Annotated in this window: 57 protein-coding genes, 10 tRNA genes and 2 rRNA genes (1 of these 69 cut by a window edge); 14 read left to right on the top strand and 55 right to left on the bottom strand. The window is 45.1% G+C overall.

The genetic code is table 11. The features are described 5' to 3' along the window. A protein-coding gene (locus tag GLW00_RS17200) for an ABC transporter ATP-binding protein (RefSeq protein ID WP_160916131.1) crosses the window boundary here: on the bottom strand, positions 1-594 show its 5' portion. 306 nt of this gene lie to the left of the window's left edge; 594 of the gene's 900 nt are visible here — the first part of the coding sequence; its start codon is at positions 592-594; its stop codon lies off the left edge, out of view. Next, the gene (locus tag GLW00_RS17195) at positions 587-964 is read right to left on the bottom strand and encodes a GntR family transcriptional regulator (protein ID WP_160916129.1); all 378 of its coding nucleotides are present in this window, start codon (positions 962-964) and stop codon (positions 587-589) included. Before GLW00_RS17195 ends, GLW00_RS17200 begins: the two co-directional genes overlap by 8 nt. Before the next feature lie 212 nt (positions 965-1,176). Between GLW00_RS17195 and GLW00_RS17190 the strand changes: the two genes are divergently transcribed. Continuing rightward, complete coding sequence (locus tag GLW00_RS17190) at positions 1,177-1,977, top strand: DUF2935 domain-containing protein (protein WP_160916127.1); 801 nt, start codon at positions 1,177-1,179, stop codon at positions 1,975-1,977. A gap of 78 nt (positions 1,978-2,055) precedes the next feature. Here GLW00_RS17190 and GLW00_RS17185 read toward each other — a convergent pair whose 3' ends face one another. Next, complete coding sequence (locus GLW00_RS17185) at positions 2,056-2,652, bottom strand: flavin reductase family protein (RefSeq protein WP_202412551.1); 597 nt, start codon at positions 2,650-2,652, stop codon at positions 2,056-2,058. A 135-nt stretch (positions 2,653-2,787) separates the two neighbouring features. Between GLW00_RS17185 and GLW00_RS17180 the strand changes: the two genes are divergently transcribed. Next, positions 2,788-4,203 (top strand): alanine/glycine:cation symporter family protein, encoded by a 1,416-nt coding sequence (locus GLW00_RS17180; protein WP_160916125.1) that lies wholly within the window; start codon positions 2,788-2,790, stop codon positions 4,201-4,203. Then, positions 4,193-4,369 carry a hypothetical protein gene (locus GLW00_RS17175; RefSeq protein ID WP_160916123.1) on the top strand — a complete coding sequence of 59 codons (177 nt, stop codon included), beginning with the start codon at positions 4,193-4,195 and terminating at the stop codon, positions 4,367-4,369. The genes GLW00_RS17180 and GLW00_RS17175 overlap by 11 nt, the downstream gene beginning before the upstream one ends. A gap of 93 nt (positions 4,370-4,462) precedes the next feature. Here the strand turns inward: GLW00_RS17175 and GLW00_RS17170 are convergent, their stop codons facing one another. Further along, positions 4,463-5,044 (bottom strand): cell wall hydrolase, encoded by a 582-nt coding sequence (locus GLW00_RS17170; RefSeq protein WP_160916121.1) that lies wholly within the window; start codon positions 5,042-5,044, stop codon positions 4,463-4,465. A gap of 138 nt (positions 5,045-5,182) precedes the next feature. Then, positions 5,183-5,620 (bottom strand): OsmC family protein, encoded by a 438-nt coding sequence (locus tag GLW00_RS17165; protein WP_160916119.1) that lies wholly within the window; start codon positions 5,618-5,620, stop codon positions 5,183-5,185. A 208-nt stretch (positions 5,621-5,828) separates the two neighbouring features. Here GLW00_RS17165 and GLW00_RS17160 point away from each other — a divergent pair, with 208 nt between their 5' ends. Beyond that, positions 5,829-6,410: a CDP-alcohol phosphatidyltransferase family protein gene (locus GLW00_RS17160; protein ID WP_160916117.1), complete on the top strand. Its 582-nt coding sequence runs from the start codon at positions 5,829-5,831 to the stop codon at positions 6,408-6,410. A 13-nt stretch (positions 6,411-6,423) separates the two neighbouring features. On the opposite strand, the gene GLW00_RS17155 is transcribed toward GLW00_RS17160, so the two are convergent. The 8 genes from GLW00_RS17155 to GLW00_RS17120 form a co-directional block, all read right to left on the bottom strand. Next, entirely contained in the window at positions 6,424-7,110 is a 687-nt protein-coding gene (locus GLW00_RS17155) for a Crp/Fnr family transcriptional regulator (protein ID WP_160916115.1), read from the bottom strand. Between the two features lie 55 nt (positions 7,111-7,165). Further along, positions 7,166-8,122 (bottom strand): UV DNA damage repair endonuclease UvsE, encoded by a 957-nt coding sequence (uvsE, locus tag GLW00_RS17150; RefSeq protein WP_160916113.1) that lies wholly within the window; start codon positions 8,120-8,122, stop codon positions 7,166-7,168. A gap of 491 nt (positions 8,123-8,613) precedes the next feature. Then, positions 8,614-9,555 (bottom strand): nuclease-related domain-containing protein, encoded by a 942-nt coding sequence (locus GLW00_RS17145; RefSeq protein ID WP_160916111.1) that lies wholly within the window; start codon positions 9,553-9,555, stop codon positions 8,614-8,616. Positions 9,556-9,644: 89 nt separating this feature from the next. Next, positions 9,645-10,469 (bottom strand): aldo/keto reductase, encoded by an 825-nt coding sequence (locus tag GLW00_RS17140; RefSeq protein ID WP_160916109.1) that lies wholly within the window; start codon positions 10,467-10,469, stop codon positions 9,645-9,647. A 114-nt stretch (positions 10,470-10,583) separates the two neighbouring features. Continuing rightward, entirely contained in the window at positions 10,584-11,423 is an 840-nt protein-coding gene (locus GLW00_RS17135; RefSeq protein WP_160916107.1) for an SAM hydrolase/SAM-dependent halogenase family protein, read from the bottom strand. A gap of 75 nt (positions 11,424-11,498) precedes the next feature. Beyond that, the gene (locus GLW00_RS17130; RefSeq protein ID WP_160916105.1) at positions 11,499-11,987 is read right to left on the bottom strand and encodes a DUF1189 family protein; all 489 of its coding nucleotides are present in this window, start codon (positions 11,985-11,987) and stop codon (positions 11,499-11,501) included. 14 nt (positions 11,988-12,001) lie between these two features. Next, on the bottom strand, positions 12,002-12,250 hold the full coding sequence (locus tag GLW00_RS17125) for a YuzB family protein (protein WP_146818124.1): 249 nt from the start codon (positions 12,248-12,250) through the stop codon (positions 12,002-12,004). A 33-nt stretch (positions 12,251-12,283) separates the two neighbouring features. Next, on the bottom strand, positions 12,284-13,216 hold the full coding sequence (locus GLW00_RS17120) for a bifunctional riboflavin kinase/FAD synthetase (RefSeq protein ID WP_160916103.1): 933 nt from the start codon (positions 13,214-13,216) through the stop codon (positions 12,284-12,286). A gap of 139 nt (positions 13,217-13,355) precedes the next feature. Between GLW00_RS17120 and GLW00_RS17115 the strand changes: the two genes are divergently transcribed. Then, entirely contained in the window at positions 13,356-13,895 is a 540-nt protein-coding gene (locus tag GLW00_RS17115; protein ID WP_160916102.1) for an HD domain-containing protein, read from the top strand. A gap of 40 nt (positions 13,896-13,935) precedes the next feature. On the opposite strand, the gene GLW00_RS17110 is transcribed toward GLW00_RS17115, so the two are convergent. From GLW00_RS17110 to GLW00_RS17100, 3 genes are all read right to left on the bottom strand, one after another. Next, positions 13,936-15,429 carry a UDP-N-acetylmuramoyl-L-alanyl-D-glutamate--2,6-diaminopimelate ligase gene (locus GLW00_RS17110; RefSeq protein ID WP_160916197.1) on the bottom strand — a complete coding sequence of 498 codons (1,494 nt, stop codon included), beginning with the start codon at positions 15,427-15,429 and terminating at the stop codon, positions 13,936-13,938. Positions 15,430-15,698: 269 nt separating this feature from the next. After that, positions 15,699-17,765 carry a heavy metal translocating P-type ATPase gene (locus GLW00_RS17105; RefSeq protein ID WP_160916100.1) on the bottom strand — a complete coding sequence of 689 codons (2,067 nt, stop codon included), beginning with the start codon at positions 17,763-17,765 and terminating at the stop codon, positions 15,699-15,701. A 14-nt stretch (positions 17,766-17,779) separates the two neighbouring features. Beyond that, a complete protein-coding gene (locus tag GLW00_RS17100; protein ID WP_160916098.1) occupies positions 17,780-18,118 on the bottom strand; it encodes an ArsR/SmtB family transcription factor in 339 nt (112 codons plus the stop codon). 203 nt (positions 18,119-18,321) lie between these two features. Here GLW00_RS17100 and GLW00_RS17095 point away from each other — a divergent pair, with 203 nt between their 5' ends. Continuing rightward, positions 18,322-18,981 (top strand): type 1 glutamine amidotransferase domain-containing protein, encoded by a 660-nt coding sequence (locus GLW00_RS17095; protein ID WP_160916096.1) that lies wholly within the window; start codon positions 18,322-18,324, stop codon positions 18,979-18,981. A 37-nt stretch (positions 18,982-19,018) separates the two neighbouring features. Here the strand turns inward: GLW00_RS17095 and GLW00_RS17090 are convergent, their stop codons facing one another. After that, positions 19,019-19,249, bottom strand: coding sequence for a hypothetical protein (locus GLW00_RS17090; RefSeq protein ID WP_160916094.1), 231 nt, complete (start codon positions 19,247-19,249; stop codon positions 19,019-19,021). Positions 19,250-19,409: 160 nt separating this feature from the next. Between GLW00_RS17090 and GLW00_RS17085 the strand changes: the two genes are divergently transcribed. Next, positions 19,410-19,829, top strand: coding sequence for a VOC family protein (locus GLW00_RS17085; RefSeq protein WP_160916093.1), 420 nt, complete (start codon positions 19,410-19,412; stop codon positions 19,827-19,829). Positions 19,830-19,876: 47 nt separating this feature from the next. On the opposite strand, the gene GLW00_RS17080 is transcribed toward GLW00_RS17085, so the two are convergent. The 5 genes from GLW00_RS17080 to GLW00_RS17060 all read right to left on the bottom strand — a co-directional run bounded on the left by GLW00_RS17080 (position 19,877) and on the right by GLW00_RS17060 (position 25,179). Further along, positions 19,877-21,001 carry an NAD(P)/FAD-dependent oxidoreductase gene (locus GLW00_RS17080; protein ID WP_160916091.1) on the bottom strand — a complete coding sequence of 375 codons (1,125 nt, stop codon included), beginning with the start codon at positions 20,999-21,001 and terminating at the stop codon, positions 19,877-19,879. Positions 21,002-21,697: 696 nt separating this feature from the next. After that, complete coding sequence (locus GLW00_RS17075) at positions 21,698-21,916, bottom strand: hypothetical protein (RefSeq protein ID WP_160916089.1); 219 nt, start codon at positions 21,914-21,916, stop codon at positions 21,698-21,700. Between the two features lie 62 nt (positions 21,917-21,978). Continuing rightward, a complete protein-coding gene (locus GLW00_RS17070; RefSeq protein ID WP_160916087.1) occupies positions 21,979-22,362 on the bottom strand; it encodes a carbonic anhydrase in 384 nt (127 codons plus the stop codon). An 83-nt stretch (positions 22,363-22,445) separates the two neighbouring features. Further along, positions 22,446-24,155: a DNA-binding protein gene (locus GLW00_RS17065; RefSeq protein WP_160916085.1), complete on the bottom strand. Its 1,710-nt coding sequence runs from the start codon at positions 24,153-24,155 to the stop codon at positions 22,446-22,448. Between the two features lie 91 nt (positions 24,156-24,246). After that, positions 24,247-25,179: an MBL fold metallo-hydrolase gene (locus tag GLW00_RS17060; protein ID WP_160916083.1), complete on the bottom strand. Its 933-nt coding sequence runs from the start codon at positions 25,177-25,179 to the stop codon at positions 24,247-24,249. 358 nt (positions 25,180-25,537) lie between these two features. Here GLW00_RS17060 and GLW00_RS17055 point away from each other — a divergent pair, with 358 nt between their 5' ends. Further along, positions 25,538-25,894, top strand: a complete 357-nt coding sequence (locus GLW00_RS17055; RefSeq protein WP_160916081.1) for a hypothetical protein — start codon at positions 25,538-25,540, stop codon at positions 25,892-25,894. 105 nt (positions 25,895-25,999) lie between these two features. Here GLW00_RS17055 and cydC read toward each other — a convergent pair whose 3' ends face one another. After that, complete coding sequence (cydC, locus tag GLW00_RS17050) at positions 26,000-27,709, bottom strand: thiol reductant ABC exporter subunit CydC (RefSeq protein ID WP_160916079.1); 1,710 nt, start codon at positions 27,707-27,709, stop codon at positions 26,000-26,002. Further along, positions 27,706-29,433 carry a thiol reductant ABC exporter subunit CydD gene (gene cydD / locus GLW00_RS17045; RefSeq protein WP_160916077.1) on the bottom strand — a complete coding sequence of 576 codons (1,728 nt, stop codon included), beginning with the start codon at positions 29,431-29,433 and terminating at the stop codon, positions 27,706-27,708. The genes cydC and cydD overlap by 4 nt, the downstream gene beginning before the upstream one ends. Positions 29,434-30,623: 1,190 nt before the next feature. Between cydD and cudC the strand changes: the two genes are divergently transcribed. Both cudC and GLW00_RS17035 read left to right on the top strand, forming a co-directional pair. Then, positions 30,624-31,178: a choline uptake/conversion transcriptional regulator CudC gene (cudC, locus tag GLW00_RS17040; protein WP_160916075.1), complete on the top strand. Its 555-nt coding sequence runs from the start codon at positions 30,624-30,626 to the stop codon at positions 31,176-31,178. Positions 31,179-31,334: 156 nt separating this feature from the next. Then, the gene (locus GLW00_RS17035) at positions 31,335-32,924 is read left to right on the top strand and encodes a high affinity choline transporter 1 (RefSeq protein ID WP_160916196.1); all 1,590 of its coding nucleotides are present in this window, start codon (positions 31,335-31,337) and stop codon (positions 32,922-32,924) included. Positions 32,925-33,001: 77 nt separating this feature from the next. Here the strand turns inward: GLW00_RS17035 and GLW00_RS17030 are convergent, their stop codons facing one another. Genes GLW00_RS17030 through GLW00_RS17020 form a run of 3 tightly spaced genes read right to left on the bottom strand, consistent with a single transcriptional unit; the run spans position 33,002 to position 34,669 of the window. Beyond that, entirely contained in the window at positions 33,002-33,520 is a 519-nt protein-coding gene (locus GLW00_RS17030; protein ID WP_160916073.1) for a P-loop NTPase family protein, read from the bottom strand. A gap of 4 nt (positions 33,521-33,524) precedes the next feature. Then, positions 33,525-34,229, bottom strand: coding sequence for a nucleotidyltransferase domain-containing protein (locus tag GLW00_RS17025; RefSeq protein ID WP_160916071.1), 705 nt, complete (start codon positions 34,227-34,229; stop codon positions 33,525-33,527). Continuing rightward, complete coding sequence (locus tag GLW00_RS17020; protein WP_160916069.1) at positions 34,226-34,669, bottom strand: NUDIX hydrolase; 444 nt, start codon at positions 34,667-34,669, stop codon at positions 34,226-34,228. Before GLW00_RS17020 ends, GLW00_RS17025 begins: the two co-directional genes overlap by 4 nt. A 352-nt stretch (positions 34,670-35,021) precedes the next feature. On the opposite strand from GLW00_RS17020, the gene GLW00_RS17015 reads away from it, so the two are divergent. After that, on the top strand, positions 35,022-36,257 hold the full coding sequence (locus GLW00_RS17015) for an MFS transporter (RefSeq protein ID WP_160916067.1): 1,236 nt from the start codon (positions 35,022-35,024) through the stop codon (positions 36,255-36,257). Here the strand turns inward: GLW00_RS17015 and GLW00_RS17010 are convergent. The 8 genes from GLW00_RS17010 to GLW00_RS16975 all read right to left on the bottom strand — a co-directional run bounded on the left by GLW00_RS17010 (position 36,189) and on the right by GLW00_RS16975 (position 43,614). Next, positions 36,189-36,995, bottom strand: a complete 807-nt coding sequence (locus GLW00_RS17010) for a helix-turn-helix domain-containing protein (RefSeq protein WP_160916065.1) — start codon at positions 36,993-36,995, stop codon at positions 36,189-36,191. The genes GLW00_RS17015 and GLW00_RS17010 overlap by 69 nt on opposite strands. Further along, the gene (locus tag GLW00_RS17005) at positions 36,992-38,233 is read right to left on the bottom strand and encodes an MFS transporter (protein WP_160916063.1); all 1,242 of its coding nucleotides are present in this window, start codon (positions 38,231-38,233) and stop codon (positions 36,992-36,994) included. Before GLW00_RS17005 ends, GLW00_RS17010 begins: the two co-directional genes overlap by 4 nt. Continuing rightward, the gene (locus GLW00_RS17000) at positions 38,230-39,279 is read right to left on the bottom strand and encodes an ArsR/SmtB family transcription factor (RefSeq protein WP_160916061.1); all 1,050 of its coding nucleotides are present in this window, start codon (positions 39,277-39,279) and stop codon (positions 38,230-38,232) included. The genes GLW00_RS17005 and GLW00_RS17000 overlap by 4 nt, the downstream gene beginning before the upstream one ends. A gap of 151 nt (positions 39,280-39,430) precedes the next feature. Then, complete coding sequence (locus tag GLW00_RS16995) at positions 39,431-40,198, bottom strand: GNAT family N-acetyltransferase (protein ID WP_237417551.1); 768 nt, start codon at positions 40,196-40,198, stop codon at positions 39,431-39,433. 252 nt (positions 40,199-40,450) lie between these two features. Further along, a complete protein-coding gene (trxB, locus tag GLW00_RS16990; protein ID WP_160916057.1) occupies positions 40,451-41,404 on the bottom strand; it encodes a thioredoxin-disulfide reductase in 954 nt (317 codons plus the stop codon). A 105-nt stretch (positions 41,405-41,509) separates the two neighbouring features. Continuing rightward, the gene (gene arsC, locus GLW00_RS16985) at positions 41,510-41,932 is read right to left on the bottom strand and encodes an arsenate reductase (thioredoxin) (RefSeq protein WP_160916055.1); all 423 of its coding nucleotides are present in this window, start codon (positions 41,930-41,932) and stop codon (positions 41,510-41,512) included. 27 nt (positions 41,933-41,959) lie between these two features. Next, on the bottom strand, positions 41,960-43,255 hold the full coding sequence (locus GLW00_RS16980) for an arsenic transporter (protein WP_160916053.1): 1,296 nt from the start codon (positions 43,253-43,255) through the stop codon (positions 41,960-41,962). Between the two features lie 11 nt (positions 43,256-43,266). Then, positions 43,267-43,614 (bottom strand): ArsR/SmtB family transcription factor, encoded by a 348-nt coding sequence (locus GLW00_RS16975; RefSeq protein ID WP_160916051.1) that lies wholly within the window; start codon positions 43,612-43,614, stop codon positions 43,267-43,269. Positions 43,615-43,853: 239 nt separating this feature from the next. Between GLW00_RS16975 and GLW00_RS16970 the strand changes: the two genes are divergently transcribed. Continuing rightward, positions 43,854-44,138: a phospholipase gene (locus tag GLW00_RS16970; protein WP_160916049.1), complete on the top strand. Its 285-nt coding sequence runs from the start codon at positions 43,854-43,856 to the stop codon at positions 44,136-44,138. 796 nt (positions 44,139-44,934) lie between these two features. After that, positions 44,935-46,083 carry an FtsW/RodA/SpoVE family cell cycle protein gene (locus tag GLW00_RS16965; RefSeq protein ID WP_160916047.1) on the top strand — a complete coding sequence of 383 codons (1,149 nt, stop codon included), beginning with the start codon at positions 44,935-44,937 and terminating at the stop codon, positions 46,081-46,083. Between the two features lie 82 nt (positions 46,084-46,165). Here the strand turns inward: GLW00_RS16965 and GLW00_RS16960 are convergent, their stop codons facing one another. The 7 genes from GLW00_RS16960 to sigW all read right to left on the bottom strand — a co-directional run bounded on the left by GLW00_RS16960 (position 46,166) and on the right by sigW (position 53,748). Then, a complete protein-coding gene (locus tag GLW00_RS16960; RefSeq protein ID WP_160916045.1) occupies positions 46,166-46,702 on the bottom strand; it encodes a hypothetical protein in 537 nt (178 codons plus the stop codon). A 120-nt stretch (positions 46,703-46,822) separates the two neighbouring features. After that, complete coding sequence (gene glmS / locus GLW00_RS16955) at positions 46,823-48,625, bottom strand: glutamine--fructose-6-phosphate transaminase (isomerizing) (protein ID WP_160916043.1); 1,803 nt, start codon at positions 48,623-48,625, stop codon at positions 46,823-46,825. Between the two features lie 488 nt (positions 48,626-49,113). Beyond that, positions 49,114-50,463 carry a phosphoglucosamine mutase gene (gene glmM, locus GLW00_RS16950; RefSeq protein WP_160916041.1) on the bottom strand — a complete coding sequence of 450 codons (1,350 nt, stop codon included), beginning with the start codon at positions 50,461-50,463 and terminating at the stop codon, positions 49,114-49,116. A 58-nt stretch (positions 50,464-50,521) separates the two neighbouring features. Further along, positions 50,522-51,517: a CdaR family protein gene (locus GLW00_RS16945; protein WP_160916039.1), complete on the bottom strand. Its 996-nt coding sequence runs from the start codon at positions 51,515-51,517 to the stop codon at positions 50,522-50,524. After that, positions 51,510-52,322: a diadenylate cyclase CdaA gene (gene cdaA, locus GLW00_RS16940; RefSeq protein ID WP_089652931.1), complete on the bottom strand. Its 813-nt coding sequence runs from the start codon at positions 52,320-52,322 to the stop codon at positions 51,510-51,512. Before cdaA ends, GLW00_RS16945 begins: the two co-directional genes overlap by 8 nt. Before the next feature lie 190 nt (positions 52,323-52,512). Further along, the gene (locus GLW00_RS16935) at positions 52,513-53,169 is read right to left on the bottom strand and encodes a zf-HC2 domain-containing protein (RefSeq protein ID WP_160916038.1); all 657 of its coding nucleotides are present in this window, start codon (positions 53,167-53,169) and stop codon (positions 52,513-52,515) included. A gap of 15 nt (positions 53,170-53,184) precedes the next feature. Then, positions 53,185-53,748: an RNA polymerase sigma factor SigW gene (sigW, locus tag GLW00_RS16930; RefSeq protein WP_160916036.1), complete on the bottom strand. Its 564-nt coding sequence runs from the start codon at positions 53,746-53,748 to the stop codon at positions 53,185-53,187. Between the two features lie 161 nt (positions 53,749-53,909). Here sigW and GLW00_RS16925 point away from each other — a divergent pair, with 161 nt between their 5' ends. After that, the gene (locus tag GLW00_RS16925; protein WP_160916034.1) at positions 53,910-54,104 is read left to right on the top strand and encodes an aspartyl-phosphate phosphatase Spo0E family protein; all 195 of its coding nucleotides are present in this window, start codon (positions 53,910-53,912) and stop codon (positions 54,102-54,104) included. An 11-nt stretch (positions 54,105-54,115) separates the two neighbouring features. Here the strand turns inward: GLW00_RS16925 and rocF are convergent, their stop codons facing one another. From rocF to GLW00_RS16860, 13 genes are all read right to left on the bottom strand, one after another. After that, on the bottom strand, positions 54,116-55,018 hold the full coding sequence (gene rocF, locus GLW00_RS16920) for an arginase (RefSeq protein ID WP_160916032.1): 903 nt from the start codon (positions 55,016-55,018) through the stop codon (positions 54,116-54,118). 342 nt (positions 55,019-55,360) lie between these two features. Beyond that, positions 55,361-55,433, bottom strand: a tRNA-Ala gene (locus GLW00_RS16915). A 3-nt stretch (positions 55,434-55,436) separates the two neighbouring features. Continuing rightward, positions 55,437-55,511: transfer RNA gene (locus GLW00_RS16910), tRNA-Gly, on the bottom strand. A 16-nt stretch (positions 55,512-55,527) separates the two neighbouring features. Continuing rightward, a tRNA-Lys gene (locus GLW00_RS16905) sits at positions 55,528-55,600 on the bottom strand. Positions 55,601-55,643: 43 nt separating this feature from the next. Beyond that, positions 55,644-55,718 (bottom strand) — tRNA-Gln (locus GLW00_RS16900). Positions 55,719-55,827: 109 nt separating this feature from the next. Continuing rightward, positions 55,828-55,913, bottom strand: a tRNA-Tyr gene (locus tag GLW00_RS16895). Positions 55,914-55,929: 16 nt separating this feature from the next. Next, a tRNA-Thr gene (locus GLW00_RS16890) sits at positions 55,930-56,005 on the bottom strand. Positions 56,006-56,017: 12 nt separating this feature from the next. Then, positions 56,018-56,093, bottom strand: a tRNA-Val gene (locus GLW00_RS16885). 7 nt (positions 56,094-56,100) lie between these two features. Continuing rightward, positions 56,101-56,175 (bottom strand) — tRNA-Glu (locus tag GLW00_RS16880). 21 nt (positions 56,176-56,196) lie between these two features. Next, positions 56,197-56,268 (bottom strand) — tRNA-Thr (locus GLW00_RS16875). A 3-nt stretch (positions 56,269-56,271) separates the two neighbouring features. Beyond that, positions 56,272-56,346, bottom strand: a tRNA-Asn gene (locus GLW00_RS16870). A 43-nt stretch (positions 56,347-56,389) separates the two neighbouring features. Next, positions 56,390-56,503: ribosomal RNA gene (gene rrf / locus GLW00_RS16865) — 5S ribosomal RNA — on the bottom strand. An 89-nt stretch (positions 56,504-56,592) separates the two neighbouring features. Then, positions 56,593-56,713, bottom strand: a 23S ribosomal RNA gene (locus tag GLW00_RS16860); the annotation flags it as partial.

The following is a 56,713-nucleotide window of genomic DNA, read 5'->3' as shown; positions in this document are numbered from 1 at the left end:
TCCGACATGATCGCAAATGTCTTCGACTTCCCTCAAGTTGTGGGAGGATATTAAAACCGTCATCTCCCGTTCCGCCACATCCTGAATGATCAAGCTGCGGACTTTCTGCCTCATGACAGCATCGAGACCGTCGAATGGTTCATCGAGGATCAGTACATCAGGCATCGATGCCATCGCCAGCCAAAACGCGACTTGCCGCTGCATCCCTTTGGAAAACTGACTGATTTTCTTTGTTTCATCCAGTTGAAAGACTTTCTTTAATTTTTCATACCGTTCTTCGTTCCAACTGTCATACATGGACCGGTAATAATCTGCCATATGACGAGTGGTGTATTGGGGCAGAAAGTACAGACTATCCGGGATGAAGACCATCCTTTGTTTGACGGATTCATTCTCAAAGACGTCATTATCCAAAATATGAACCTGCCCATTATTCTGTTTGAGAATACCTGTAAGAATCCTCATTAACGTTGTTTTCCCTGCACCATTGGAACCAAGAAGACCGTAGATGGAACCTTTGTTCACTCGAAAAGAAACGTCTCTGAGAATCTTGGTTCGATCGAAAGATTTACTGACCGTATTCACTTCAATCATCCTGCTGACCTCCTTCAACTTCGCGGAGAAGAGCTGCGATCTCTTCTGAAGTCATCCCTAAATAAATCGCTTCCGCAAACAGCTTCTTCAACTCTTCTCTCACTTTTTTCAACTCCTCTTCGTTATCGACTTTTCCAGAAGGATGCACGAAGCTTCCCTTCCCTTTCAACGAGTAGATATACCCTTGCGTCTCCAACTCACGATAGGCTTTCTGAATCGTGTTCGGGTTAATCGTCAACTGTTGGGCAAGCTCCCTCACAGAAGGTAGTTTTTCGTCTTCCTTCAGAACGTCATTGATAATCAGTTGCTTCAGCTTTTCTACGAGCTGCTCGTAAATCGGCTTTCGGCTCCTGACGTCCAACTCAAACATCCAGCCACCTCCATCGGTGTGTTCTATCTGTATTAACTGTATTATTACTCCTAGTACAGTAGTATATAGGAGGATCTTCCATTTGAGAAGCCTTTTTTTTATTTTTTACCAAACTCTTAAATTCTGCTTATAGGATCCTGACTCTTTTCATGAAGAAAACAAAGTATGAATAGGATGAAAGGGATGACCTAAGAAAAAAGAGGGTGATGAACGTGAAGGACTATGCTGAACAAGCGAATTTTGAGCATCTGTTCTGGTTGCAGATTCTTGGAGATCATGCCCGTTTTATTCGGGATTCTTTGTACGCCTCAGAAGAGGAAACATTAAATCAAGCGCGGAATTATGCTACACAATGGGATGACCTTTTAAAGAACGTGCGCGAAGGTAATGTCGAGGACATGGTGAGTTTTTCAAAGCAAGCAGGAGAAAAAGCACGGAAGTTTCACAAGTTTAAACTCAACCTGATCGAGCGATCCCTTTTTGGAAAAGTAAAGATTCATTTGAGCCCAACTTTCCTTAATCATATGGTCAATGAAGTAGAAGAATATTTGCTTGTTCTCGGTTTCTTAGGAAAAGGGGATGTCCCTCCATTATTTCATGAGCTGCACCACCATATGCTGTGGTTAATGGATGCTTCAGGTCATGCAGGTGCCATCCATGATGAAATGGATGCTGTGGAAAAAAGGCTTAAAGATAAAAGTGATACGTTCCGGCAACATTTCGATCAGTTCTACATAAAGGCCGTGGAGATGAAAGGATATCTAAGAACCAACCAGCACTCCTTCCCTGCTCTGAAACGGTTTAACAATGAAGTGGAACTGGAAATGAAAATCTTCCGTACATTTTTAACAGAATTAGAGGAGATGGAGATGAATGAGGTCATACTCGGCACATTCTCCCCTCTCATGGCTGATCATATGGCAAGAGAAGAATGCTACTACCTTTACAAACTTGCAGAAACCACAAATGGCGAATATCCCGCCTGTGACCCAACCAAACCCAGGGTGGAGTGAATTACCATAATCTGTATGACCTGGTACGCCAGTAAATGTAAAAAAGCCGCAGGGCCATAAAATGGCTCTGCGGATTTTTTATTTGGGAAGGTCGTCGTTGGGGAGTGGAAAGAAGTCCCGTATGTAGCTGTAGTCTCCCGCCATTCGTCCAACAGGCTTCAGTTCGTAGGGATTCACTTTGTCTGTTTCTTCATAAACGTCGTCCTGGATATGGTAACCGACCAACCTTCCTAAAACCAGATTCCCTTCACCAATTTCTATGACTCGATCGAGCTCACATTCCATGTGAACAGGCGATTGTTTCACCCTTGGCACAGGTATAAAATCACCGTCTTCGAAATCTGTACCTGCCCTCTCAAACTCATCAATATCAGCATCAAACCTTTTACTGCTTTCATGCATCTGGTTAGCCAACGATTCAGAAACGACATTGATAATAAACTGCTTTGTTTCCTTTATATTTTTCAGTGTGTCTTTATCTCTATCCGCTCTCCCTATCGAAAAACAAAGAGTAATTGGATTCATGGATGCGACCGTAAAAAAACTGAAAGGTGCCAGATTGCGGATGCCATCTCCACTTATAGTGGAGACCCACGCGATCGGGCGCGGCACCACCGCTCCTTTGATTAACTTGCTCATGGAATGGTTTTGAAAATTTTCTTTACTAATATTCAATTGATCCCTCCTCTATTCCTCTAGTGTATGGCTTTTTCTCTCAAGGCTCATCTTCCCTGCTCATTATATGCGTTTAACATTTTATGTAAAGGGAATATATGGGTATCTTACAGTTTGTCGAAAGGGGATCTTTCATTGGGAGATTTATGGAATAGTATCAAAGAGGGGATCACCACGATTTCCGACTTTTTATGGACGTATCCATTAGCGATCATTTTAATTCTGGGCGGGATCTTCCTTACCATCCGAATTAAGTTTTTCCAATTCCGCTTTTTCGGTCACGTCCTCCACCAAACCATCGGACAAATCTTCAAGAAAACAGAAAAGAAAGGAACCATCACTCCATTCCAGGCTTTCACTTCAGCATTAGCCTCTACAGCGGGTGCAACGAATATCGTCGGTGTGCCTGTCGCGATTTCTCTAGGTGGACCAGGTGCTCTGTTTTGGATGTGGCTTGTCGCTTTAATCGGAATGGCTACAAAGTATAGTGAAATTTTATTAGGGATGAAGTACAGGGAAAAGAACGACAAAAACATTTGGGTCGGCGGACCACAATACTACATAAAAAAGGCCCTGGGTTGGAAGTGGGTCTCGACCGCCTTCGCATTCTTCCTAATGATTGAATTAATCCCAAGCACGATGGTGCAATCAAACTCTATCGCTACGCAGACAGAGGGGGCCTTTGGATGGCCGGTTGAGATTACGGGGATCGTCATGTGTGCAGCCATTGCCATCGTAGTTTTCGGAGGTATTAAACGGATCGCCAAGGTCACCGATAAGATGGTGCCGGGCATGGTGCTCATTTACCTCGCTGTCTGTTTGTACGTAATCTTTGCCAACATCGATCAAATCCCCAACGTATTTGGATTGATTTTCACCCACGCTTTCACACCCATTTCAGCTACTGGCGGTTTTGCCGGTGCGGCTGTTGCCCAAGCTTTACGCTGGGGGATTGCACGCGGTCTTTATTCTAACGAAGCCGGTCTTGGAACTGCATCGATCGCCCACGCGGCCGCAAAAACAGATCACCCGTCCCGCCAGGCATTATGGGGAATCTTCAGCGTTTTCGTTGATACAATTGTCATCTGTACGGTGTCCGGTTTGACCGTTCTCGTCACCGGCGCATGGCAGGAAGTCGGTGGAAGTGATGCATCGAATATGATCAACGTCGCCATCGGATCCGAATTCGGAGACGCGTTCGGAGGCAGTTTCATCACTGTATTTTTACTCTTTTTCGTAATTACTACCATCGGTGTCCTCGTCTTTTACGGAGAAAAACAAGCGGAATACCTGTTCAGCCTACGCGCAGCTAAAATCATGCGGATTGTCTACATTGTAGCCGTATTCGTAGGAGCGATCGGAGGACTTCAGTTCGTGTGGCAATTCCTCGACTTGATTTTAGCCTTCGTCCTACTTACAAACATTATTCCACTATTGTTCCTGCATAAGGAAATCGCTGCATTAACGGATGACTATGTGAACCGCGTGTACAAAAAGCGGACGAAGAAAAGGAAGGTCGAGCTGTTTCAGGAGGAAGAAGATGCAAGTTAACCCTATCGCACCGAAAAAGGAGATCCCTGTACAGGGATCTCCTTTTCATTTCTATGATCCACTTGTTCATGAACGCTCACATACAGAGCACCATCCGCTTTCGATCGCTCTAAATACCTTCTTCCACATTCACCACATCGTCCTGGATCGTATGTTCATCCGTTGATGAATGTATATTTCCACGCTCTTTCATTCATACGATCCATTGTAAAAATCCAAAAAAATACAAGCACCTATCAAAGGTGCTTGTTCAAGTGGTTTATCTCAAGAAAACGTGGTCGCCGATGACTGTTGTCACTTCTTTACTGCTCAAATAGTCACTTTGCGCTTTATCAGGATTATAGAAAAATAGAGACTCACGGTCATAGCCTTGATAAGCAATGGCTTCATTGACCGCACGTTTTGACTCAGCGCTTGCCGGCTGGTTAATCGTACCATTCAAAACAGGAGAGAACTGAATGCCGTCATAGATGACGCCATTCACGGAATCTGGGAAAAGATCACTTTCCACACGGTTTAAAACAACTGTGGCTACGGCAACCTTACCTGAATAACTTTCACCCTTCGCCTCTGCTTCAACTAGACGAGCGAGTAAATCTTTTTCAGATTCACTAAGAGCAACGGGAAGCTGCAACTGCTCCCCAGGATAAATTTCTGCGTTCGATTTATTGTTCATGGCCTGCAATTGTTGGGCAGAAACACCATGTTTCATAGCAATTTTATAAATAGAATCGCCCTTTTGGACGGTATGAGTGTTGGCGTGGGCAAAACTTTCGACAGGGAAGGAAAAAGCGAGCAAACTAACAGTAGCAATTCCTGTCAGCATCAATTTTTTGAACATTTAAAATCTACCTCCTTATCAGGTTCCCTAATAAGGTAACATAGGCGGATTAAGAGATTCATTATTAATTCTTTCCATCGTTTCCATGGAAATTTTCAGTATAAAAAAAGGCCCCCTAGAGGAGCCTCTTCCCATTTGTTAAGCTTTTTGCCAATCTACATTCAGGGTAACCCCTGCTGCTTTCAGTGTAGTGAAAACTGGGCAGCGTTGGTCAACGATTTCCTGAAGTTCTTCGATACGCTCTTGAGATTCTGACGTTTCTACTTCCGCTTTAATGTTCACCGTGTCAAAGTAAGGCTTTACATCCGCCGTCCCCATCAACCCTCGCATATCGAGAGTCCCGTTGATATCAAACGAAATACTTTGAAGGTCGAACTTCATTTCCTTCGCCACCATGTTCGCAACGACCGTTTCACAGCCTGCGAGCGAACCTAACAGCGTTGCAAGTGGGTCAGCACCTTCATCTGTTCCGCCCATTTGCTTCGGTTCATCAATCGTCAATGAATGTTTTCCTGCCTCGATTTCCGATTTCATCCCTTGAGACTTACTCGTGATCGCTACTTTATGTTCGGACATGTACAATTCCTCCTTGTTGTTGGTTACAGGGATACTATACACCCTGACCATTTTCGGCAAACCTCATGTGCTCACCGTTGTAATCTGCCTTACAAAAGAAGCAAGGTGATTCTATTACCAGGGAACATATGCTATCGTCTAAAGGAAGACCAATTAGGGTAAAGTGGTAACAAGACGTTGATATTATTTGCTAAAGCAGGTGTTTTTTATGCTCGATACCCACGCAAGGAAATTCGTTCAACCATCCATTGAACGAACCGCTTCTTACTTTCTACAAAAAGGGCGCTCCGCCAATGAGATTACCGTGCTCGCTTTGTTTTTCGGGCTTGGTACAAGTGTGCTCTATGTGCTCGGTTTTCCGATATTAGCGGTCGTATTTTTGTGGCTTTCCGGATTTTTAGACGCCGTGGATGGGACAATGGCCAGGAATACCAAAACCTCCCCTTTCGGAACCGTCATGGATATTACATTCGATCGAATCGTTGAAATTGGGATGATCTTAGCCATTGCTTATATTCACCCAGAAGTCTTATGGCCACTTCTCCTTCTCAGTGTATCCATCATCGTGTCGATGACGATCTTCTTAGTTGTAGGAGCCGTTTCAGAAAAAGCAGGAATCAAATCCTTCTACTATCAAGCGGGACTTGCGGAGAGGACAGAAGGCTTCGTTCTGTTCAGTGTGATGCTCTTATTCCCTCCATTCCTCTTCTGGTCAACACTATTGTTCTTTGCTGTAGAATTGTTTACAGGTATTCAAAGGTTCATGGAAGCCAAACGAATATTAAAATAAAACCCGTCCCGGCTTATGTGACCACTAAGCCGAGATGGGTTTTTGCTTTTTCTGCATCGATGGATAATACTTGATCCTTTTTCAAATAGCCTTCCTTGTTCAAACGACTGATTTCTGCACTCGTTGTCTCCCTAGTTGCACCGATCATCGTCGCGATGTCCTGATGGGTCAACTTCATCTCGACGGTTTGCCACTCCTGGTGACGACGGCCGCTTTTTTCACTAAGCATGAGCAGCAGATAAAGAATCCGCTCCCGCACCTCACCTAAAGCAATCTTCTCACTTCTTTTGTAAAAATCGTTCAATTTAGACGAAAGTAACTGAACGAGACGAAGCGTGATCTTCGGGTACTTTTCCATAAATCGTTCGAACTCTTCCCTGCTCATCAAACATACATATGTATCAGTCATCGCCTCTGCGTACATTTCATAATCTGTCAGAGTCAGCGTAGAGGCCTCCCCAAATAGATTTCCGTCTTTCAGTATGTCCAATGTGAACTGTTTCCCCTGCTGGTTTGTTCGGTATAAACGGATCTGTCCTTTTTTCAAAATATATAAATGCTCAGCTGGATGTTCAGGCGAGAGGATTACTTCACCTTTCGCTACTTTTTTCATTTCACTGATGGCATCTACGTCCATTAGTTCTTCTTTTGTTAATTCTTCAAACAAATTCACTTCGGATAAGAGGGTCTGTTTATCCATCATTCCACCCCTTTCAGTACCATCAAATATACTTGATCCAAAGGCGGACGCAAAGTTAAACGTCCAAGGTCGCCTCCCCCACCCGTTTCACACCACGGATTTTCGAAAAATCTTCGACAAGTTTAGAAAGGGCGCGGTCCTTTTCTTTCGCTTCAATCATAAAATCTACAGGTGTGCCGAGATCCTTCAACTCTTTCAGGAGAGGGCGAATGAAATCAGCGTCCACAAAATCGGCATGACTCCTGTACGCCTTTTCCGACTTCGGCGACGAAATATGAATTTTTGGTGGAAGGCCCAGCCTGTCCCACGTTTTATAAAAGCGAGGCAGGATTTTAGAAAGAGGTTCATCTTCGGTGTGATTCGCCATGTAATGGTGGTAATCAAACATCATCGGAATGTCCTCTTTTTCACAGACATCAAGGGTTTCCGTTGTCGTATAGGTTTTGTCATCATTCTCAAGTGTCATCTGCTGTTTAATTGGACCCGGGAGCTTTTTAATATTTTCATGAAAACGAGAGACGGCTGCTTTTTTATCCCCATACGCGCCACCTACATGTAGATTGATATGTGATTCATTGTGCAGCCCCATCGCTTGAAGCATCGCATAATGGTACTCCATGTCCTGGACAGCATTGTCCGTCACATGAGGACGGTCACTCGTGAAAAGGGTGAATTGGTTTGGGTGAAAACTCGTACGCATATTGTGCGCCTTTACCAGATCACCAATCTCCTCGAACAGATGGCGGAATGGCTCGATATAATCCCACTCCACTTCATCATGAGTAGCGAGTGGAATGATAGAGGAAGAAAACCGGTACAAATGGATTTCCCTCGCAATATTATAGTGGATGATCCGACGAGTGCGCTGCAAGTTCATTTCCGCAATTTTATGAAGCTGCTCAATCGCAGTTTCGTGCCCCAGTTTCTTATAACGTGCAAATGTCATTGTCTTCGCTGGCGTCGCTTCCCATAGGTCGAGCGCATGAGATACGTAACCGAACCGGATGATCATACAAAAGCTCCTTTACCGAAAAAGTGATACCTTTATGTTCCCCATATTTGGTGGGAATAACATAAGGGTCGGTTTATGGAGTTTTGCTGGCGGGGCCTTCGCACCTTGCGCGTGTTCCTTGCTTCTTGCGTGGGTTCACTGGCTTCTCGTGCGCGTTCCTTGCTTCTTGCGCGCGTTCCTGACTTCTTGCGCGCGTTCCTAGCTTCTTGCGCGCGTTCACCGGCTTCTTGCGCACGTTCACTGGCTTCTTGCGCGCGTTCACTGGCTTCTTGCGCGCGTTCCTGGCTTCTTGCGCGCGTTCCTGGCTTCTTGCGCGCGTTCACTGGCTTCTTGCGCGCGTTCCTGGCTTCTTGCGCGCGTTCCTGGCTTCTTGCGCGCGTTCCTGGCTTCTTGCGCGCGTTCCTGACTTCTTGCGCGCGTTCCTGACTTCTTGCGCGCGTTCCTGGCTTCTTGCGCGCGTTCCTGGCTTCTTGCGCGAGTCATGCTATTGCCTAGAGCAGATACTTGATATATTTTCCTCCACCAACCGTACTTCTTGCATATGCAGAAAGAATTCGGTAAGCCACATGCCTGGAACTTATTTTAAGGAATTCTTGAGCTTCTTTATTACTAATTACTTTGGATACTAATGCAGCATATTCTCGCAAAGCTTGTTCATGTGAACTGTAAGAGCTATAAGCGCACACGGCACATATCCATTTCCTTTTTGCTCTCCTCATAGAATACTTGCCACACTCCGGACACCTCACACCTTTCTGCAAATCAGAGTAACTCAAATTGAACCGCTTCATATAATCAGGGACATGCTCTCGATGGGCTTCAGCAAGCGCACGACCTATGCGCATCATATCAGCCCCAGTCAGAACTTCTTCCTTATAAAACTCCTTCTTCCTTTCAATCGCACCCACCAGCGATGTGGCGCGTATGACTTTTTCATGAATACGAGGGTCTGAAGAGTCAAATTCAAGAACGCACCTTCGATTCGTAAAAACAACTAAGAAATCTACCGGTACCTTAAGCTCCGTATGGTGAAGCAACCATTCTTCGAGTAAATCTTTTTGCCGCTCCGCCTGCTCCACAGGATCCTGAAAACTTTCCAGGTCGCGACGCATTTCCTTTTTCTCGCGGTGGATGGATATTTGACCTTTCATATTCTTTGCTTCAATGATCAGGATGAACGAAGGGAACAGGAGAAGGGTGTCCATTTGGAAAAAGTGGTGGCCATCATGAAGGCGGAGATTGTGAAGGATGATAGGAGAGTCTTTCAAGTAGTCCAGGTGAAAATCGAGGGATTGTTCGCCGTTCCAGCCGGCCTGTTTGGTAGAGAGCATTTCTTCTACTTGAGGGGTTACAGGGTGATTAGGTTTGAGACGTTTCAGCAGCATACTTAAATGATTAATATCGGGTGGGATGACGCGGGGTTTTATGATCATGTATTCGCTCCTTTCTCCTATATTAAAGTTGATCCTCTTCCTTTTGTCCACAAAAAAAGACTGCCGCTTATGCGGCAGTCTTCCTGTATTTATCTTACGTTCATTTCAGATGGTTTGGGGCCTTTGCGCTCGCCGCGGTCCAGCTTGTTGATGGCAGCCATGTCGTCTGCTGTCAGGTCAAAATCAAACACGTCGAAGTTCTCTTCGATACGGGATGGCGTGACAGACTTCGGAATGACAACCGTATCGTTTTGCAGGTGCCAGCGGATGATAACTTGTGCCGGTGTTTTGCCCTGCTTTTCAGCGATTGACTGGATCGTATCATTTTCCAATACTTCTCCACCCTGCATCAGCGGGCTCCATGCTTCAAGCAGAATGCCATTGTCGCGGCAGAAGTCTTTCAGCTCGTTTTGTGCCAGGAATGGGTGGCACTCGACCTGGTTGACTGCCGGCTTCACTTCACACTCGTCAAGCAGACGCTGCAAGTGATCGATATCAAAGTTACATACGCCGATCGCTTTGACTTTGCCGTCTTTTTGCAGCTGTTCAAGCGCTTTGTATGTTTCTACGTAATCATCATATTCTGGGGTCGGCCAGTGGATCAAGTAAAGGTCCACGTAGTCTAATCCAAGTTTATCAAGGCTTGTTTCAAAAGCCTTCAATGTATTTTCATATCCTTGATCTGTGTTCCAGACCTTTGTCGTAATGAACAATTCGTCTCGAGCTACACCGCTCTGGCGGATCGCTTCACCAACCTGTTTCTCGTTTCCGTAAATCGCAGCGGTATCAATTGCACGATAGCCTGTTTCAATCGCTTTTGTAACGGCTGGAACCGCATCTTTTTCTTCGACTTGCCACACACCAAAGCCTAGTTGTGGCATTTCGATGGTGCTATGCAGCGTAACTGTCTTCATTGATCATTCTCCTTTTCTTATAAAGGTTTCACATGGGTAAGTGTAGCACAGCGACTCCCCGCAAGCTTTTATTCTGCTCATAGACAAAAGAAAACTCCCCACAGAAGCGGGAAGTTATTTTTCAAACTGGATGGTCCAATTCGAACCTGTGCGGATATTGTAAGCTCTGGCAAATGAGCCTTGATTGATGGCCACCGCTAAGTTATCAAGGCTGTTCACATAGACGAGTGGCTCGCCTTTGTGGGTATCTGCGAATGAGCGTCCGAAGGTCATGGAATTATGATACACCTCATCACCATTATGCAAAATGAACACGTTCAGGGTATCTCCATAACGGATCCCCATCTGCTTAAAAAACTCACGCGGAATGTTCGTCCAAAGGTTGCCGAACCGTATATCAAGGATATCGATGATGCCGGAGACCGTGGATTCGTCCACATAAGGGTCTTTCACAGAGATACGCTCAATAGATCCGGGGTCGAGGGCAGGGCCTACTTCTTCAAAAGTGATAACACCGGCCGCCAAACGCGCTCCCGTGTAGGCATAAACATCTCGACCATGGAAAGTGTAGGATTCTCCAGAGCGTGGCAAGCGGTTCACTTTTTCATCAATTTCTCTTACTTCAACGATTCCCTCCGTACGGGCGATATGAGTCAATGTTCCATTATCCGGAGTGATGACAAAATGCCCGGATCCTGTTTTTACACCGATACTCTTACGAGTGGATCCTACGCCCGGATCGACCACAGATACGAAGACTGTCCCTTCTGCCCAGTAAGCCATCGTCTGCCACAGCCTGTAAGACCCTTCCCAAATATTGAAAGGGGGGATGTCGTGCGTCAAATCGAAGATCGACAATTGATGATCAACAGAATGTGCCACCCCATGCATGGCACTTACAGCTCCATCACTGATTCCAAAATCTGATTGCAATACTAACGCTCTCGTCATCATACCCCCACCTTTTTTATTAAATAATGAATATTCTAACATATAAAAAAGATAAATAGAAAAAGTACCCGCAAGAACTCAAGGTTTTGCGGGTACTTTTGGATAAACCGTAATCATCCGATACATGTAGTATACGAAGATCGCCATAAAAATAAGAGCGCTGAGGGCGTTGGATACGGTCATATATTTTAATAATACGCTTAGAATTAATGGCAGTGTACAAGCATAGGCGGTCAACTTCCAAAGCTGCTGGTAGGCAAGCTTCCTGGAAAGAGCTTTTCGCATAAGCAGACTTCCCCCGGCAAGAATGGATACGCCGACAAGGATAAGGAAAACGATCAGCAAAGGATAGAAAACGAGAAACTGTGCAATGTACATCCCCCGCGATACCTCTGTCAGGTTCGTCTCTAAATACAAGATCGATGCAACCATATCCGGTAAAAAGAGGAGCAGCAGCAATACGAACAAATAACCAATCGTATGAGTGATGCCTTTCCGGTTTAAATGGAACATCGCTTCTTTTTTCGGCAAACGTAAGCTGTTAATCAGTGAATCAAAAAAACCCATGGTCTTCTCCTGCCTTATTCAGCGTAAATCGCTAATTCTTCTTCGATTTTTGTACGGATTTTCTGTAAAGCTTCTTCAGGTGTTTTTCCAAACACCCGTTGGTTATTGACTAGGGCGTACGGACGGAGAGCACACATGCCACAGAAGGACAGGCATTCACTGATGAGTACCGCCACTTCCGGGTATTCGGATTCAATGATACTCTCGATATCCATTTCATTGATTAAGTTTCCATCACAAACTTCAACAACGACAATTCCCATGGTGCTTCCCCCTTTCTAAGATGTCAGTATCGTTTATATTCCTAAAATTGCACGAGCATTCTTTTCATCCTCATGCATTTGTTCAATCAATGCATCCATACCGTCGAAATTCTCTTCATCGCGCATATGGCGCAGGAATTGGACGGTCACTTTCTGGTCGTACAGGTCACCGGAGAAATCCAGAAGATAAGCTTCCACTTTATAGGAATCACCGTTGACCGTTGGACGATAGCCGGCGCTGATTAACGTGTAATAGTATTCCGGTGCTTCCTGGACTTTTTTCACAAGCCCGAGATAGACCCCTGGTTTAACTTTTACATATTCTTCAATATCTCCGATGTTTAATGTCGGAAAGCCTAGTTGTCGTCCAAGCTGCTCGCCTTTTTCCACGACCCCTGTGATTTCAAAAGGTCGTCCGAGCATCGCTTGAGCGGCTTCCATCCGTCCTTGAGTCACATGAGTACGGATATCTGTACTGCTTACTTTTCGGTCGTGGAGCTGGACACCCGGGACAATCGAAACATCAGCACCGATTTGCTGGCACAGCTCGGCCAGCCCTTCAGCGTCGGACCCTCTCCCTTTACCGAAACGGAAGTCCTCCCCGACGATCACATGACGGACGTTCAACCGGTTCAAATGCTGAAGCACGAATTCTTCAGGAGATGTCTTTGCATATTCTTTTGTGAAATGGACGTGATAATAACGATCGACACCGAACTGCTCCAAGCGGGTTTGGCGATCTTCAATCGTTGATAATGAATATTTGTATGATTCATCACCTCGCAGCACCCATTTTGGGTGATCAGAAAAACCATACACAGCGATTTTATCTTCCTCTGTGGCCAGCCTTTCTGCCTCCTGAAGAAGAGACTGATGCCCTAAATGCACACCATCCATTTTCCCGATGATTAGAACGACGGGCTCTGAGTTGTGAGGCGGTTGTCCTTGTACTTCAATCATTTCCATTTGCAAAGCATCCCCTTCAACCTGTTGATTAAACCTATTAATTATATAATATCCATTCTTATTTAATCAAGCTTTATCACTTTTTGCAATCATTCTGCCCCTTTATTTGTTATGATGAACAAAAAAGGGCGTGTCGTCGATGATTGAGAAAGCGAAGGCATTTGCAGCTAAAGCCCACGAGGGGCAGAAGCGTAAAAACTCCACGGAAGACTATATCATCCATCCCATTCGGGTTGCGGACCTCTTAGAACAAGCAGGATTCCGTGAAGAAGTGATTTGTGCCGGCTACCTCCATGATGTGGTCGAAGATAACACCTACACCCTCCAGGATATTGAACGTGAATTTGGAAGAGACGTGAGAGGTTTCGTCGCTGCTCATACGGAAGATAAAAGCAAGCCATGGATGGAAAGAAAACAGCACACGATTGAAACCGTGTGGAAAGCTCCGTTTGAATTGAAAGCGTTGATTGTAGCCGATAAGCTGGATAACTTACGCTCTCTCCAAAAAGACCTCGCCACCTACGGAAATGAGGTTTGGAAAAACTTCAACGCAGGTGCTGAAGACCAAAAGTGGTACAACGAATCCATCGTTGCCGCGATGATAAATGAACGGAATCTGGATGATCTTCCGAATTACTTCTATGAGTACAAACAATTAGTTGAACAAACGTTTGATTAACGAGAAAAACATCCAGTCTCAGGACCTGAGACTGGATGTTTTATTGAGCGACAGATGGAAAAAAGCTTTCGATGATCTTTTCATCCGAGTGAGGAATTTCTTCACCCTTAACAATCTGCGAATTGTTGATGCAGCCACTTGTCAACAGGATAATATCCCCTTCCTCTCCTAACTGCATGGATTTACGAACACCTTCTTCTCTTGTAAGGGTGGGGTGAATATTCAAAGCCGTTGGATTGCTAAACCCTGTCATCACCTGATCGACGATGGTTTTCGGGTCATGATAGCCGGGGTGATCGACCGTGACGATCACTTCATCCGCTTTTCCTTCAATCGCTTTCGCCATCTTCGGCATTTTGTTGAAATCACGAATTCCAATGCCTGCGATCATGACGATCAAGCGTTTGTGGTCAAGTTTCTTAACCTCTTCCAACAACCTGTTCAAAGCTACAGGGGTATGAGCATAATCTAAAATCACTTTCTGCTTGAGAGGTGTTTCAATAACCTGGAATCTTCCTTCCGGTCCTGTCAAAGTAGGAAGCACGTCCAACACTTCCTCCCAAGAATAGTGGAGATGGAAGGCTGTAGCAATCGCGGCCAGTACGTTTGCGACATTGTAGGTGCCATAGACGGGAATGAAGACTTTCTTCGTGTCTCCCTTATAGGTAAGGTCGAAAAGGGATCCTTTTTCCATAACCTCAATGTTTTCTGCTGACAAATCAGCCTCTGGGTGACCCTCAATACTGTATGTCAGAAGACCATCCTTCCCCATCGCCAACAGTTCCGATGCCATTCCGTCATCATCAATATTAACGACACGGTGGTTCGCCTGTTTGAACAAACGCATTTTACATTCCCTGTAATGTTCAATAGTCCGGTGGTATTCCAAATGCTCTTCAGAAAAATTCGTATGAACGGCCACATCATACTGAATGCCTTCTACCCTGCACTGATCGAGAGCAATCGATGAAACCTCCATGACCGCCCCTTCATCACCCACGTTTCTCAAGTCACGAAAAATCCGGTGCAGATCCAGGGACTCAGGTGTGGTTGGGGTGCTTTTCTTATATTGTAATTTCCGTTTTGATGACCAAATGCCTGTCGTGCCGATCGAGCCGGTCGGAAGGCCCAATAAGGTCAATAGAGACCGGATATAGGCCGTAACCGTCGTCTTGCCATTCGTTCCGGTAACCCCAACGGTTTTCAGTTCATCATCGGCAAAGCCGTAGAAATCCTTTGAAAAAACAGCCATGACGGAACGGACATTGTCTACAAGTAAGAACGTTGTGCGGTCATAGATCGTTGAAAGCTCCTCCAATACCTCTTCATCACTGCCAATGATTGTGGCAGCTCCCAGGCCTATAGCTTCTTCGATATATTCATGACCATCAAAGTTCTCCCCTTTCAAACAAAAAAAAGCGGCTGCTGGTTCGACTTTTTTTGAATGAAAAGCAAGAGTTCTCACCTCTTGTTGAAGGGGGCCGTATATCTGTCTGATATGAAGTTTTTTTATATGTTCAAAGTGTATCTTCATAGTCATTATCCTCACTCTTTATATATGGTTTATCGTCGTCTTTTCGAAGCAAAAGTATGTATGGGAGACGGGTGGTTTTGACGGAAACACAGCCACAATTTACCGTACGTCCATAAGGTCCTTTTCCCTTTATCCCCCTGCTCACAAACCCAAAAAACACACTCGAAATCAAAATGGTTCACCCTAACTAGTTTTCTTCCAAATAAAACCACACCAGGTCATCCAGTATTTGGATAACCTGGTGTGGGAAAATTGATGGATCTATATCGTCATTTATCTTTCATGAGGAGGATGGTAAGGCTGATGAGAGTGACAAGAATCGTTGCGCCCATATCAGCCAGAATGGCGAACCATAAAGTGAGCCACCCTGGAATGGTTAGAAGAAGGGCAATCACTTTCAACCCAAGGGCAATTCCGATGTTCCATTTGACTACAGCATTCACCCGTTTCGCGATACGGAAGGCATTCGGCAGTTTACCAAGGTGATCCTGCATGAGCACGATATCGGCGGTTTCAATCGCACTATCCGTTCCTTTCCCCATCGCGATCCCTAAATCAGCCATCGCGAGAGCAGGCGCGTCATTGATCCCATCTCCAATCATGGCAAGCTTGGAATTTCTTTTTAATTCGTCGACTTTTTCTACTTTCTGATCGGGGAGAAGCTGCGCATGGACATCAGTGACGCCGATTTCTGCAGCCACTTTTCCAGCCGTTTTTTCGTGGTCACCCGTTAACATGATCGTGTGCTTAATCCCCAGAGAATGGAGACGCTTCATCAGGGTACGACTTTCTTCACGCACTTCATCTGCCACTCCGAACATACCCAGTACTTCTTTTTCATCCGAAACGATGACAAGGGTGAATCCATCTTCTTTCAGCTTGTCGATGTCTGCTTTTACATCCTCTGAAGGGTTGAGATGCGTAAGCGTCTGCTCGCTTCCCACGTAGTACGTCTTTTCCTCAATGACCGCTCGAACGCCTTTCCCGGGAATCGTATCCACTGAGGAAGGCTCCAAAGAATTTGCCTGTTGAACGCGTGAATCTTCTAAGATCGCTCTCGCAATTGGGTGAGAGGAATTTCTCTCCACGGCTTGAGCCACTGAAAAGAAGCGCTTCTCCTCATAAACATTCACAGCATGAACTTTTGGCTCTCCTTTTGTCAGCGTACCCGTCTTATCAAAAGCAATACTTTCAATTTTTCCAAGCTGTTCAAGAAAAGCTCCCCCTTTAATGAGAATGCCGTTTCGGGCATTTTTCGTGATTCCGGACAATATGGCAATGGGTGAGGACAGAATCAAGGCACATGGGCAGCCGACAATGAGAACCGCCAATCCCTGGTAAAATGAACCTCCCCAGGTGGCAGAGAAAAGCAATGGTGGAATGACCATGACAAGACCGGCAATCACCATGATTAATGGGGTGTAGTATTTAGCAAATCGATTGATGAAGAGCTCTGTCGGTGTCTTTCTTTCCTGCGCTTCCTCAACCAACTGTAGGATTTTAGCGAGAGAAGAGTCATTGTAGGCCTTTGATATTTCAACTTTCATCAATCCTTCATTATTGATGCTTCCTCCAAAAAGCTTTTCGCCAGGCTTTTTGTCTACCGGCAGAGATTCTCCTGTGATTGCTGCTTCGTTCACGGAACTGTAACCTGCCATGACCACACCGTCTGATGGGATTTTCTCGCCCGCTTTAACAAGGACAAGGTCTCCCTCTTGTAAGTCTTCAATTCCGACGACTTCTTCCGTACCATCTGCCAGGAGGCGTGTCGCTTGTTTAGGAGCAACTTTCAGCAATTGCTCCATCGAACTGCGTGCCTTTTCCATGCCGAGACCTTCCAAATATTCATTCAGTCCGAACAGAATCGCGACAAGGGTAGCTTCTTTCCATTCCCCGATCGCCACAGCTCCGACGAGAGCAATCGTCATCAGCGTATCAATATTAAACTTCAAACGGACTAAGTTTTTCAAACCTTTCCAGAATGTCTGGTAACCACTGATCGCAATCGCTGCCAAATACAGGCCGATCATAACGAAAGGAGCAACCCTTCCTTCCAATAAAAACGTCGCACCAAAGATGAGTGAGGAAATAATGACGAGCTGCTTCATGTTCGGACCATGACTGTGATCGTGTCCACCCTCGTCATCGACAAGAGAAGCTCCGTCGGATTTCAGAATCCGGCGTACTTTCTCCATATCAATTCCGTCATGAACTCTCAATTTACTCGATGAAAACTGAAGTTCAGAACCTTCCCCATGATGGAGCTTACGGATTTCGTCTTCCATCTCTGCTGCGCAGTTCGCGCAGGATAATCCTTGCAGTTTGTATTCCTTCATTCTCTTTCTCCCCTTTAATGGTGAAGAGCGTGGTTGATGGTCTGTTGCAATAGATCGATGACGTGTTCATCATCGTGGGAATAAAATAATGTCGTACCTGCTCTTCGATACTTCACTAAACGTAAATTCTTTAGAAACCGCAGCTGGTGGGAAACGGTCGATTGGCGAAGTTCTAATGTATCAGCGATTTGATTCACGGACATTTCTTGTTCACATAGTAAATGCAGGATTCTGATTCGTGTCGGATCAGAAAGCGCTTTGAACGTCTGGGAAACGACGAATAACGTTTCTTCATCCAGTTCACTGGCATGCTTTTTTTTCTGATCTTCTGTTTTATTTTTATCTTCACTCATGAATTCGACACCTTCCTTATATGCACATATATTCATATATACAATTATCGTATGCGCCGCATGCCATTTTGTCAATGTGTGCTCGCCCATGTTTGATTGATTTAAAAACGGGAAAATTATTTTATGTGCGACAAAGCAGAATGTTTGGCACTGTCAATTTTCACATATTACAATGACACCCACTACCAAAAAGGAGGACAATCATGTCTAAAAAAGTACTAATGGTCGTTACGAACCACGAAAAGATTACGGATGAACAGCCGACAGGGCTTTGGTTATCCGAATTCGGCGAAGCCTATAATGAGTTCCAAAAACACGGCTATGAAGTGACAGTAGCAAGTCCGGAAGGCGGCCGTGCACCTGTCGATCCAGGTAGTGTCAGCGAAGATGAACCACAGGAGATCTTAGATACAAAACCACATTTAGAAAATACCACACCGATTGCAGACGTCGAAGCCGATGACTACGATGCAATCTTCTTACCGGGTGGTCACGGAACCATGTTCGACTTTCCGGATAATGAAAAACTTCAAAAGCTGCTTCGTAACTTCTATGAAGCGGATAAAATCGTCGCAGCCGTCTGCCATGGTCCCGCAGGTCTTGTCGGAGCTACCTTGTCTAACGGTGAACCACTAGTCAAAGGAAAACGCGTCAATGCATTCACTGACGCCGAAGAAGTAGAAACAACGCTCGATCAACACATGCCATTCCTGCTTGAAAGTAAGCTGAATGAGCTGGGAGCAACCTTTGTGAGCGGTCCAAACTGGTCCGAGCATTTTGAAGTGGACGGCAACCTGATCACCGGTCAAAATCCTCAATCCACAGAAGTCGTTGCCAAAGAAGTCGTGAAACAATTGAATTAATAGGTAAAGGGGTCCTGTGTTGCAGGACCCCTTTTTCTTATTCATCGTCGTCTTTCCAACGGCCGAACAGATACGCGTACAGCTTTTGGGCTACACACACATATGAAACGAGCCAGAGGATCAACAAGCCGATGACGATCAACCCTTTGATCCACGTCAATCCAGTAACAATAGTATAAATCGATGTTCCGAATAAAAGTAGACTGACAACCACGTGCAGAGCAGCGGATGACAGGATCTTAAAACTATTGCTGATCCAGGCAGGCATATAAAATCACCTCCTGCTCTACTTTATGTGATAGAGAAAAATCAGCTTGTACGTTTTGATAGATTCTATAAAAATAGGCACTTCACGGAGACCCACCCATAAGTGTATGGGCTATCGTTATGTTAAAATGGTTTGGAATTTGCTATAGAGGAGAATGAACGTGGAAAAGAAACTGGATCACATTGGAGTCGCTGTCCGCAACATCGAAGACAGCATCACTTTTTACACCAACGTCCTTGGAGGCACATTAATTGATCGTTACCGTAGTGAAGCTGAAGGAGTAGAGAGTGAAATTGCGATTATTGATATTAAAGGGGACCGTACAGAATTATTGATGCCGACGAATAATACGACCTCCCCCATCGCTCGTTTCATTAAGCAGAAAGGGAAAGGGGTTCACCACATCGCCTACGATGTCGGCGATTTGGACCAGGCGCTGAAAGACTTAGAGCAGGAAGGCATCCGCACCCTGGAATGGTCGTTACGGACAAATAAACACGGCCGACGCCTCATCTACTTAAACCCGGCGGATACAGAAGGAACGATTATCGAGTACTGTGACTACCCTGACAAACCATAAAAAAACCTTGCAGCTTTATCAGGCTGCAAGGTTTTTCAGTAGAGTCATCATTCAGATCCCAGCGCTTCGGATACATCATAATCTGCAGGATCAAGCTCGGTCTCTTTTCCAAGTACCAGCCGGGCAAGCTCCGCACCCACGTATGGACCGGATGTAAGTCCAGAAGCTCCGAGGCCATTGGCGACATATAAATTCGACCACTCAGGAATACCACCGAAAACAGGGAGAGACCCTGGTGTAAACGGCCGGAAGCCGACACGCGTTTCAGCAAACGTGCTGTCGTAAAGACCTGGCGCGACTCCTAGTGCCTTATCAAACACATAATGGAGACCCCCTACAGTCGATCGCCCGTCAAAACCTGCATCCGTTTCATGTGTGGCACCAATGACAACACGACCGCCTCCGAAGGAAAGCATGTACTGATTATTCGGTGGCATAATGACAGGCCAATCTTCCGTTTCTGTATCAGGAAGGTCCAAATGGACAATCTGTGCTTTTTGAGGGTGGACCAGAAAATCAATGCCCAACGGCTTCAGAATCGGTTTCGCCCATGCACCAGCTGTCACCAGCACTTCATCCGCTTCATAGCGGACGCCGTCCACCTCGACAGCGGTAACCTTCCGACCTTCATGAATCAGTTTAGCATCTCCTTGTATCCTTTGAACCCCAAGTTTCTCAGCTACTCGAAGAAGCGCATCTCTTAACTCACGCCCATTAACGCGGGCCGCACCACTGACGTGAATCGCATCGTACCCATCCGCGAGCGGTGGGAACATTTTCTTTGCTTCTTCCGAGGAGATTCTTGTGATTTCACCGATTTCTGGAGCCCCGTCTTCTCTTCGCTTCAACGCGCGCTCCATAGTTTTTTCTAATTTATCTTCATCTCTTTGGAGACTGATTGCCCCTACGCGGCGATAACCCGTCCGCGTTTCTCCTTCCGCTTCCAGCTCGCGAATCAATTCTGGATAGTACCGGGCACCGCCTTTGACAAGACGGTACCATCGCTTGTTGCGCCGTTGAGCCAGCCATGGACAAACAATTCCAGCTGCTGCTTCTGTCGCCTGTCCCTCATCTTTACGGTCGATGATTTTTACGTCGACGCCTTCTTTTGCTAAGTGATAAGCAGTGGATGCGCCCAGCACTCCACCGCCGACAACGATATATTTTTTCATAGGTAAACACCTTTTCATTCGTATTTTCATTTCCATGACCATTGTATAGAAAAAGAAACCTCCACTCAAATCCCTATTCAAGTGGATGGCAGGATTGTGTAAGACTCAGTTTCTAGACTTTCTAGGGTTCGTTGCCCGGTTAAGAGTCAGGGATGGCTGGGAAGCAACTCGCTTTCCTGTGGGGGAGCGCCGAGCTTCCTCGGACTGCGTCCTGCGGGATCTCGCCTTTCTCCTTCTCCCACGGGAGTCTCGCAGCTTCCCAACCATCCCATTCGAAGAAGGGGATAACGAACCCTTATTCCAAATTGAAAGGTCTCCCACTATCCTGATTGTTGTAGGCAGTAAACGCTCTGTATCAAGCTTTCAGGGTTCAAGTGCCTCGACTTGGGAGTATTATCTTTATGCTCTTATCACACAGAATAGCTGATTATTCAGGAAGTGGTTTCGAGAACCTTCCTTGGTTAAGGGGCGGAGGGGAATGGCGAGACTCCTGCGGGAAAAAATTGCTTGGTGAGACCCCACAGGACGCAGTCCGAGGAGGCTCACCGAGATCCGGCGGAAAGCGAGTCATCCCCCGCAGCCCCAACCTACCGCACAAACATCTCGAAACGGAATCTTGAAGAAAAGAAAGCTTTAGTGGAAGAAGAGTGGTATAGGTAAACCCCGGAGTGTGAACTCCGGGGTTTGGATTTGAGCTTATTTATTTAAGTTACACAAATATTTATAACAGGCTTCAAGATCGCTGACGCAATCATGAACCCCATCACTTTCAATTTCGATTAAAGCAAAAGGATTCAACGTGATGGTATAGGAGGCGATGCGTATGATAGGGTTCTCCTCCGTTAAATTCTGCAGTTCTTCATAAACCGGATCCCGCTCTTTTTCAACGAAATCAAACCAACTCGCTTGCTCCATACCGCCACTCCTTCGCGAATGTTCTACATAAGAACTATTCGCCGTAAGGAAGAAAAATCCTCTTATTCTGTGATCACTTCTACTTCCCACTGGTCGTTGACGTATAAACCGATGGCATCCACATTGAATCCCCAGGATTTCACAAGCTCTACAGATTCCTTGATTTGGCCGGCTTTGACATCACGGTCTACAGGGTTACCGGCGCAATTGTAGTGGCCGACAACAGCGACAACGCCGGATCCGTGCTTGTCTACGGAAATGCCAATTTTCGTTTTGACAGCGGCCAGCTGATCTTCAGATCCTTCCAGCAAGAACTTGGTCGGGCCTGCTTCTGTAATCATGTCGATATATTCCGTGCCGTAACGTTCCTGCATCCAGTGGATAACGGGAAGCTGCACACGTCCATCCATACAATTGATTGCTGTTGCAAATGTTTTTTCTGCCATTAAAAATCCCTCCAACTAGTAAATTCTATATATATTTTATCATAACAAAAAAGCAGCAGGAGCGGGTGTCCTGCTGCTTCTCATTAATTGATGCCCTGAATCTGCATCTCTTCTACTGTGGCTGTGCCATTCTCGCGGATACGTGCCTGAATATTCACTTGGTCTCCCTCTTTCAGGAAAATAGCGAGAGGGGCTTTGCTGGTGTTGACCGTATAAATGGTCGTTTCCCCTTCTAATAAAAATTGAACAGACTGCCTGGAGTCGGTGGAAGTCACAAGAACCCGGTTGATCGTTCCTGCCTTTTCGGTCAAGTCGACACCCTGGCTTCCCTCTACGCTGCTCGGATCCTGGGCAATTTGCAGTCGGTAGGCGTTCAACGTCTGCTTGGCTGTATCTCCGAAAACGGCAAAGTCTGAATCTGCTGCCTTAATGTATGCATATTGCTTGAACAATCCGTTTGGATCAAGGACGTTTACGATCCATGTCGGGTGGCCATCCACGTTATAGAGCACCGGCATCGTTCCTGTCCAGTTCTTCTCAGGATACTGTTTGTTGACGATCTGCACAGCTCCTTTACTATCCATAATTCCCTGATTCTGCTGGCCATTGTAATAGGTAAGGTCGCCTGTCCGGGCATGGATTAACGTATAACCAAGGGCAGAATCGATATTTTCTTTCGGCGAAGCCATATCTGTGAAGTAGAACATTTCCCCTGCTTCATTGAAAATCGGTGTGACACTGCTCTCAGTGCCTGACTCATTCGGGATCTTCACATCTTTCTTCCCAAAGATCGAATTCAGCCAACCATTGACATATTTACCGAAGTACTCGTTTTCAATGGCGGCTAGTTCAGAGCTTACCGATCCTTCAACGAAATCGGGAGCATTGGCAGAGTCGAAGGTTTCGATGTCACCAGAGACCGGATCGACAATCGCCACTTTAATATCGTTCATGTCAGGGCGGTTGGAAAACAGTAGTGGCTTATAAATCGTTTGAACGTACCACGGTTTCCCTTCATCATCGACTTCAATCTGTGCGTCTCCACTTTGAATATAATCCGGATGCTTACCATAAACGACCCGCTGCACATTATGATTGAAGAAGCTTGAGTTCGTGTACCTCATTTTGCTTTGAACAAACTCCGGCTGTGCATTGATGTTCGTAGCTGCAATCGTAAAGTACCCTTCCGTCTCTTTTCCTCGCAAATAACGCCAGAAGCTTGAAAACTCGACGGGCGCTACATAAGTGATCTCCCCATCAATTTGCTGGGCTTGCAGTTTTCCTAAATCATAGAATTGTGTATTCGGAACAACACTCATCGCTTTTTGCACTTTATTCCTTGCTGACTCAGGTGCAACAGAGATCGGTGTATTTTCCTCATTCAAAGGACGGGCTTCCTCTTCCTCTGATTTCGAAATGCTGTCATAGCTATCCTGTAAAGCTAAAATGCTGTAAATGAAAACACCAATGACGGCGACCGCTACGCCTAAAATAACGATTCCTGACAGTGAGCGGTGCATCGTTTGATATTGCACCGGCACTTTGGCTCCTCCGTACACTAACGGTACAAAAAGAACAGCGACAATCACATTGAGAATCAACATATTCGGCACTGTAATCGTCGGCATGAATGCGTAAACGACGAAGAACATGACGATGACACCGAATACCAGGACCCCCACTGTGGTTTTCATGATTTTCTTTCTTCTCATTCGATTTTTCACATAAACGATGATCGACAACGTCAAAAATAACAGAAAAGATAAGACCGTTGTCATAAGTATTCCAATCATTATGTATCCCCCTTCTTTCTCCATATTCCATACGTTTGAATACAGCGTTATGTTTCAATTATATGTGTAACCATGAGAAAAAGCAGAACAATTACGTTCTGCTTTTCCTTTTCAAATAGTCAGCGAGACCCATGGAACAAACTTCTATATCCAGTTTCAGAATGTCATAGACCTTGTGGGTCTGTGGAATTCCTTTTTCCTCTAAATAAGACGCCACTCGTTCATGAAGACGCTGTTGAACGCCCTCAAGCCCTTGACCTTGTTCTAAAGCATCCTTCGCTACACTCACAAAAACAGGAATCCAGGCACTGACTTGGTCAAACGTTTGATCAGGAGCTTCTGTCTTCCCAAAATGACCGAAATAGAGACAAGAAGGATTCATATCTCGAAAACGATCGATGCATTCAAGCATCGCATCCGGATCGAACTGGTTGGGTGAAGTCGTTGGTAAGTAAAACGTCAATCCATGATCTTCTGTCTGATGATACCGAATACCTGCCGTGTCCCCTGTGAAAATTCCGTTGCTGAGCGAATCATAAATGCCAAGATGATGCTTGGCATGACCGGGAGTATCATAAAACGTGAGTGTACGTTTTTCTGAAAGCGTAAGCGTGTCTCCCTCTGTTTTTGCCTCCAGGCGATCTTCCGGTATAGGGAGAATGGGGTCAAACAATTCATCAAACGTTTCTCCATAAACCGCCTTCGCTCCTTGAATCAAACGCGAAGGATCGGCGAGATGCCGCTTGCCTTTTTCATGGACGATGACCTGTGCGTTCGGGCATTCCTGTAAAAGCAGTCCCGCTCCACCCGCATGATCCAAATGGATATGTGTCAAAATGACGTACGCTACTTTTTCTTTTGGAATCTTCAACTCTTCCAAACCAGCCAGGACTCTAGGAACCGAAGGACTCGGTCCTGTTTCTACTAGCGTAATGTCATCCCCTAACAACACATATGTACCTGTCCGTCCTTCAAACCCCATATCATAGCCATCAATCAAAAACACATCATTTCCTAAATCCATCGGCGCTCTCTTTTTCAATTCCTTCACCTCACCTTATGAATTATCTCTAGTGTACTAGAATTTAACAAATAATGATAACGCTTTCTTGAACGGGCATGTTTCTTTTTGTTGATTCACATTAGCTTCCAATTGCGGAAGACTCAGTTTCGATACATTTTTAAGTGGATAGGGGCTGTGAGCATTAGCTCGCTTTCCCCGGGAGCGCGGTGAGCTTCTCCGGCGCTCCCCACAGGAAAGTATTCAAATGCGGAAATCGCTTTGGCAGACACGACTGGCATACCCTTTAACAACTCATTTGAAATGGATGGTCACACTTTTGGGCTGGGTGAATATCATGGATTTTGAGGAGTTGGTTAAAATGACAGAAGAACGAAACATGCATCAAGGTCATATGCAGCCTTCCTATGAGCAGTGCAATAAAATGAAGTACTACCATGTTATGGTCCAAACTAAGGATGGACGCAGTTTTGATGGAATCATCACTGACGTGAATCATGATAAGATGACGATCTTAATAAGTGAAGACGTTATGGTCGATGAGGATGGCAATGCTATGGAGGAACGCCAATACGGATATGGACGCCGCCGGGCACGCCGTTTCCGTCGTGAAGTCCTTCCAATAGCGGGACTAACTACATTGGCGTTATTCCCCTACTTCGCACGCCCGTACCCCTATTACTACCCTTACGGATACGGATACCCTTACTACTACTAAGCGATCCATACTCCCATCGCAACCGGATGTTCACTTATCTCATTTACATGGAAAAAATTACCGTACCAGGTCATCCAAATTATGGAATGTCCGGTACGGCATTTTTTATGTGTGGAAGATATTTTTTTCGATTTGTTTCATTTCGTAGAAGTGTCCCCGCATTTGTATGAGTTCATCATAAGAACCCGCTTCTACGACTTTCCCTTCGGCCATGACGATGATCTGGTCCATCTTTTCCAATCCGCTCAAGCGGTGGCTGATGAGCACCACTGTATCTTGTGACGCGCGTTCATACAGGTGATCGAAAATCATTCGTTCGGTCAGAGCATCGACAGAAGATGTCGGTTCATCTAGCAACCAGAGACGTTTGCCTTTCAGAAAAGCCCTTGCTATGGACAGGCGTTGACGCTCCCCACCTGAAAGGTTCTCTCCTTTTTCAAAAACCGGTTGATCCAGGTCAAATTCCAATCCGACTTCTTTCAGCACGAGCTCCATCTCTTCATCTGAGAGATCTTCTCCGGCAAGTTTGAGGTTTTCACGTATGGTCCCATAAAAATAATGGTTTTCCTGAAGTACGACGTTGCTGTTCTCCCAAATGCTCTCTTCTGATAGATCCCGAATATCCATATCATTGACCATCAGCTCACCCGCAGACGGAAGTTGGAATTTCATGAACAGTTGCAAGAGTGTTGATTTTCCCGATCCACTGGCTCCGACGATGGCGGTCTTACTGCCTGCTGTAATCGACACGTTCACATCTGTCAGAGCCTCTCTTTCTTCGTCTGGAAAACGGTAACTGACATGAGATACTTCCATGCCAGGGGCAAGATTCGGATCTAGGTTACAGGATCCTGATCCATCATCTTCTTCCTCCACAATGGAAAAAAGACGCTCCGATGCCCGTTTGCTATCATCCAGGTAGCTTGGTAGAACAGCCATTGGTGCTGCGTTTTCAAAGACGGTCAAAGAAATCATCACGAGCATGGCAAGAAACAACCCGTTCAAATCTCCTTCCGCCACAAGAACAGCCCCAAGACCTGTAACAATCCATGAGACGAGGAGTGTCGCAAATGTGTTCCAGGAGTGACTGGAAAGCATCTGACGACTATCCCGCTCATCCTCTCGAATATACTCTTCGGACGATTGCTGCAGCTTTTCTTTCTTCTCTTCAAGCTGTTGATAGATTTTCAGATCGCGAAAACCGTACAGCCATTCCGCCGCTTCGGTCGATAACTCCCCGCGTGCCTGTCTTACACGACTGGCTAGTTTCCGCTGTTTCACCGTGTACCAGGCTGGAATCAGCAGCCCTGTAACGATGAGACCCAAAAGAAGAACGATGGCTATAGAAATAGAGAAGATGGATGTGAAAACAATTGTCCCAAGGAAGATGATGACAAGGACGACCGGTGGATAATACACACGCAAAAAGAAGTTTTGCAGACTCTCGACATCGCCCACAATACGTGAAAGCAAGTCCCCACTCCGGTACTTCTGAAAAATCCTAGGTGCATGCGGTTCTAATTTTTTATAAAAAGCAAGCCGCAGGTTACTTAAAATCGTAAAGGTAGCTCGGTGTGAGAAATACCGTTCCGCATAACGCCCGAGTGCTCTCGCAAATCCGAACAGCTTTAAAAAGGCGATGAGCACCGTCAAAGCATACAACGGAGGGATGAGTGCCGCTCTGGATATTAAATATCCGCTGGCACCAAACAGTCCGACCGCTGACATTCCGGCAAGAAAACCGAAGACGACGGATAGCACAATGTCCCTTTTTTCCAAAACAACTAAACGGATGACTTCCTTCATTTCTTTCATGCGGAGTCCCCTCCTTGCTGTACAGTCACCATATCCCTGTACTCTTTCACCGTAGACAGCAGTTCTTCGTGTGTTCCTTTTCCGATAACGTGACCACGATCGAGCAGCAGAATCTGATCGGCCTTTTTGATTGTATGCAGACGGTGAGCAACAGTGATAATCGTCGCTGTCTTCGCAAGCTCTTCCATAGAAGCTTGGAGAACCCGTTCTGTTTTCAAATCCAGACCTGTCGTCGGTTCATCAAACAGAATGACGGAAGGCTTTTTCAGAAATGTACGCGCAAGAGCGAGGCGCTGTTTCTCACCTCCAGAAAGTCCACGTCCCGCTTCTCCCACCGGAGTGTCGTAGCCTTTTTCCAATGAAGCGATTAAATCAGCAATTCCCGCTTTCCGGGCGGCCTCGATAATTTCTTCCTTGGAATGATTCCCTCGTCCGCCAATGGCAATGTTCTCTGCAATCGTTCCGGAAAATAAATACGGATGCTGAGAAATGTAACTTACCTGAGAAAACCATTCTCTTTCCTCATAGTCAAAGAGAGAACGATTATTGATTTCGATAGCTCCTGAGGACGGTTTAGCAAGGCCTGCTAAAAGGTGGAGAAGCGTTGATTTTCCCGATCCGCTTTTACCGACGATGGCGACTTGATGATAAGGCGTAATGGTTGCTGCCAACCCTTCCATCGAAAAACCTTTATCGTAGGAAAAGCTCACTTGATCGAGCTTGATCTCGGGAGGCTGGCCCTCTTCAAGCTTTCCTCTTCCCCACTGAATCTGCTCTTCTTCTTTTTCAAGCTCTTCTGAAAGCAGGTTAGCCGCACCCGAAGCACCTCTCCCCGTATGAAAGGCGCTACCGAAGTCTTTCAACGTCAAATAAAATTCCGGCGCAAGAATGAGAATAAAAAAGGCGGTGAAAAAGGAAACACTCTCATAAACGACGAGCCGGATCGCAATCTCTAATGCGATCAGACCGATACTGAGCATGGAAATGAACTCAAGCATCAAGGAGGAGACAAAGGCGACTTTCAAGACTTCCATGGTGGCATCGCGGAAGCCGAGGCTGCTCGATTCAATCTCTTCTTTTTGCTGCTTGGCACGTCCGAAAAGCTTTAATGTCGTCAAGCCTTGAAGTGTATCAAGAAACTTCCCGGAGAACGTGTTCAACTTCTCCATCTGTTCTTCTGATTTCTTTTTTGTCATCACACCGATAATCGCCATAAATAACGGGATGAACGGTGCGGTGATGACCATAATCAGTCCTGAATAGATATGCTGGGTGAAAACCACGACAAGGATCATCAATGGAATGATCATGGTCTGGATCATTTGTGGAATATAACTGCTGAAATACCCATCAATTTCGTCCACGGAATCCATCAGCACACTGACTTTCCGTCCCGACTGTCCTTGTAGAGAAGCTTGAACGGGATTGCGGGCGTACTTTTCAATAATCGATTGACGGAAATAACGCTTCGCTTTGGAAGCAAGCTTTACGCCGGTCCGGCCGTTCAGCCATGTAAACAGCGTCCGTCCAGCCAGCACAAAAAGCAATCCTCCAAGAAGGGGAAGGATATCCTGAAAACGTTCCTCACCAAGAAAAATCCGGTCGACGATCGCGACAAAAAAATAGGATTGACCAATGATCGCAGCACCAATCAACACGGACGTGAGGACCAACAGCACGAAAACTTTTCGATCTGAGAAAGCTAGTCTGCTGAGGTGCTTCATTTATATAATAACTCCTTAAAAGCCATTTTGTGAATTAATTCACATTATCATCATTATAATTCATCAAGCGATTGATTGCTAAAAATAAATCTGATGATTCTATGACAATTCTATATCATCGTCCCCTTAATAAACAGCTATCATACTAACCGGATGGGCACATTTTCTCTATCTTTTCCCTCTATGTAATGATGGAGACATTTCAATGTGTGCGAAGGAATAGCCGTAGCTCCTTTCCTCTTTTGATCATCATCAAAAGTCCACATATTCGAATCTTTCGATGCCAGCGGAGAAAGTGGTCCTATTCCATACATTTTCACAAGAATTGATGATATAAAAAACTGCAGGAGGCTTGTCCTGAAGGGTTGGGGGTGTTGGATCATGTTTAAGTGGGGCTTGTGCGTTTCTTTTCCTGCTCATGTTTCCATATGTGCTGCGGCCATAGGAAATGTAATGGACTCCAGGTCAGCCAGAGGGTTGTTTAATATGGTAAGAAATTCTTAAATGAAGATGGATGCGGGGAGCGCTGAGCATTACTCTGCAGCTTTACAGAGGTATGGAGAATATCCTGTATTTTTCCAATGTTATCGTTCTTCTTTTCAAATTCACTTTCATAACTTTTGTGTTTAGAAATAATTTTGCGATGCAGAACGGAGCAAAATTCATCTGTTATACATTTTGTTTTTTGCGGTCGCTTGACCAGTGAGAACAAGCCAGACCATATATAATAGAGTGAGCAAGCAAAGCGTCCTCCTCTTTATTTTGATTGTTCGAATCCTTAAGGTAAGATCTGTAATTCTTCCGGGAGGTGTTAGTGATCCCTTATATTTTATAAAGTTCTTCCTCGTTTTTCCCTTTCCATTACATCTGAGTTTTCCAATTGTGCCACTGAATATTATCAGTCCACATTAGATACGGTAGAATTCACAATCCCTTCAGTAACTCTACGATACCGTTAATTTTGTTAATAAAAAATTTAACTTTTTGAATACTTTTTACGTTAACAAGCCTTTGCAAGCTTGTCAAAGTGAAATTTTTTTTAAATCGCCTATAACCTATGAGATGATAGGGCTTAAGGCGATTTTTTTCTAAAATGGATTTTGACAAGCGATTTTTATTCGTTAAGATAAAGTCTGTAAAGAAAAAATTTAATAAAGTTAATTGCTTTTACGCCTGTGAGGAGGTTTTTAATGACAAATCATCATGAAGAAAGCTCCCGACAGACCATTGAGCACGCGAAAGGACTTGTGATCGATTCCATTGCGGAAACGATGGATTTGTATGGAGTGACCCGAAGTGCAGGAACCTTATATGGGACGATGTACTTTGAGGATGATATGACGTTGGATGAAATGCGTGAAAAGCTCGGAATGAGTAAACCCAGCATGAGTACAGGAGTGAAGAAGCTCCAAAATTACAATATTGTGAAGCAAACATTTCGAAAAGGAACACGCCGACAGACTTTTGTCGCAGAGAAAGACTTCTTTAATTTCTTCTCGAACTTTTTTACGAAAAAGTGGCTGAGAGAAGCGAAAACCAACTTGGACGCGATCAAAGATGCCCAGAAGGAATTGAATCATGTCATCGAGGATTCCGAAGCGGACGACGTTGTAAAACAAGAAGCAGAACAAGTCTATCAGCAACTCGAAGCATCCAAACCTTATTACCATTGGTTGCAGAAGCTCGTCGATGCTATTGAGAGCGGAGAAATTTTCGATTTTCTTCCTGTCGACCAAGAAAAATAAGATACTGCCTCTCTAAATAACAGTTCATTTGATTGTTATTCTAGGGAGACGTATGGACTTTGTAATTTACAGAATATTCAGATAATAATAAAAGGAGTGATGTCATTGCAATCGAATCAACATACATCTTTTTTCGCTAAAAACAAAGCCGCCATCATGCTCGGGACACTATTAGGTGTTTTCGTCCTCTATATGGCCCTCACTAATGAAAACATTCAATGGGGCGGATTTATCGCCATGATTGTTTTCTATGCCCTCGTCTATTACATCGGTGCAGTCTTCGCTACAAACAAATCCGGATCTCTAGCAGACATGATGGTCGCAAACCGCAGCTTACCCCTTGGGATCGCCATGTTCACTATGGCCGCTACTTGGGTCGGCGGTGGTTATGTCAATGGTACAGCAGAATTCACTTACAGCGATGGTCTCGTTTGGGCTCAAGCTCCATGGGGATACGCATTAAGCCTGATTATTGGTGGTATTTTCTATGCTCGTAAAATGCGTCGCTATGAATTCTTCACCATCATCGATCCATTGGAACAACGTTTCGGTAAAAAAATGGCCGGTGTCCTGTACATTCCTGCTCTTCTTGGGGAAATGTTCTGGAGTGCTGCGATTCTAACGGCTCTCGGCACAACATTCGGTACCATTCTGAACATTGACTTTACTACATCCATCATCCTTTCAGGCGTCATTGCCATCGCCTATACCGTAGCCGGAGGCATGTGGGCAGTCGCCTATACGGACGTTTTCCAAATGGCTATTCTATTAATCGGTCTTATATTAGTCGTGCCCTTTACTTTAGGTCATGTCGGCGGCCTTGAAAACGCATGGAGCAACTATTCCGTAGAATTCGGATCTTACGCCAATCTATTTCCACCTTTGAATGGATGGCAGGATCCTGCCTGGGGCAACTGGTTCTGGAACTGGATCGACTATGCCCTCCTTCTTATCTTTGGTGGTATTGCGTGGCAAGTATATTTCCAGCGTGTTCTTTCTGCCAAAAATGAAAAAACAGCGATGTGGTTATCCATCACCGCAGGAATCATCTGCATCATTGCAGCTATCCCTGCTGTACTAATTGGAATTGTCGGTGTCAATATGGACTGGGCAAGCATGGGACTTCCAACTCCTGAGAACCCAGCAGTCATTCTGCCGCACATCCTTAGATATTTAACACCTGAACTCGTGTCCGCAATCGGACTCGGAGCGCTAGCGGCAGCAGTCATGTCTTCCATGGACTCTTCCATTCTTTCAGCCTCTTCCATGGCATCCTGGAATGTGTATCGTCCATTAATCAAACCGAACGCAAGCTCTGAGCAATTGAAAAAAGTGATCAAGCGCACAATCATCATCGTCGGTGTTGGAGCTATGATCATCGCATTAAATGTCAAAAGTGTTTATACGCTGTGGTATTTAGCATCCGATCTTGTGTACACCATTCTATTCCCACAGCTCACGATGGCTCTCTTTTATAAAAATGCGAACCTTTATGGATCGATCGCCGGCTTCTCTGTTGCTTTATTCCTTCGTTTAGGTGGCGGTGAACCTGCGATGGGACTACCGGCATTCCTGCCGTATCCAATGATCAATGCTGACGGGATCGTCCTGTTCCCGTTCCGTACACTTGCCTGTATTGCAGCGTTCGTCATGATTTTCGTAGTATCTGAATTAACAAAGAAAAAATGTCAGCCTATGCCTCTTCTTATGCCAGAGGAGAGAGAGCAGGAGAAAAAAGTTTCATAATATGATATAAATACCAAGCGCTCCAATTTTGAATTGGAGCGCTTTTTTTATCCTCATTCTATTAGAGAACTGCAAGTCTAAGAAATGTAATCAAGAAACTTCTGTATATCCTCTTTCGATCTTAATTGAATGACGCGCTTCTCACGGCCGATCTCTTGAAAAGACAGGAGTCTCTCCTGCATGTTCTTTTTCCGTTTTCGATAGGTCGTCACGATAAATTTCAAGAAGTCTGCTTCCATTCTTTCGCTGCACCCTTCACCAAGGTCCGGGCGAGTGCTTCCACGGTGGATCCACCAGCGTTTCAAAACTCGAAAAAGACAGATCCTTAGAGGCAGTTCCAAGTAGATGATCGTGTCTGCCCTTTCTGCGCGTATTTCGTACGTAGATCTATAATTTCCTTCAATAATCCACTGGTCTTTTTCTACGACTTCTCTCTGCCTAGCCGAGAAGTCCTCCAATGTCGCCTCCTGCCAGCCCGTTTCCCAATAAAAACGATCGAGATGATACACGTCGATATCAAGCTTCTTCCCTAGTCTTTTCGCAAAAGTGGATTTGCCCACACCTGCCGAAACCCCAAGCACCATGATTCTCTCCACTTCCCTACCTCCTTTTTCCAATCAAAAACCCTTCGAACAAGCGACCTCCGTATGGATTCAGCACCTCATCCACCAGCTCAATGACGTCTTGCCTCTCCCCGTTTTTGTAAAACCGGTCAAAGCGCTCGATCAACCGTTCTGCAAAAGCAGGATCATAGTTTCGCAGTGACCGAGCCATCCATTTCGATGACCCGCTCCACTGTCCATTCGCACGCAAATAAAAATCGCCTATCTGCTCTGATAATTTTGCTGCTATGAAAAGAGATTCACCCCGGTCTGTGCAGCCAATAAAATCGTCCAAAGCATCCGTAAGGAAATAACGCTTATGCATGAGGGTTTCTTCTGACCATGGGTCCGGCCCCTTCTTCAGTAGGTCCGCTGCTTCATCTCTGACACCTTCCAAACGATCATCCCACTTAAGCACCTGTCCCTCTGTCACCATTCGTGGCATAGAAGGTTGTCCTCTTTCACAATCACTATCGAAAAAACCACGATAAGTAGACCAGTTATGTACAAAAGCCTCAACCGGCCATTTGCCCAAATAAAAAGACTCACGAAAAGAAGAAGTTACCTTTGAATCAAAAATCACAATGTCCAAATCCGATGTGCTTGTTGCCTCTCCCCTTACGACGCTTCCGGCAAGAAGAGCGGCATCACTATTCGCATACCGCTCTTCGATCACATCTTTTGCTGCTTCAAATGCTTTCATTCACTCATCCTTTCGAGAATGATCTGTGCTCTCTTGTCGATATTCTCAGGGAGAGATTCACCATCGAAATATCTCAAATCCAACGTTTCTTCATGATCTACTTTCAGTTCACCACGAATATCGTAAGCTATAAAACAAGCAATGACATTATAGACCTCATCCCCGTTCGGGTACTTGTAAAAAAAGTCTTCCCCTGAAAACGTGGTAACCTGCTGCACATCTTCAGCTATAAGTCCCGTTTCTTCCTCCAGTTCCCGGACAGCCGTTTGCTCCAAAGTCTCTCCTGGTTCCATCGCTCCACCAGGAAGCCCCCATTCTTTCGTATCCTTTCGATACTGAAATAGCAGCTCTCCCTGCTCATTCTTAACAAGTACCGTAGATCCTGCGATAACCAGAGGCTGCGTCCCTATCAATCTCCTCATTCTTTGCACGTAATCCATTTCACGCCCCCTATCTCTGAATATTCAGTATATCAAACATACCACCAAATCTTGCTAACAAACTCACCAATATTAATGAAGAACCTGATCAACTAGTGAGATAAGATTCAAGTATATGGCAGGATTGTGGAAGACTCAGTTTCGAGACGCTGATATAGCAAAGGGGCGGAGGGGGATGGCGAGACTCCTGCGGGAAAAAAGTGCTTGGTGAGAACCCACGGGACGCAGTCCGAGGAGGCTCACCAAGCTTCCGTGGAAAGCGAGTCATCCCCCGTATCCCCAACCACTGCACGAACATCTCGAAACTGAATCTTCAAGAAAAGGGAGCTTTAGTAGAGAAGGAGGAATGTTGATGTATCGATCTTTATGGAAGCAGAAGAATATACGATTTTATTTATTGGGAGGTGGTGTTTCGAGACTCGGGGATGTGCTGTCTGCGATGGCTTTTCTTTTCCTTGCTTATGACATGACAGGCTCCAATGTCCATACGACTGGAGTGGCGCTGGCAGAAACGGTGCCGTATTTGCTCTTCGGTTTGATCGGCGGAGTGGTGGCAGATTCTTTCCCTCGAAAAAAGCTGCTCATCCGGCTGGATTTGCTTCGTGTACCTCTCATGTTATCGATCAGCCTCTTACATGGAGTCCATCTGCTTACCTATCCAGTGCTCATCCTCGTCAGTTTTTTAGTACAGACGATTGGATGCTTTTTCAATCCTGCACACCGCGCTGTTCTGCCAATGGTGACGACAGAAGACGAACGCTCAGCCGCTAATAGTCTTTATGACACGATTACACGCGGGGTGACGATTTTAACTCCACTCATCGCTATTACTCTGTTGAATACGGTCGGGGTCCTCCACTTTTTCACTTTGGATGCATTAACGTATATTATTAGCGTCTACTGCTTGACTCAACTTACCCTGGAGGAACCGGTGAAGAAATCACAGACGATCCGATCCATCTGTCTGTCCATCAAAGATTTCTTCGTATGGATGGTTAGGCAAACTACGATTCGGAATCTTTTTTTCTTCACATTTTATACGGTTTTTCTCAATACATGGGTATGGCAGGTGGGGTTGCTGTTAGCTCTGGAAGAAATGACTACAAAAAGTGAAGAATGGTACAGCGGGATTCAGGGTGTTTTTGGGGCAACGGTTATTCTCACGAACATGGTGCTTCCTTTTTTCATTAAACGATTCTCCCTCCACCATTATGTAGCGGGGGCAGCGATATGGGGAGTTGGCATCGCTTATTACGGGTTCTTTTATGGAGTGGGGCACTTTTTCATTGGCTGTATAATTGTGGGAGTGGGCATGCCGGTGGCCAGTCTTGCACGTGTTTTCCTCATACAGTCTGAGGTTCCGGAAGAAAAAATGGGAAGAGCGTTCAGCACGAATGCGGTTCTTTTATATGCTTCCAATACTCTCTCTTTGATGCTTTACGGCGTCTTATCCGCCTACATGCCCATCCGGTGGCTGATGTTTACGAGCGGAGGGATGATTGTCGCGGGCTGTCTCATTTTAACGACGATTCATTTTATAAAACTCTCGAAATTGCGAGGGCGTTTTCTGGTAGATTCTTTTAAATAGATGATTGTATGTCGTCATACTGGAAAATCCATGATCGAAAGCAATGGATAAAATGGAATCCTCCGTATCCATCAGAGAAGACTGACTTCGAAAAAGTCGATAAACCTGCAGCCATGAGTAAGGAGCGAAGCCGGTTTCTTTTTTAAAAGCGTGGGAAAATTGATACTTGTTCATACGGGCTACGGCAGCCATGGCATCTAAAGACCAAGCTTCTCTATAGCTTTCTTTCATCGCATTCATTGCCCTGTGAACAGGTTCCTCCCCGTGAACATCCGGCCATTCTGCCTGATGAGAGCCTGGACCATACTCCATCAATAGAACAGCGAGCTGCATGAGACTATGATCCAAAAAGAGATCCACTCCCTCTCCCTTTTGATAGAAAAAGAAGTCCCTCACGAAATGAGCCCACTGATTTAAGTGGGGATGCTTATAACTTAGAGTAGCGAATTCGACTGGCGAACGTGTGGCAGCGCGCTGCATACCCGCTTCCATCAACAATTCGGGACGAATTTCTACAAGGAACTTCTCCTTCGTCGCCTGGAGCTGTTTATGTTTATGGCCCGGATTGAAAAGTAGAAAACCTTCCTTCTCTATCGAAACATCACCCTGTGGCGTCTGATAGAGACCTTTCCCATAAGGAGAAAAGATCAGCTTATAACAATCATCCATCCGCCAAGCCCTCTCTCCAAGAAAGTCCGTCCGCTTTAATATTAATCCTTGATCATGATTCCAAATCAAAGGGCTCCCTCCTCTGTATCTACGTTTTTTAATGAAGGGTGTAAATAAATAAAAGAGGCGATGATAGAAACGGTCCCTCCAACAGCGATGGTCATAGATGTACTTATGTATTCACCGATGATTCCAGCGACCAACGCACCTAAGGGCATCAGCGCCCACGTCATGAACCGGCTCGTCGCCTGCACCCTTGCGAGTAAATACTCCGGCGTCAGCTTTTGTCTTAACGTTACAATACATGGGCTGCTGATGGAAGCACAAATTGTTCCGACAGCATTTAAAAGGGCGAGAGCAACAAACGTGTGGTAGAAACTAAACAGGAGGATGGAAAGGCCTCCGACAGCGCCACACCCGAATAATAGAGTACGGTAAGTGACCCTGCTCCTCAGAACAGGAGAAATCAGTGCTCCCCCGATAGCCCCTAACCCGCCAATGGATAGTAGCCAGCCGATCGAAACCGCTGAAAAGCCGATCTCAGCTTTTAAATGAACAATCAACATCGTCAAAAAAAGTGTGGTTCCGAATACCGAAAAGAACATGGCGATGTTTGTATAGAGCAAAGGTTTCTGATGGATCACAAAACGGAATCCCTCGCTCACGTCATGGATGAACGAACGCTTTTCCCCTTGCATCCGCTCACTCTCCACCCGCAAACTCCAAACGACTAGGAAGCCGATAAAGAATGAAAAGCTATTGATGATCATCCCGACTCCAGGATTATAAAGGGTCACAATCCAACCACCAAGGCCCGGGGCCAGAAAGACAGCCGTATGAAACACCCCCGTGTTCCAGGCATTCACAAGATCTAGATCCTGCTCCCTTACGAGTTTCGGAATCGATGCAAACTGAGAGGTTTGGTATAGCTGGCCAAGCACACCAATAACGAAGGCAGCTGCGTAGAGAACATAGATAGTGATTATTTCAAACAAGAACAATACCCCTATGCTTCCAAGTAAAAGGAAACGGAAAAAATCACAAAACAACAGGATCCGCTTCCGATTCAATCGGTCCGCCAGTACACCTGCGAGCGGCTGTAACAAAACAGGCACACGCTCGATAGCAGCAACGATGCCCATACTGAGCGGTGAACCTGTGAGAGCCAGCACCATCAAAGGGAACGCTATCAAATAAATCTGATCCCCGAAGAAGGATACTAGATTCCCTCCGATAAAACGCAAGGCTTGATAATTGGACTTGAATGCCGGTTTCTCCTCGCCCTCCCATGCATCCGCATTGCTCATTTTTCCTCTCCTAAAAAGATCTCCAGTTCCTTCGGCAACATTTCCCATGCCCGTGGGCTTACATGATAACGCGGACCATAAGCGACGATAAGTCGTGCAGATTTCAACAACTTCAAATGGTGATAGACGGTCGTTTTACCCATCCCGATCTCCTCGGTCAGCTCTTTCAGGGTACGCCCTCCACCCATTAGAATTTTCAGCATACGCAGGCGATTCTCATCTCCAAGTGCCTTGAACTTCTGAACGAGCATCTGATCTGGAACATTCGGGTCATGGGGGTGGATACTTTCATTGGCTACAGGATAATAGAAGATTTTCGCCCCTTCTATATCGGCTTCCACATTCCACGGGCGATAAATAAAGTGGGGAATCAGAATAACCTTATAGACGCTAGGCTCAGGGATGTACCGAATTCCATGTGTCGCCCACTCTACAAAATCCTCCGCTTCCAGCTTTTCCAGTCGTTTGTTCTTGGAAAGAGCGTCGCGTTCCAGTATACCTTTGAACTTCGCCTGATCCGGCTTGATAACCGATTCATACCAGCCTGACATTACCTCTTGGATATGCTTTTTTAATTGATGCAAATCCCTCTGACTTATGTAAGAGATGTAACGTGGAAAGAAGGCATGATCCCTGGATGCTTCCTGGAGCCGCGCCACGGCCTCCCGGTCCCCTTGCGAAGCAAGCCTTCGATCTTCTTGATGGTTTTTTCCTAGATAAGGAATAGCCATGTAACGCAGCTCTTCTTCACCTAATTCATTTACAAAATCATTAAATTCCTGGAGTGAATCCATGTCCTTTTCATGAAGCAAAAGCAAGATCGTTTTCCATGTATTCTGTTCCTGGACCGTTTCCAAATGAACGAGCATGTCCGCAGACAACGATTGCTTAATCGCCTGCCACTGATTTTCTGTATAGTCCAACGTGTCCAACAATCGTTCGTTTGTAATTGCAGCGATGCCTAGTGCCGCTTCCCACAGAAGGGAATGCTTCACTTCCACTTGATACGTCTCTCTTTTTCTCGAACCCATAGAAAATACTTCCATTTCATCACCTCTTGCAATTATTCTAAACTTATAGAACTAAAAATACAATATATATTGAATAAATTTTCAGATTATTACATTAAAACACTTCCATTAAAAAAAACCACCAGGAGAGGTGGTTTTTCCATTATCTGTATGACCTGGTACACCATTATTTAGGAGACAGCATTCCATACGTGTAGGCAAGGAGCTGGAAGTTGAGTCTTTCTAATATGGGACGGCTCATTGGTCTCGCATCAACAGTGAGGAATGAATAGTCGTATTCGGAAGCTTTCTTCGCTCTGGCCGCTACAAGATCTTTGTAGTAGCCTCTTCCACGGTAGGCTGGCTGTGTGGCGCCACCCCATAAAGAAGCAAAGGAGGATTCTTTCTCTAAGTACATCCATGCTCCGGAGACTAGCTGATTTCCATCATAAATCCCATATAAAAACAAATCATCCGGGTGTTGTTGCTTATCTTGCCACAACCTCTTACCAAGGGAGTCATGCTTCTCCTGCCAAATCTCATCCATCAAGCGGACGATATCTTTCACACCGTTTTCGTCCGTAATCTCTTTAAGCTCAGCAGGGATTTGCCTATCTAATAAATCCTTATCTATAGTCAGATCCAAGACAAGCAGAGCTTCTTCTTCATCCTCTTTAAAACCCTCTGCCAATAATAGCTCCTTTAAATTAGAAGGAGAATCGTAACTGAACAGCTTCCATTCAAAAGGCTGACCTATTTGCTTGAAATACTCCTTCTCTGCCTGAATGACGGACCTTGCATTCTGTTCTGTCAATAAAGAGGCAAGAATAAACCCCCGGTCATCATATTCAGAGATGTGACGCACCACATGAGACGTTGCCTCTCTTCTAAAACCAGTCGTTTGGGCATTTACTCGGAGCTCCTTGTGGTACTTGTTCAACAATTCGCGATTCATTTCCATCCCCCTTGTGGTTCAATCACTCACGATTATATTGTATCACCTGCCCACACTTCAGGGATTAACCTTTGGGAAAGTGCCCTAACCTGAGGGTATAGTGACCGTTCTTTCGTCGAAAGTGACCTAATTTCAGTGAAAGTGACTTAACGCAAGGCGAAAGTGCCCTAACGCCCGCCTAAAGTGACCTAACGTATTCCTGGCACAAAAAAGCACCAACCTGTAAGAACAGATCGGTGCTCAATCTAAGAATCAGGATAAGTTTTCGCTCCAGTCAATTGTCGCTTCTCCCTCAAGGAAACGCTCCGTATCCATAGCTGCCATGCAGCCTGTGCCTGCAGCTGTAATCGCCTGGCGATATTTCTGATCCTGTACATCGCCACAAGCGAAAATGCCTGGAATATTCGTGTTGGTCGTGCCGGGATCAACGAGAATATAGCCTTTTTCATCCATATTCAGTTTTCCTTTCACAAAATCCGTGTTCGGGTTGTGACCGATCGCAACAAATATTCCATCGGTTTCAATGACTTCCTCTTCGCCGGATTCGTTGTCACGAACCTTGATGCCATTGATCTTCATACCATCGGACACCATTTCAACCGGTGTTTTGTTCAACGCCCACGTAACTTTTTCATTCTCCTGCGCTCGTGTCTGCATGATTTTCGATGCTCGGAGCTCATGGCGACGGTGGATGACCTGCACTTCGCTCGCGAATTTCGTAAGGAAGGTCGCTTCTTCCATCGCAGAGTCTCCTCCACCGATGATGACAACTTTCTTCCCTCTGAAAAAGAATCCATCACAAGTCGCACATGTGCTGACGCCTTTTCCGAGGTTTTCTTTTTCACCTGGAATGCCGAGCATTTTAGCAGAGGCTCCTGTAGAAATGATCAACGTTTCCGTCTCCAATTCACCCAAGCCATCGACTTGAAGTTTGAATGGACGATCTGCCACCTCTACGTCGGTCACCCATCCACGCTTGAAAGTCGCGCCAAAGCGTTCCGCCTGCTTTTTCATGTTATCCATGAGCTCAGGCCCCATAATTCCATCAGGGAACCCTGGGAAATTTTCGACTTCCGTCGTAAGCGTCAATTGCCCGCCTGGTTCCGGTCCCTCTATGACGAGAGGTTCCATATCCGCTCTGGCTAAATAAACAGCTGCCGTTAATCCGGCAGGGCCTGTGCCTAAAATAATGGATTTATAAGCCATCCAAACTCCTCCTTCAGCAAAAGGTCTTCTCCTTAAAGGTATAACCTTATTTCACGCGAGTCATGCCTATTTCCACTATATTCAGTTTAGCCCGCTTTGTTTTTCTTACTCTCCTGTTTCAGCGAACTTCTGTATGCGTGCCTCAATTTCGTCACGTACACGCTGGAAGAATGCCCATTTTTCTTCTTCCGTTCCTTCCGCTTTCGCCGGGTCATCGAATCCCCAGTGGAAACGAGTAACTTGAGAAGGCGTCACCGGGCACTTGTCGTTCGCATCTCCACAAAGAGTAATCGCGTATTCAGCATTGTTTAGAATATCAGGGTCGATGATGTCAGATGTTTGATCGGTAATATCCACATCGACTTCGCTCATCGCCTTAACAGCATTCGGGTTCAAACCGTGCGCTTCAATCCCGGCTGATTTCACCTCATACTTATCGCTCAAATGTTTTTTTCCGAACCCTTCTGCCATTTGGCTGCGGCAAGAGTTTCCTGTGCATAGAAAATAGATGACTGGTTTGTTAGACATGTAGCATTCTCCTTTTGTTTATAAAAATTAAAGAATTAATAACCATAGATATAGCCCGACGAGCGTTATGAATAAGGTCGGCACGGTTAATATGATTCCCACTTTAAAGTAGTATCCCCATGAAATCTTGAAGCCTTTCATGGATAAAACGTGAAGCCAAAGCAAGGTCGCTAAAGACCCAATAGGTGTGATCTTCGGCCCGAGGTCTGATCCGATAACATTAGCGTAAATGAGGGCTTCCCTCATCGTTCCTGCCGTATTCGTATCAGCAATGGCAAGAGCATCAATCATTACGGTTGGCATGTTATTCATGATGGAAGAGAGAATGGCCGCAATGAATCCCATTGAAACTGTCGCTGTGAACAGGCCTTGATCAGCTGTATATTGAATGACATTCGCAAGGATATCGGTCAAGCCGACATTTCGAAGTCCGTAAACGACAACATACATCCCGACAGAGAAGAAGACGATGGCCCACGGAGCTCCTTTGATCACTTCTCCTGTTTGGACGGCCGCACTCCTTCTCGCCATCAATAGGAAAAAGATCGCGACAATTCCGGCAATGATGGATACAGGAATTCCCAAAGGCTCACTTGCGAAATATCCGATCAACAGTACAGCAAGAACGCCCCACGACATGCGGAACATTTTATCGTCCTGGATCGCATCTTTCGGCTTTTTCAACTGGGATAAATCGTAATTGTCCGGAATACTCTTACGGAAAAATAAGAACAAAACAAGAATACTTGCAGCAAGTGAAAATAAGTTCGGAACAATCATGCGTGACGCATACTCTACAAATCCGATATCGAAGAAGTCTGCAGAGACAATGTTCACTAGGTTACTGACGACCAACGGCAAGGAAGTTGTATCCGCAATGAAACCACTTGCCATAATAAATGGCAGAATCATCGCTTCCTTGAAATTCAAATTCCTAACCATCGCAAGAACAATCGGTGTCAAAATCAATGCCGCTCCATCATTTGCGAATAGTGCAGCAACCACAGCCCCTAGCAAGGTCACATAAATGAACATCCGCTTCCCATCACCTTTAGCCACACGGGCCATGTGAAGGGCCGCCCATTCAAAAAATCCAATCTCATCTAGAATCAATGAAATAATGATAATGGCGATGAACGCTAATGTTGCGTTCCAGACAATGTCTGTAACGGCGAGCACATCTTGAAAATCAACGACACCAAAAATCAAAGCGAGAATGGCACCCGCACAAGCGGACCAGCCGATTCCAAGATTCTTTGGCTGCCAGATGACAAAGATGAGCGTAAGTACAAAAATAATCGTAGCAATCAGTGCTAAACTCAAAAACAATCCCCCTAGCTATCGCATTGGATGCGTAGTCCCGCTTCTTCCAATGCTGTCAATTTCTCTTTTTGGTCCGGGATCTGTTCCAGAACCTGTTGAATGATGGGGTATGTGGCGTGTTCTCTGTTCAAAGAATAAAAAATCCACTGCCCTCTTCGTTGTTCTTTTACAAGACCAGCATCACGCAGCTTTCTTAGATGCTGACTAATGGAAGGCTGGCTCATTTGCAGTACTTCCACAAACTCGCATACACAACATTCACTATCTTTCACCAAACCAAGAATGGTCAGTCGCGTTTTATCTCCTAAGAGCTTCAACGTATGTGCAGCTTGTTCCAATTCAATCATTGTCTCTTTCATCAGAATCACCTCACCTTTTATTATGATATAAGCATATACTTATATATGCAAGAGAAAAACTCAAAATAAAAAGCCCCTTCGACCTCGGACTCCTTATCCAGTCAATCATGATATTGGTTTGGTTTAGTATGTAAACCAAAATAAAGTATGATAAACCTGGTAAGGGTACGAGACCAAACCAATTTCACATTCTGATCATACAATAGTTGTAGTCAATCTTTTTGATGGAGGAGAACCACATGTATAGAAGAAGAGAACCGATGCGCAGACCGGGGTTCTGTGTATTTCCTGGCTATAAGTACTGTGGACCAGGGTGCAGTGGGCCGGGTGAACCCTTCAACGCCGTAGACGCCGCCTGCAAAGCCCATGATGAATGCTATCGTTATTACAGAGATTACTGCGATTGTGACCTTGCTTTCATCAATAAGCTTGAAAGATTACAAAACCCTTATACCCTTGAAGGTCGTCACGCAAGAACTTTATATAAATACATGAGAATCCAGCGAATCTTCACATGTTTCTAAATAGACATCAATTCAATCACCGTTCTATTGGTGATTTTTTATTTAAATTTAAATGATGTTGAATATGGGTTATTAAAGAATATGGCAGGTTTCTTGAAGACTCAGTTTCGAGACTTATGCTGAGTGGATGGGGGCTGCGGGGAGTAGCTCGCTTTCCACGGGAGCGCGGTGAGCCTCCTCGGACTGCGTCCTGTGGGGTCTCACCAAGCACTTTTTTCCCGCAGGAGTCTCGCCATTCCCCTTCGCCCCTTAACCAAGTATGGTTCTCGAAACCACTACTTAAAAATCAGCTTGTATGGATATGAGAAGTGAATGATTTAAACTCTACCTCGTTGACGTTTAGCATACGCAAATGCTTGATAGAACGCACTATATGCCCGCATATGGGAGAAGATTTGGAACCATCCACTTCCCTCAACCATTCAAGCTGACCCTTTTAGAAGTGGTTTCGAGACACTTATAAGGTCAAGGGGCGGAGGGAAACGGTGAGACTCCTATGGGACGTGTGGGACAGGTGAGACCCCGGAAGGCGTAGCCTGAGGAGGCTCACCGCCCGCCCCATGGAAAGCGAACCGTTTCCCGGAGCCCCTAGAATCACAAACATCTCGAAACTGAGTCTTCCACTAAAGGGAGCTTATCTGATACATAACGTACTTTTTCACGCCCGTGAACGAAAAGAATGCTTTATAATTGAAGAATAAGGAAGAGTTCACTTTTCAAACGTGTTACATGTGCTTATAATAGTCAACAGCACACTTTTTTTGCTTCGCCAACATGAGAGGATGTATAACTAAAAATGAAATTCGAAGAAAGATTCGATTGGCAGCTCTTTTTTATTATGTGTTGTTTCATAGCCGTCAGCGCAGTCGCTCTTTTCAGTGCCCAGCAGAGCACACAATATAACGACAACTTTGTACTTAAACAGTTGGTCTGGTATGGACTAGGTGGCATTGTCATTGGCTTTATGCTCCTTGTCGATCCTGAAGATTTCAAGAAAATCAGCTGGTATTTATATGGGTTCGGTATCATTCTTTTAATTGCTCTAATTGTCGCGCCACCATCCATCGCTCCTGTCATTAAAGGACAGAAGAGTTGGTTCGCCATGCCGGGGTTATCTTTACAACCTGCAGAGCTTGTGAAGATATTTACTATTCTAGCCCTTGGGCGGATTGCGGTTGATCATAATCAAAAGCATCCCTCATCAATGAAAATGGACTTGTTCCTTTTGCTGAAATTAGGAGCAGTGACCGGTCTGCCGGTTCTTTTGATCATGCAGCAGCCGGATTTAGGGACAAGCCTGGTGTTTATCGCGATCTTAGCAGGATTCGTCTTGATCTCAGGCATTTCATGGAAAATCATTTTACCGATTTTCACTGTGATCTCCGCTCTCGGAACAGGGTTGATCTGGCTTGCTCTCAAAGCCCCTGAGCTTCTTGACCGTTATTTAGGGGTGAAGGAGTACCAGCTCGGGCGTATCTACTCCTGGTTCCAGCCGACCAAGTATGAAGATTCATCCGGATACCATCTCGTTAAAGCGATGAGAGCGATTGGTTCCGGACAGTTGTATGGAAAAGGATTCGGCGAGCGGGAAGTTTACTTACCAGAAGCCCAAACGGACTTCATTTTCAGTATCATCGCAGAAGAATACGGATTTCTCGGTTCTTGTATCGTCATCATCCTTTTCTTCTTGTTGATCTACCGCTTCACAACCATCGCTTTTAAGGCCAACAGCAACTACAGCTCGTATGTGATGGTCGGAATTATAAGTATGATTGCTTTCCACGTTTTCCAGAACATCGGAATGTCTGTTCAGCTGCTTCCAATCACAGGAATTCCGCTTCCGTTCATCAGCTACGGTGGAAGTGCCCTCCTCGGAAACTTAATGGCACTCGGGATTGCTTTTTCAATCTCCTATCACCATAAGACCTATATGTTCGGGGAGTAGAAAAACATCATTCACAAGAAAGGGGGCCGTCCTGGAACGGCCCCTTTTTGTTTTCCCCATAAAGCATGAGTTTCTCAAACAATCATTCACTTTTGATGGAATTGGCTATTTCCACTAATTCATCAGGGAGAAATTGATCAGTAACGCGTTGATCCATACTCAACCTGTACTGCAACTCCTCCGTCTCAAAAATAAAAACGTGAAAACCCGGAACCTTCACGAATTTTCCTTTTCCTCCAGACTCGAGCCTCACCTGTTCTATGATTCGCTTCTCATGAATCAATAATTTATTTTCTGCTGGTCGGATGTCTACATTAAAGTGATTTTCAGGTACATGCTCATTCAAATACTCCACATTTAATTCCACATTCCCGTTTCCACCTAACCGATTCACCCTGGCTAAGACGTGAGTAAATGCCAGGGATGGAAGTTTCTTAGGAAGAGCTACTCCCCTTTTCATTTGCTGTTCAAATTCTTTAACTGCTTCTTCCAAAGACTTATATCCATATTCAGCATAGAACTCTTCAAGGGGTTTAGGTTGATCCACCTGGGCATGAATAGGCGTATGGACGACTAGCATGCAGGTTAGGCACAATAAAGCCATGACATATTTCTTCATATAAAACAGACACCCCTAACTGCATCGAATAGATCTATTTTCTCCAGGTTGTCTTTTCCCTATCCAGGTGCAGGGAAGTAAAAAAGCTGGCATCCGCATCGGATACCAGCTCTTTAATCTTTATTCTACCGTAACACTTTTCGCAAGGTTACGTGGTTTATCAACATCACAGTCACGGTGAAGTGCTGCATAGTAAGAAATCAGCTGCAATGGAATGACAGAAACAAGCGGTGTCATGAGATCATGCACATGTGGAATGACGAAAGCATCGCCATCTTTATTCAAGCCTTCCATGCTGATGATCATGCTGTTTGCCCCACGCGCCTCTACTTCCTGGACATTTCCACGGATGGAGTAATTGACGTTTTTCTGTGTGGCAAGTGCAATGACAGGTGTACCATCTTCAATCAAAGCAATCGTACCGTGTTTCAATTCACCACCAGCGAAACCTTCTGCCTGGATGTAAGAAATCTCTTTCAACTTCAGAGAACCTTCCAGTCCGACGTAATAGTCGATGCCGCGGCCGATGAAGAAACAGTTACGCGTTGTAGATAGGTACTCGCGGGCCAAGTCTTCCAGTTTTTCTTTTTGATCTGTTAAAGCTTCCATAGCAGTCGCCACGATAGCAAGCTCCTGCATAGGATCGAAATCAAGCTCAATGCTCTTCGCACGTGCTGTATCCACAGCAAGGATCGCAAGAACAGCCATTTGCGCTGTATAAGCTTTTGTAGATGCTACAGCGATTTCCGGTCCTGCGTGCAAGTGCATGGTATAGTCTGCTTCACGGGAAAGGGTGGACCCTGGCACGTTCGTGATCGTCAATGCCGGATGACCAAGTTCTTTTGTTTGGACAAGGACAGAACGGCTGTCTGCCGTTTCACCACTTTGAGAAATGTAAACAAACAACGGTTTCTCAGAAAGAAGTGGCATGTTATATGAGAATTCACTAGCAACATGAACTTCTACTGGAATGTTTGCGAGTTTTTCAATGAACTGTTTCCCTAGAAGTCCGGCATGGTAACTCGTACCTGCAGCGATGATATAAATACGATCGCAGTCTTTCATCGCCTGGCGGATTTCAGGGTCCAGCTTGATCTCATCATTCTCATTTTGATATTCCTGAATGATTTTACGGATGACGAACGGCTGTTCATCGATCTCTTTCAGCATAAAGTGAGGATACGTTCCTTTTTCGATATCTGTTGTATCCAATTCTGCTGTGAATGGTTCACGCTCAACCTTTGTACCATCGGGCTTTTGAATTTCAACACCATCACGGCGAACAATGACGGTTTCTTTATCCTCAAGCTCAAGGAATTGGTCGGTTACGTGAAGAGCCGCCATGGAATCACTGGCTACAACGTTGAAGTCATCACCGATTCCAACTAACAGAGGGCTCTTATTCTTAGCGACATAAATCGTATCAGGATTTTCGCGGTCGATCATGGCAATCGCATAAGAACCAGTCAGAAGCTCGACAGCTTTACGGAAAGCTGCAGCTACATCGTTCATCTCATTATTCAGTACTTCCATCAGTTGGACGATGATTTCCGTATCTGTTTCACTCTTGAACTCCACGCCGCTCAAGTACTCGTCGCGAACGTCCACATAGTTCTCAATGACACCATTGTGAACGATTGTGAAGCGTCCGGAAGCACTTTGATGCGGGTGCGCGTTTTCTTCACTAGGAGCGCCATGTGTAGCCCAGCGTGTGTGTCCGATGCCGTGCGTCGCTTTGACATTTTGATCGACAGCTTCTCTTAAAGAAGCGATACGCCCTTTTACTTTCGTCACTTCCACACCGTTCTCGTTTAATGTGGCAATACCAGCTGAATCATAACCGCGGTATTCCAGCTTTTCCAAACCATTCAATAAAATCTCTTTCGTATCATCCTGTCCGATATATCCTACAATTCCACACATATTTGTTGTCCTCCTGTTATCGGAGAAGGGCAACGAATGCTCCGTAGATTTCAAAGGGGCATTTCGCTGCCCCTCTCCCGTTATTCTTGATCACTTCGTCCAGAATGTTTTGTTCGGAAAGTCACCTTCCCGTTTTACATTTGGACATGCGGTTGAAGTGTGGCAACCGGGAGGCATCCGCCGAAAACTCGATGAACCTCCACCTCGTCAACTGTGTTCATTTAAGACGTAGCACACAGTCCTGGCGCTTTATAAATAAGGAATGACCTCGATCCTCCTTAACTATTTCAAAATAAAGTCCCTGTTGTCTGTTTCCGATTGAAGATTTTCTCAAACATGATTTTCGACATTTTTTTCAAGGACATGTTCAATTGTACACAGCCCTCTCAGATGGGTCAATAAAAATTGAAACCGTTACAGAAATGTAAGGGGCCTGTAATAGGATATGCGCAGATCACCCCTGTGTGCGACCTGCGCAAGCCCTTAAACTACTCCTTTAAACCAAGCTCTTCTTCAACGACCTGGACAACTTTATCACAATACTTTTCACACTGTTCTTCCGTCAGTGCTTCCACCATGATCCTTACCAGTGGTTCTGTGCCGGACGGGCGTACAAGAACTCGTCCACTTCCACCCATTTCCTCTTCCACCGCCTGGATGGCTTCCTGGATTCTAGGATGCGTTTGAACTTTATTTTTATCAATGACACGGACATTCTTCAGTACTTGAGGGAACTTTTCCATTTCACCGGCAAGCTCTGAAAGTGGTTTACCCGTTTCTTTCATAACATTGACCAGTTGAAGAGCCGACAGCATACCATCACCTGTGGTGTTGTGATCAAGGAAGATAATATGCCCGGATTGTTCCCCACCGAGGTTATAACCACCGCGGCGCATTTCTTCCATGACATAACGATCCCCTACGGCCGTCTTATCACTCTTCATTCCATTTGCTTCTACGGCTTTATAGAAGCCAAGGTTACTCATAACCGTAGAGACAACTGTTGAATTATTTAACGTGCCATTTTCATTCATGTGCTTGGCACAAATGTACATGATTTTGTCTCCGTCCACGATATTTCCTTTTTCATCAACCGCAATCAGACGGTCACCATCTCCATCAAAAGCAAGTCCTACATCCGCTTTCTTCTCTTTCACAAGATCCTGTAATGGCTCAGGGTGTGTAGAACCAACGCCATCATTAATGTTCAGACCATCCGGGGAGGATCCGATAGAAGAAATATCCGCTTCAAGATCCGCAAACAAATGAGAGGCCAGTGATGAAGTCGCTCCATGAGCACAATCCAGTGCGATGTGGAGTCCTTCAAAATCATAATCAACGGTTTGCTTCAAGTGTTGCAAGTACTTTTGCCCACCCTCGAAGTAATCATTAATCTGACCAAGATCCGCTCCTGAAGGCCTTGGAAGATCATCCTGCTCTGCATCGATCAATGCTTCAATTTCCTGCTCTTGATCATCAGTCAATTTAAAACCATCAGGGCCGAAGAATTTGATGCCATTATCTTCGACAGGGTTGTGGGAGGCGGATATCATAATTCCCGCTTCCGCCTGAAGGGCTTTCGTTAAAAAGGCTACGCCTGGCGTGGAAATCACGCCAAGACGCATGACCTCAGCTCCAATTGACAGTAACCCTGCAGCGAGAGCTCCTTCAAGCATCTCACCAGAGATCCTGGTGTCTCGTCCAATTAAAACCTTAGGACGTTCGACACCTTTGGTTACGACATATCCACCGTAGCGGCCAAGTTTGAATGCAAGTTCCGGTGTTAATTCCTTATTCGCGACGCCTCGTACGCCGTCTGTGCCAAAATATTTACCCATAATCATTCGACCTCTCTTTCTATACTTTCCATTGATCTATGTTTTCCAGATTCATTGTTTATTGTTGATCTGTGCCGCTTCCGTCCGCGCCTGCTTCACCTTCAACGACTTCGATGTCCACTTCAATCGTTTCAGGTTGAACTGAAGTCACTCCTTCAGGGAGCGGAATATCGACTTCTACGGTTTGACTTTCTGTCACTTCCGATACATCGACAGGTACTTCAGGAAGTGCCTCAATGTTATCAAGTACTTCCTTCGGTCCGGAAATAGTAACTTCCTCTGTTTCCGTACGGACCGATTCAATCAATACCCCTTCCGTATTCCCTCCACGAGCAGCCACATTTAATGGGACACTCTTCGTACGTGTGGAAATCGGTACTGACACGTTTACAGTCGTTGGATCCACAAGGACATTCAGCTCATTCCCCTGATTATCATAAACCTTAACAGGAGCTTCCTGGGCTTCAATCGACTCTGTAGCTTCTCCAACATCAATAATTGCTTTCACAGAAGCTACACGCTCAATGACCGAAGAAGCTCCCGTGATGGCAACTTGTGATGGATCCACTTCTGGTTCACCAAGCTCAAGCGCACTATCCATGTTTCCTTGATTGATATAATCAATGTTCACTTCATAATCTTCTGTCACTTTTTCCTCAATCGTCACTTCGATGATTTTCGGATCGAGAGTAACTGCAAGTTGGTTGGATATCCCTGAATGCTGCAGGGACACTTCATGTGTACCCGGTCCAAGTCCGTTCAGATCTACAAAAACCGTGAAGTTCTTTTGTCTGGAAACAGGAGCAACAGCGGAGGTCGGCCCTTCTACAGAGACGGATACTTCCTGAGGGATTCCACTGACCACATATTCTTCACTATCAAATCTGATTTCCAATGGAATGTTCTCCATCACTTCTATATCAGAGGATGACTGGTTGAAGAATAAAGAATCAGAGTCCATGTTGTTATCCACGTTTACTGTCACCCAGAGGAGACCAGCAAGCATAAGAGAGATGATTCTTATAAACCATACACTTTTGAACCAATTATCCATTCTTCTTCCCCCTCCAGTTCCAGCTTTTCACCGCAGGGGCGGAGTAATCTAATTCTGTACGCAAAATCTCTTCCAGTTTCACTTGATCAAGGTCGCGATGCAGTTCGCCGTTCTTCGTACAGGAAATAGCCCCTGTCTCTTCAGAAACGACGATTGTTAATGCATCCGTCACCTCACTGATTCCCATAGCTGCTCTGTGCCTCGTCCCGAGTTCCTTTGAAATAAAAGGACTCTCTGAAAGTGGAAGATAACAGGCAGCAGCGACAATTTCATCGTTCTTAAGTATAACCGCTCCATCGTGGAGAGGCGTGTTCGGTATGAAAATATTCGTAAGCAATTCACTCGACAAATGTCCACCGACACGGATACCTGTCTCTACATAATCTCCCATACCTGTATCACGTTCAATCGTAATCAATGCACCGATGCGACGTTTAGCCATGTAGTTACAGGATTTAATAATTGCCTGTAAGGTCTTCTCGGTGTCTTCTTCTTCTGAAGTATTCCTGCTGAAGAAACTTCCTCGTCCTAGTTGTTCTAAGGCTCTTCTGAGTTCAGGCTGGAACAAAATGATAATCGCGAGGAACCCCCACGTAATCGCTTGTGACATCAGCCACCTTAATGTGGTTAGTCCAAATAAATTACTCAATAACCATATACCCAGAATTACGAAAATACCTTTTAATAGCTGAACGGCCTTCGTTCCCTGGATCAGCATGATTAATTTATATACAACAAACCAGACAAGGGCGATATCCACAGTAATCAAAAAATAATCTAAAACATCCAATCCCCCATCAAGCATGCCTACACTTCCTTTTAGATATAATAAACCTTAAAAATTCACATTTCCCATTATATCACATAACCTCCCCTGTATATATGGAGAACATACCGTCCTGCCGAGAGACCCACGGGTTTCTATACTTTCAGGATCCTTCCTGCTCGGTTCTGCTCAAAAAAAAAGCAGGGAAGCTTGGGCCTCCATGCTTTTTTCAATCCGATTGAAATGAGAAAATCTCCTTGAATGTTTTCTTCGTGTGATACCATACCCATTCATAAACCTGGTTTACTTCGGTCAATTCTCCTGAATAGGCCCGTAAATTATTGCGGTCAAGCTCATCATCGCGAACCTCTTGTCCAGAGGGCTCATTAAGAATATCGCCATTAATAAGGGTAATATCCCCATCGACTTTTCCGTCGATCCGCAAATCCCCATTTCTAACAACTAAGTCCCCTTCAACCGTAACGCCTTCCGGTACAATGACCGTATGATCACGAATTTCCAGATTCTCCTGTTTGGAGACCGTCACCTGCTGGTCCTGATTCCATTCGGTAAATATGCCACCGAACATCAATATAAAGAAAACAGCAGCAGCAGTAAGCAGAGGATGCCTCTGAAGCTTACGCATATAGTTCTTCCTTTTCTTCTCTTTAGGCAAATTTGCCATCACATTCGCAGTAAAACGCGGTGGCGCAGAAGCAGGTGTCGTATTCTTAATCAGAGTGGTCGTTCTCTTTAATTCATGAAAGTGATGTTGGCAGCTTTGGCAGCTTTGTAGATGATCTCTCAGTCGTCTTTCTTCTTCTTTATTTAATTCACCATCTAAATACGTATGCATAAGTGCAATGGCTTCTCTCTTGCAATTCATTCCCTCTCAACTCCTTCACACATGTCGAAGCCTCTTACGTAAAGCCTCTCTACCCCGGTGGACTCTTGTCTTAACTGTCCCTACTGGAATATCCAATACATCCGCTATTTCTTGAAGCGCAAGCTCATCTAAATAACGTAGCACGATGACACTGCGATACTTAGGAGGAAGCGCCAATATTTCTTTGTGGATGTATGACTGTAATTCAAGGCTTTCCACTTCTTCTTCAGGTAGAGCTTGGTCGGCAGCTAATTGCGAATACATGTCTAACCCTTCCGTCCCCTTCACTTCTGCATCCAGATGATAGTCCGGCTTTTTTTTGCGGATACGGTCAATGGACAGATTCGTAGCTATCCTATACAACCAAGTGGAGAATTTCCTTTTCTCATCAAACGTATGGAGATTCGTATAGGCTCTAATAAAGGCTTCCTGGGCCAGGTCTTCAGCTTCATATGAATTCCCGACCATTCGCAGACAAATATGAAAAACTTTATTCTGGTAAAAAGAAACAATGTCTTCGAAAGCGGATTGATTGCCTTTTTTCACTTCTTTTATTTTTTGCTTAATCATGGTTTCCATCTTCTAATACCTCCGCTATACGTGCGGTCGATAACCTTTACGGATGACCTCGCCACAAAGTTTCATAAATTTAATATTTTTTTCGCTAATATAAGTTTAACTTTTTTTAGTATCGGTTATAAAGCTGTAAATGTAAAAAATTTCTTAGGAGGCAATTTAATATGAAGCGAGTGTCCGCTTTGAAGAAAGAAATCGAAGCTTGTCGTCTGGAAATGATTCGTTTAGCCAGCTTCCATAAGTTGAGCTCGCCGGAAGTCGTACAAATGAGTGTAAAATTAGATCACCTGTTAAATGAATACGATGAAGAAACCTATAAAAAACAGCAACCCACCTTACAAAAAGCGGGTTACTGCTAGAAATGCATCATTTATTTCAAGCTCTCACCAAATAGAGAACCCATTAAACCTACCGCTACGCTAGCGGTTTTATTTTTTTCATCAAGAATCGGATTTACTTCTACGAATTCAGCAGATGTAATCATACCTGACTGATACAGCATCTCCATAGCCAGATGGCTCTCACGGTAGCTCAAACCACCCATAACAGGAGTTCCCACGCCAGGTGCTTCATTTGGGTCCAGTCCATCAAGGTCTAAGCTTAAATGAACTCCGTCGGTACGATCCTTCAAATAATCCACGGTCTCTTCCATCACTTGCGTCATCCCCATACGATCTACTTCATGCATCGTATAGACTTTGATACCCTTCTCTTCAATAAGCACTCTTTCACCTTCATCGAGCGAGCGAGCACCAATGATCACAATATTTTCGGGCTTAATCTTCGGTTCATAATCGTGGATACTTGTCAGCTTCTCGTGACCGATCCCTAAGCTTACAGCCAGTGGCATTCCATGAATGTTACCTGATGGTGAGCTGTCACCTGTGTTCAAGTCGCCGTGAGCATCATACCAGATTACTCCGAGGTTTTCATAATGTTTTGCAACTCCTGCCAAGGTGCCCATAGCAATACTATGATCCCCACCAAGCACAAGTGGAAAACGATTATTTTCTACTACTTCATCCACCGCTTTTGCAAGACGGCGGCTTCCTTCAGCAATTTCATTCAAGTTACGTAAATTATCCTGTTTCACATCTGTATTTTGTTTTGGACGAGGAATCTCAATGTCCCCTAGATCTTCAATGTTATATTTCAATTGCTCTAGACGTTCAATCATACCCGCATAACGAATAGCACTTGGCCCCATATCCACGCCTCTGCGCATTTGTCCAAGATCCATAGGTACACCGATTACTGAAAGCTGTTTATTCATCAAAGTTCCTCCTTTTTTCTCTACTATAATTGTATCCGTTTTTAACGTTATGACTCAACTGGACATGTTTGTGCATATATATACGAGAACCAGTATGAAAACGTATGTAATCATGCATGTTTACAAGGTTTGGTCTCTTTTTCAATATTATGGAAGATATACTCTGCACAAAAAGGACGATGGTAATCTTTTATAATCACCCATAAAATTGAGAGCCTCGATTCTATCATTCAATAGCGAATATTATATAACATCGATTGATAACCGACCCACAGAATCTTGGATGCCATAGGAAAACACACAAAAAACCTGACATCAATTGTTGATGTCAGGTTCAAAGAATGGAGCCTAGCGGGATCGAACCGCTGACCTCCTGCGTGCAAAGCAGGCGCTCTCCCAGCTGAGCTAAGGCCCCGTATGGAGCGGGAGACGGGATTCGAACCCGCGACCCCCACCTTGGCAAGGTGGTGTTCTACCACTGAACTACTCCCGCATATAAAGATGAAAGATGAGCCATGAAGGATTCGAACCTTCGACCCTCTGATTAAAAGTCAGATGCTCTACCAGCTGAGCTAATGGCTCATAATACAATAATTAACACCTAGTATAACATCTTTTAAAAAAATGGCTGGGCCAGCTGGATTCGAACCAGCGCATGACGGTACCAAAAACCGTTGCCTTACCGCTTGGCTATGGCCCAACAGTTACAAAAATAGTATTTACCATCTAAAGATCATTATACAAGAAATGTTTATTTTCATAAAAAATAGCTGATCATGGATGTCAGCCGTTTTAGTCAATGAAAAAAATGGTGGAGGGAGTAGGACTCGAACCTACGAACCCGATGGGAGCGGATTTACAGTCCGCCGCGTTTGGCCAACTTCGCTATCCCTCCACTTTGACTAAAGAAGTGGTGCCGGCCAGAGGACTTGAACCCCCAACCTACTGATTACAAATCAGTTGCTCTGCCAGTTGAGCTAGGCCGGCTTATGAAATTAATGGTGGAGGATGCAGGGTTCGAACCTGCGACCCCTTGCTTGTAAGGCAAGTGCTCTCCCAGCTGAGCTAATCCTCCGAATAAGTGGTGACCCGTACGGGATTCGAACCCGTGTTACCGCCGTGAAAGGGCGGTGTCTTAACCACTTGACCAACGGGCCTTGTGTTTGTTCGTTTCTGAGAGCTTCCAGCCGGATTTGAACCGGCGACCCCTTCCTTACCATGGAAGTGCTCTACCACTGAGCTATGGAAGCAAGTGGCTCCAACGGTAGGATTCGAACCTACGACCGATCGGTTAACAGCCGATTGCTCTACCACTGAGCTACGTTGGAATAATGTTCATTCATCAAAAGCATTAATAAGGAAAGAGAATCAATGTGGCGGCGTCCTACTCTCACGGGGGTAAACCCGACTACCATCGGCGCTGAAGAGCTTAACTGCTGTGTTCGGCATGGGAACAGGTGTGACCTCTTCGCCTTCACCACCACATCAATATAAAGTTTGAGGTGAACCCTCAAAACTGGATAAGGAAACATCTGGTTTGAAAAGCAACGTTCTTCACGAATGATTATAATCAGATAGATAAGTCATCGATCCATTAGTATCCGTCAGCTCCACGTGTCACCACGCTTCCACCTCGGACCTATCAACCTCATCGTCTCTGAGGGATCTTATTTGCTTAAAGCAAAGGGAAATCTC

The organism is Halobacillus litoralis (assembly GCF_009856445.1).
GTDB classification, from domain to species: Bacteria; Bacillota; Bacilli; order Bacillales; family Halobacillaceae; genus Halobacillus; species Halobacillus litoralis.
Note: the sequence above shows the minus strand (reverse complement) of the source record. Positions and strands in the feature narration are given on the sequence as shown.

Excerpts from the sequence above, each read along its gene's own strand:
- GLW00_RS17100 (WP_160916098.1), bottom strand. The coding sequence starts at position 18,118 with ATGAGTGAAGATAAAAATAAAACAGAAGATCAGAAAAAAAAGCATGCC.
- GLW00_RS17105 (WP_160916100.1), bottom strand. The coding sequence starts at position 17,765 with ATGAAGGAATACAAACTGCAAGGATTATCCTGCGCGAACTGCGCAGCA.
- GLW00_RS17115 (WP_160916102.1), top strand. The coding sequence starts at position 13,356 with ATGATTGAGAAAGCGAAGGCATTTGCAGCTAAAGCCCACGAGGGGCAG.
- rocF (WP_160916032.1), bottom strand. The coding sequence starts at position 55,018 with ATGAATAAACAGCTTTCAGTAATCGGTGTACCTATGGATCTTGGACAA.
- GLW00_RS16965 (WP_160916047.1), top strand. The coding sequence starts at position 44,935 with ATGAAATTCGAAGAAAGATTCGATTGGCAGCTCTTTTTTATTATGTGT.
- GLW00_RS17065 (WP_160916085.1), bottom strand. The coding sequence starts at position 24,155 with ATGATTGGAATACTTATGACAACGGTCTTATCTTTTCTGTTATTTTTG.
- GLW00_RS16975 (WP_160916051.1), bottom strand. The coding sequence starts at position 43,614 with ATGAAAGAGACAATGATTGAATTGGAACAAGCTGCACATACGTTGAAG.
- trxB (WP_160916057.1), bottom strand. The coding sequence starts at position 41,404 with ATGGCTTATAAATCCATTATTTTAGGCACAGGCCCTGCCGGATTAACG.
- GLW00_RS17155 (WP_160916115.1), bottom strand. The coding sequence starts at position 7,110 with ATGGATAAACAGACCCTCTTATCCGAAGTGAATTTGTTTGAAGAATTA.
- GLW00_RS17060 (WP_160916083.1), bottom strand. The coding sequence starts at position 25,179 with ATGGATTTAGGAAATGATGTGTTTTTGATTGATGGCTATGATATGGGG.
- GLW00_RS17175 (WP_160916123.1), top strand. The coding sequence starts at position 4,193 with ATGCAAGTTAACCCTATCGCACCGAAAAAGGAGATCCCTGTACAGGGA.
- GLW00_RS17055 (WP_160916081.1), top strand. The coding sequence starts at position 25,538 with ATGACAGAAGAACGAAACATGCATCAAGGTCATATGCAGCCTTCCTAT.
- GLW00_RS17000 (WP_160916061.1), bottom strand. The coding sequence starts at position 39,279 with ATGGAAGTATTTTCTATGGGTTCGAGAAAAAGAGAGACGTATCAAGTG.
- GLW00_RS17130 (WP_160916105.1), bottom strand. The coding sequence starts at position 11,987 with ATGGGTTTTTTTGATTCACTGATTAACAGCTTACGTTTGCCGAAAAAA.
- cydD (WP_160916077.1), bottom strand. The coding sequence starts at position 29,433 with ATGAAGCACCTCAGCAGACTAGCTTTCTCAGATCGAAAAGTTTTCGTG.
- GLW00_RS17195 (WP_160916129.1), bottom strand. The coding sequence starts at position 964 with ATGTTTGAGTTGGACGTCAGGAGCCGAAAGCCGATTTACGAGCAGCTC.
- sigW (WP_160916036.1), bottom strand. The coding sequence starts at position 53,748 with ATGGAAACCATGATTAAGCAAAAAATAAAAGAAGTGAAAAAAGGCAAT.
- GLW00_RS17080 (WP_160916091.1), bottom strand. The coding sequence starts at position 21,001 with ATGAAAAAATATATCGTTGTCGGCGGTGGAGTGCTGGGCGCATCCACT.
- GLW00_RS16970 (WP_160916049.1), top strand. The coding sequence starts at position 43,854 with ATGTATAGAAGAAGAGAACCGATGCGCAGACCGGGGTTCTGTGTATTT.
- arsC (WP_160916055.1), bottom strand. The coding sequence starts at position 41,932 with ATGTCTAACAAACCAGTCATCTATTTTCTATGCACAGGAAACTCTTGC.
- glmS (WP_160916043.1), bottom strand. The coding sequence starts at position 48,625 with ATGTGTGGAATTGTAGGATATATCGGACAGGATGATACGAAAGAGATT.
- GLW00_RS17140 (WP_160916109.1), bottom strand. The coding sequence starts at position 10,469 with ATGAAGACAGTTACGCTGCATAGCACCATCGAAATGCCACAACTAGGC.
- cudC (WP_160916075.1), top strand. The coding sequence starts at position 30,624 with ATGACAAATCATCATGAAGAAAGCTCCCGACAGACCATTGAGCACGCG.
- GLW00_RS17005 (WP_160916063.1), bottom strand. The coding sequence starts at position 38,233 with ATGAGCAATGCGGATGCATGGGAGGGCGAGGAGAAACCGGCATTCAAG.
- GLW00_RS17095 (WP_160916096.1), top strand. The coding sequence starts at position 18,322 with ATGTCTAAAAAAGTACTAATGGTCGTTACGAACCACGAAAAGATTACG.
- GLW00_RS17035 (WP_160916196.1), top strand. The coding sequence starts at position 31,335 with ATGCTCGGGACACTATTAGGTGTTTTCGTCCTCTATATGGCCCTCACT.
- GLW00_RS17025 (WP_160916071.1), bottom strand. The coding sequence starts at position 34,229 with ATGAAAGCATTTGAAGCAGCAAAAGATGTGATCGAAGAGCGGTATGCG.
- GLW00_RS17075 (WP_160916089.1), bottom strand. The coding sequence starts at position 21,916 with ATGGAGCAAGCGAGTTGGTTTGATTTCGTTGAAAAAGAGCGGGATCCG.
- GLW00_RS17170 (WP_160916121.1), bottom strand. The coding sequence starts at position 5,044 with ATGTTCAAAAAATTGATGCTGACAGGAATTGCTACTGTTAGTTTGCTC.
- GLW00_RS17110 (WP_160916197.1), bottom strand. The coding sequence starts at position 15,429 with ATGAAGATACACTTTGAACATATAAAAAAACTTCATATCAGACAGATA.
- GLW00_RS16995 (WP_237417551.1), bottom strand. The coding sequence starts at position 40,198 with ATGAATCGCGAATTGTTGAACAAGTACCACAAGGAGCTCCGAGTAAAT.
- GLW00_RS17125 (WP_146818124.1), bottom strand. The coding sequence starts at position 12,250 with ATGGGAATTGTCGTTGTTGAAGTTTGTGATGGAAACTTAATCAATGAA.
- glmM (WP_160916041.1), bottom strand. The coding sequence starts at position 50,463 with ATGGGTAAATATTTTGGCACAGACGGCGTACGAGGCGTCGCGAATAAG.
- GLW00_RS17070 (WP_160916087.1), bottom strand. The coding sequence starts at position 22,362 with ATGGCAGAAAAAACATTTGCAACAGCAATCAATTGTATGGATGGACGT.
- GLW00_RS17120 (WP_160916103.1), bottom strand. The coding sequence starts at position 13,216 with ATGGAAATGATTGAAGTACAAGGACAACCGCCTCACAACTCAGAGCCC.
- cydC (WP_160916079.1), bottom strand. The coding sequence starts at position 27,709 with ATGAAAGAAATGAAGGAAGTCATCCGTTTAGTTGTTTTGGAAAAAAGG.
- GLW00_RS16945 (WP_160916039.1), bottom strand. The coding sequence starts at position 51,517 with ATGGATAATTGGTTCAAAAGTGTATGGTTTATAAGAATCATCTCTCTT.
- GLW00_RS17145 (WP_160916111.1), bottom strand. The coding sequence starts at position 9,555 with ATGATCATAAAACCCCGCGTCATCCCACCCGATATTAATCATTTAAGT.
- GLW00_RS17020 (WP_160916069.1), bottom strand. The coding sequence starts at position 34,669 with ATGGATTACGTGCAAAGAATGAGGAGATTGATAGGGACGCAGCCTCTG.
- GLW00_RS17160 (WP_160916117.1), top strand. The coding sequence starts at position 5,829 with ATGCTCGATACCCACGCAAGGAAATTCGTTCAACCATCCATTGAACGA.
- GLW00_RS16960 (WP_160916045.1), bottom strand. The coding sequence starts at position 46,702 with ATGAAGAAATATGTCATGGCTTTATTGTGCCTAACCTGCATGCTAGTC.
- GLW00_RS17015 (WP_160916067.1), top strand. The coding sequence starts at position 35,022 with ATGTATCGATCTTTATGGAAGCAGAAGAATATACGATTTTATTTATTG.
- GLW00_RS17135 (WP_160916107.1), bottom strand. The coding sequence starts at position 11,423 with ATGATGACGAGAGCGTTAGTATTGCAATCAGATTTTGGAATCAGTGAT.
- uvsE (WP_160916113.1), bottom strand. The coding sequence starts at position 8,122 with ATGATCATCCGGTTCGGTTACGTATCTCATGCGCTCGACCTATGGGAA.
- cdaA (WP_089652931.1), bottom strand. The coding sequence starts at position 52,322 with ATGCTTGATGGGGGATTGGATGTTTTAGATTATTTTTTGATTACTGTG.
- GLW00_RS17165 (WP_160916119.1), bottom strand. The coding sequence starts at position 5,620 with ATGTCCGAACATAAAGTAGCGATCACGAGTAAGTCTCAAGGGATGAAA.
- GLW00_RS16925 (WP_160916034.1), top strand. The coding sequence starts at position 53,910 with ATGAAGCGAGTGTCCGCTTTGAAGAAAGAAATCGAAGCTTGTCGTCTG.
- GLW00_RS16935 (WP_160916038.1), bottom strand. The coding sequence starts at position 53,169 with ATGAATTGCAAGAGAGAAGCCATTGCACTTATGCATACGTATTTAGAT.
- GLW00_RS17090 (WP_160916094.1), bottom strand. The coding sequence starts at position 19,249 with ATGCCTGCCTGGATCAGCAATAGTTTTAAGATCCTGTCATCCGCTGCT.